This window comes from Pseudomonas sp. GW456-E7 (assembly GCF_059424105.1).
The window spans coordinates 57,312-114,982 of sequence record NZ_JBWKZB010000015.1 but is presented as its reverse complement, the minus strand read 5'-3'; the positions used below and the strand labels follow the sequence as shown (position 1 = coordinate 114,982).

Here is a 57,671-nt window from a genome sequence, read left to right as displayed (position 1 = left end):
CGGCGGTCAGCACTTCGAAGTCGATGTCGTGCTTTTTCAGCAAGCGATTGACGTTGGGCAACTGCGCCACCACGCCAATCGAGCCGAGGATCGCGAACGGTGCGCTGATGATTTTCTGGCCGATGCACGCCATCATGTAGCCACCGCTGGCCGCAACCTTGTCGATGCACACGGTCAGGGGCACGCCGGCTTCGCGGATACGCGCCAGTTGCGAGGAGGCCAGGCCGTAGCTGTGAACCATGCCGCCGCCGCTTTCCAGGCGCAGGACCACTTCGTCCTTGGGTGTGGCGAGGGTCAGCAAGGCCGTGATTTCGTGGCGCAGGCTCTCGGTGGCCGAAGCCTTGATATCGCCGTTGAAATCGAGCACGAACACCCGGGGTTTGACCTCGGTTTTTTTCTTCTGCTTCTTGTCGGTCTTGGCCTGGGTCTTGCGCAGGGCCTTGAGCTGGTCCTTGTCGAGCAAGGTTTGCTCCAGGCGCTCGCGCAGCCCTTTGTAGAAATCATTGAGCTTGCTGACCTGTAACTGTCCGGACGACTTGCGCCGCCCCTTGCTGCGCAGGGCCGCAAAACTGGCCAGGACCACCAGAATGGCGATCACCAGGGTCACGGTCTTGGCCAGAAAAATGGCGTACTCGGAAAAAAACTCCACGGGGACTCCTCAAACGATGCGCGGCTTGAACGCGCGCGGGATACCTCCAGCATACCCATGCGCCGACCTTGCGACCAGCCGTGAAACCTCTGGCAACAGGCCTGTAACGAGCATTTCAAACAAGCGTATGTTTTTTCATTGACAGCTCACCGCCATCCTCATAACCTCGCCAAACCTTCAACGTACCGGGATGACGCGGACGTGGGCAGTATCTATTTGATTCGACATGGCCAGGCCTCCTTCGGTGCAGACGACTACGACGTCCTGTCGCCGACCGGCATTCGTCAGGCGGAAATCCTTGGCCGGCACCTGGCCGAACTCGGGATCAGCTTCGACCGCTGCCTGGCAGGGGATCTGCGCCGCCAGCAGCACACGGCCAACAGCGCGCTGGAACAATTCGCCGCGGTGGGCCTGCCGGTGCCGCTGCTGGAAACCGACCCCGCCTTCAACGAATTCGACGCCGACGCGGTGATCCGCGCGCTGTTGCCGGCCATGTTGCCGGACGAACCCGAAGCCCTGAACATCTTGCGCAACGCCGCGCAGAACCGTGGCGAGTTCCAGCGCATCTTCGCCCTGATCATCGAACGCTGGCTCGCCGGCACCTACGACACACCAGGCCTGGAAAGCTGGCTGGGGTTTGTCGAGCGGGTGCGGGGCGGCTTGCATCGCATCCTCGACCAGGCCGACAACACCCAGAAAATCGCCGTATTCACCTCCGGCGGCACCATCACCGCCCTGCTCCACCTGATTACCCAAATGCCTGCCCGGCAGGCCTTTGAATTGAACTGGCAAATCGTCAACACCTCGCTCAACCAGCTTAAGTTTCGTGGTCGCGAGGTGTCGCTGGCTTCCTTCAACAGTCATGCGCACCTGCAGCTGTTGAAGGCCCCGGAACTCATCACGTTTCGCTGAGTCCGGACTATTGTGACCCTGGCAGTAATCACCCTGCTCTTATTACCCAAGAAAGGATCGAACCATGACCTCCGTAGCAGACGCCGTACAAGCAATGAAAGCCAAGTTCAACCCAGCCGCTGCTGCCGGTCTGGACCTGGTCTTCGGTTTCCGCATCGACGACACCAAGAACTTCTCGCTGATCGTCAAAGACCAAACCTGCGAACTGCAGGAAGGCGAGAACCCGGACGCCCAGGTGACTCTGGTGATGGACGGCGAAACCCTGGAAGGCATCGTTGACGGTTCGACCGACGGCATGCAAGCGTTCATGGGCGGCAAACTGCGCGCTGAAGGCGACATGATGCTGGCCATGAAACTGTCCGAGCTGTTCCCGTCGTAAGCACCTGGCTCCCGGCCTTCGGGAGCGTGCCTGCTGCAAACGAATCCCGCCCTTAGTGGCGGGATTCGTCGTTTTTGCCTGCACGCCACTGACCTGTGGCGAGGGGGCTTGTCGGATCGCCGCATCGCCCCGTTCGGCTGCGAAGCAGTCGTCAATCCGACGCCCCGCTATGTTTGAGAGGGTCTAAAGGGCCGCTTCGCGCCCCAACGCGAGCAAGCTCGCTCGCCACAGGTTCGGTGGTGCTCTTACAATGGCCACACTCCCAACACCGGCCGCCCCATGGACATCGACCTCGCCCGCACTTTCCTCGAAATCGTCCGCCATGGCAGCCTGGCTGCCGCCGCGCAAAAGCTCCATGTCACCCAGACCGCGATCACCGCGCGGGTGCAGAAACTCGAGAGCCAACTGGGCAGTACCCTGTTCGTGCGCAATCGTGCCGGTGCTCGCCTGACGCCCAACGGTGAAGCGTTCGTGGTGTACGCCAACCAACTGGTGCAAACCTGGGAAGCCGCGCGGCGTGATCTGCCCTTGCCCGAGGGGTATCGCGATGTGCTGCATATCGGTGGCGAGGTGAGCCTGTGTAACCCGCTGATGCTCGGCTGGGCCGGCGAAATCCGCAAGCACATTCCCAGCCACGCCCTGCGCATGGAAATCCATGACGGAGAAAACCTCCTGCGCCAACTGGAGTTGGGCGTTCTGGATGCTGCGCTGGTGTATCAGCCCGAGTATTGGCCGCGCTTGCAGGTCGAGCAGGTGCTCGAAGAAAAACTGATTCTCGTGCGCCTGGCCGACAGGCCCGATCCTTATGTGTACATCGATTGGGGCGCCGAGTTCCGGCGCCAGCACGATGCCGCCCTGCCGGAAAAAGCCAAGGCTGCGCTGAGTTTCAATCTTGGTCCGCTGGGCTTGCAGTACCTTCTTGAAAACGGCGGTAGCGGTTACTTCCGCACCCGTGTCGTGCAGAGTTATCTCGATAGCGGCGCCCTGGAACGGGTGCCCAAGGCTCCGGAGTTCAGCTACCCGACCTATCTGGTCTACTCCCGCGATCGTGACTCGCCGACGCTGCAACGCGCCTTCGACCTGCTGCGCGAGGTGATCGATTCCGACGAAGACTGGTCGCAACGCTGGGACCCGCTGACCTGAGACCGGTTTGCACCGGATCATGGCCGTTGTGTCCTCAAGGTTCGCCCCGCCAAAACAGCGGAATCGACTAATCTGCAGGAGATAACAATAACGACAGGTGATTGCAGTGAGGCAGACCACCGAAGGGTTCCGCAGCCGTTACCGCGCCGCCATTCATCCGCTCTACAACCCTTGGCTGCACGGCGCTTTTGTCCTGTTGTTCGGGGCGCTGGCGATCAGCGCTTTCTGGAGCAACGTGCATCAGGTACAGCCGGCGCAATGGCTTGCGGTGCCCGTCACGCTGCTAGTGTTCAACCTCGGCGTGTACATGGTGCATCGCCACCTGGGGCATCACAAAAAGCGCTTCGCCCGGCTGTTTTATGCCCGTCACGCTGGCGACCACCACAGTTTTTTCACCCCTGGCCACATGACCTACGACAGCGCCCGCGACTGGCGGGTGATCCTGTTTCCGGCCTGGCTGATCGTACTTCACACGCTCGCCGTGGCCCTGCCCCTCTGGTGGCTGCTCAAGCACATCGATACCAACGTCGCCGGACTGGTCGGCGGCGTTCTTGTCCTCGGCTACCTGGCTTATGAAGTCTTCCATGCCTGCGAGCATCTGCCGTCGCACAATCCACTCACACGGCTGCCGTGGATCCGTCAGATGCGCCGGCTGCACGAACTGCACCACCGCCGCGAACGGATGCAGGAGCGCAATTTCAACATCGTTTTCCCGCTGATGGACTACCTGTTCGGCACCCTCTATTGGGAGCCGGAACCTGCGCCGCTCAACCCGACGAGAACGCCCATGACCCGCATGCAGCATCAGATTGTCATTGCCGGACACCCGACCGACGTATTGGCCTACGCCAGCACCGTGACCCTTTGGCCGCAATGGCACCCGTCGTCGCTGCATATCGATGGACCCAAAGGTCCATTGCATGCCGGCGCACGTTTCGAGGAGGACATCCGCGCCGGCGGTCGTGAAGGACACTTGAGCTGGGAAGTGGCGCAGTACCTGCCCGGTCAGCGCTGGAGCGCACGTGCCCAGGGTGACCATGGCCTGTCGCTGGTGGTGACCTACGAATGCGAAGCCGAAGGCCAAGACACACGTTTCGTCCGCACCCTGGAATACCGGTTCAGCGGTCTGGCGATGCGGATTGCCAACCGGTTATTGCTCAAGCGGCGCATCGACCGGGAATCGGCGGCGTCGATGCAAGCGTTGCGCGAGATGGCGCAGAAATACCTGGTGGCAACCGGAGTCAACGCGTGAGCAGAATCCTCAAATGCCTGCTGCTGGTCATCATCGTCATCGGCGCCTTCCTGCTGCTGATGCCGACCAAGGTGCGACCGGTGGCCTGGGCGCCACAACCCGCGCCGTCCCTCTCCAGCGGTATCTACGCCGACAATCAGCGCCTCAAAGGCATGGAGCGCGTCGGTGCCGCCGACATCGACGGGCCGGAAGCCCTGCTGCTGGAAAACGACACGCTGATCACCGGCCTGCACGATGGGCGCCTGATCCGCACCAGCCTGGATGGCAAGACCACCAAAGTCCTGGCCGACACCGGTGGCCGGCCATTGGGCCTGGCCCGGCATCCCAATGGTCTGCTGGTGATCGCCGATGCCGTCAAGGGTTTGTTGTCCCTCGACGCCCAGGGTCGCCTGGTGGCCTTGACCACAGAAGCCGGTGGCGTTCCCTTCGGTTTTACCGACGATGTGGTCATCGACAAACCCGGCCACTACGCTTATTTCAGCGATGCTTCGAGCCGCTTCGGTTATGGCCACGACGGTGAAGCCGTGCTCGAACACGGTGGTGACGGTCGATTGCTGCGCTACGACTTCCAGACCGGCAAAACGTCGGTTGTGCTGGACAAGCTGGAGTTTGCCAACGGCGTGGCCCTGGGACCGGACGATGCCTACGTGCTGGTCAATGAAACCGGCGCCTACCGCATCAGCCGCTATTGGCTCAGCGGCCCCAAGGCCGGCACCCAAGACCTGTTCATCGACAACCTGCCGGGCCTGCCGGACAACCTGTCGTTCAATGGTCACGACCGGTTCTGGGTGGCGCTGTATGCCCCCCGAAACGCCCTGCTCGATGGCACGGCGGCGCATCCGTTCGTGCGCAAGATGATCGTGCGAGCCATGACCGTCCTGCCCAAACCCGTGGAAAAGCGCGGGTTCGCCCTGGGCCTGGACCTTGAAGGCAAGGTGATCGCCAACCTGCAGGACGGCAGCAGCGACAACTACTCACCGATCACCACGGTGCGCGAGTATGGGGACTGGTTGTATTTCGGTTCACTGAAGGCGCAGAACATGGCGCGGTTGCCTTTGAGCAAGGCGTTGCAATGATCTGTTGAGTTCAACCAAGCACCAATGTGGGAGCGAGCTTGCTCGCGATGGCGCCCGACCAGTCGGCATTTATATCGACTGACCCACCGCTATCGTCGGAACGCCGCCCGGAGCAAGCTCGCTCCCACAGGGGACGGTGTTCACTCTGGATCGATGTCGACACCTTCATCCTCCGGCCATTCATCAATGCCCGGCTCTTCCTCGGGATTGACCGTGGTGTGTTCGGGGCTCAGCGGTTCGGGATGAGTGGGTATCGGGTCGTAGCCACCCTGTTGTTCACTGGGATATTTGGGCTGGGTCATGAGGCACCTCGTTGAGAGCCGTGATATCGGTCTCTGAGCATTCGAGGTGCCGGTTCTGGTGGCCGTTCCAACTTTCCAGTCACCGATCGTCGGTGTCAGGCACGCTGGATCAGGACCGCAACTGGAGTTGTTTGACGATCTTGTCCTTGACCTCCAAGCGCTTCGCCTTGAGCTTCGTCACCGCATCATCGCTGGATTTGGCCTCCTCCGCTTTCACCACTTCGGCATCAGCCAGGGAATACTTGTTGATCAGTGAATCCAGTAACGGATCCTTGGTGCGTTTCTGCTGGATTTCTTCCTTTGTGCAACTCAGATCCTGAAAAAGGTCATGGGGCACCGGCATGGAACACCTCCGTTTGTTAATCGGTAGCAAACGCCGACTGATTGCGTTCACCAACTATCAGAATGGCCTCGGTTGGCCCGTTCTGTCGACCATCTGTCAGACCAGCGGTGCCCGTTCGTCGTCCTTTCGCAAATGCGATAAAACCTTTGCCTGCGCCGCCGCCTCCACCGGTTAACGATCACTCGATCACCTTTGAAAACCTGTGCGGAGAATCACCAATGGACTCACTCATCGTGCGTCACCTGGCCCTGGTTATTGCAATGAGCAGCTGCATGGGCAGTGCCCTGGCTGCCACTTCCAATGACTTTGTCGACAAAGCGGCCGCCGGCGGCATCGCCGAAGTCGAGACCAGCCGGCTGGCCCTGGAAAAAAGTGCATCTGCCGACGTCAAGAAATTCGCCAACATGATGATTACCGATCATTCCAAGGCCAACGATGAACTGGCCGCCCTGGCGAAAAAATTCGACATCGAAGTGCCGGACAGCACGACGCTGACCAAGCAAGCCAAGGAAAAAATCCTCGACATGCGCGACGAATCCTTCGACGCGGCCTATGCCGACAACCAGGTCAAGGCCCATGAAGAAACCATCGACCTGTTCAAGAAGGAAGCCAATACGGTGACGGACGACCGGGTCAAGGGCGCCACCGAGCTCAAGGGCTTTGCGCAAAAAATGCTGCCGGCACTGGAAAAACACCTGAAAATGGCGAAAAAACTCCAGGCCGCCCATCCGAGCAAGTAACTGTGCCATCCATGCACATTGTAGAAGCTGATTTGCTCATGAAAGCGAGGAAACATCCAACACCATTGCTGCCTGACACTCCACCTTCGCGGGCAAGCCCACAGGTGCCTACCGGCCGACCTGGTACTCCCTGTAGGAGCTGCCGAAGGCTGCGATCTTTTGATTTTGATTTTTGACCATGTCGAAGGGGGCGGAAGATCAAGATCAAAAGATCGCAGCCTTCGGCAGCTCCTACAGGGGGGAATGTGTTTAGTCGAAAGAGATAAGTCAGCCATAAGGCCGCCCGTGTACAACCCACCACTCAACAGGCCGAGCGTTAGCTCGCCTGCCGCTCTTGATCTTGATCCACCCGCCCCCTCGGCAGGCTGAGCGGAGGTGTTCATCCGGGGATGGGCGCGCAGCGCCGTTCGACGCAGTCGAACTCATTGCATGTAGGTCGAAGCGAAGCCGACCGGAGGGCAATGCCCCCGGATGAATACCGGAGCGAAGGAACCCCGAGCCTAGGCGAGGGGCCGTACGTAAGGGGCGAGACTTTTTGGTTCCTTTTGTGTCGTTTGACAAAAGGGACTCGCCGTAAGGGCGAAACCATAAGCCGCCGTTACCGCAGCAATGGATATGTACACAGTCACCAAAAGACAGGCCGCCTGCGGAAATGTTGTCAGCCACCAAGAACTGTCCGCACCATTTGCGTCAACGCTTCAGGACTATAGGGTTTGCTGAGCAAATGAGTATCCGGACTCAGCTGGTGATTGCGCGAGATGATGTCGCGGGTATGCCCCGAAGTGAACAGCACCGCCACCGGCGGCTCCTGCACTTTCGCCCAGGCCGCCAGGTCCGAACTCTTGATCAGGCCGGGCATGACCACGTCGGTGAATATCAGGTCCACCGTCACCCCTTCCAGCAACATTTGCATGGCGACGTCTGCGTTGGTAGCCGTGAGGACTTGATAACCCTCCTCACCCAACAACTCCACCGCCGACACTCTCACAGCCTCATTGTCCTCGACCACCAGGATGCGTTCGTGCCCGCCCCGTTGCGGCATATCGGGGCCCGGCGTTTCACTGGGTACCGCGCGCAAGGTGCGCGGAAAGTACAACTGCACCCGGGTCCCCCGTCCCACGTCACTGGCGATTTCGATATGACCGCCACTCTGCTTGACGAAGCCAAACACCATGCTCAAGCCCAATCCGGTGCCCTGTCCGTCGGCCTTGGTGGTGAAGAATGGCTCGAACACCTGAGCCAGCACCTGTGGCGGCATGCCGACGCCGGTATCCGTCACGGACACCCGCACATAGTCCCCCGGGGCAATGCCCCTACCGGCGCAAAACTTGTGATCGAGGACGAGGTTTTCCGCGCACAGGTCAATCCTGCCCTCACCTTGAAGGGCGTCACGGGCATTGATCGCCAGATTGAGAATGGCGTTTTCCAATTGGTTGCGATCAACAAACACATTCCAGGAATCCTCGGGGGCCGTCATGTGAACCTGAAGGGTTTCACCCAGGGCACGCAGCAACAACTCCGCCAGGCCATCGAAAATCTGCCGCAATGTGAAGACCGCGGGCGACAACGGTTGACGGCGGGCGAACGCCAGCAATTGCGAAGACAGCTTGGCACCGCGCTCGACGGCGGCAATCGACGCCGAGACCCGACGCTGCACATTGGCGTTACCCCGCTCATGGCGCGCCAGCAAGTGCAGGTTGCCGGCGATCACTTGCAGCAGGTTATTGAAGTCATGGGCCACACCGCCAGTAAGGCCGCCGATGGCTTCCAGCTTCTGTGACTGGCGCAATTGATCTTCCGCCGCCAGCCGTGCCTCGACCTCATCGGCCACCCGCTGCTCCAGGTTGCGGGTGAACTTGAGCAGGGACTCTTCGGCGGTCTTGCGTTCGTGGATGTCGATCAGCACGCCGGGGAAACGAAACGCCTCGCCCTGTTCATTGAACTCGCAACAGCCACTGGCGAGTATCCAGAGGTAACTGCCGTCGGGACGCAGGATCCGGTATTCGACGTTATAGGGCTCGCCCGTCTCCACCGACAATCTGACGCGTTCCCGGACCCAGCTGCGGTCATCTGGATGGATGCGGCTTTCTGCGATTTCCTGGGACAGGTTTTCCAGGTCTTGCCCGAGGGGATAGGAAAACGTGCGGGCGAAACGCTCATCGCCCGACAGCACGTTGGCCTTGATGTCCCAGACAAAGGAGCCGAGCAATGCACCGGCGTTCAGCGCCAGGCGCACCCGTTCGTTGTCGGCGCGGTAGGCGTCTTCAGCCGCCTGTCGCCGATGTTCGGAGATCACCCGCTCCGTGGTTTCCACCACCATGGCCATGACCCCGGCCGGGCGTCCGTCATCGTCGGCTACCGGGCTGTAGTAGAGGTCCATCCAGACATCTTCCGGAACCCCGTCGCGCAGCAGCACCAGTTCCTTGTTGCGAAAGGACAAGGTGCCGCCCGCCAGGCAGGTGTCGACCACGTGGCGATTGAATTCGGCGACCTCGGGCCAACCCAGTTCCACGGCGGAGCCGAGCAGGTACGGATGACGCCCACCGGCAAACTTGGAATAAGCGTCGTTATAGATCATGTACCCGGACTGGCCCCAGAGCATCACCATCGGCAGCGGCGAGGCGAGCATCAACTGCACCGCGCTGCTCAGGCTCCTGGACCATGAGTCGAGCGGGCCAAGCTCGGTCTGGCTCCAGTCGAACGCACGAATGCGCCCGGCCATTTCGCCGTTCCACCCGGCACACCCGTGGCTATCCGCTAGAAACTGCATCGGCTGGCTCTATCCCGGTAAATGGCACCCGTTTGTTTCGAGCATCCCGGGCGCGATTCGTTTCATAGAGGTATAGCTGATTCTGGCGGGCTACCGGAGATCCCCTGTGGGAGCGGGCTTGCTCGCGAAAGCGATGTACCATTCAACATCTTCGTCTGCTGATACACCGCTTTCGCGAGCGAGCCCGCTCCCACAATTCGGTCCTCAGTAACCGAGAGGCCGTGCACTACACCTCAATCAAATGCTTAAGCGGGTTGTAGCTGCTTTTCAGGGTCGCCGCGACATCCAGAATGGCCTTCTCGATGCCATTCAAATGCATGCAGGTCAGTTCGATGGCCGCGCTCTGGTTGCCCGCTTCGATGTACTCGATCAACCGCAGGTGTTCATCGTCACGGCAGGCTTCGTGGCTGTCGTCATCGAGCGCGGCGGCATACAGCGAGGCCCGGGAAATCAGCTTCTGGAACCAGTCGAGCAATACCGGATTGTTCAGGCTGCGGGCCAGTTTGATGTGGAACTCGCCGAGCAGGTGAATCAGCCGTTCGTGATCACCGCTTTGATGCGCTTCATCTTCCAACAGCAGGTGATCACGCAGATCCTGGGTCACCGCCGTATCACGGCGACGGCACAGTTCACTGACGATGCCGATCTCGACCAGGCGCCGGGTTTCGAACAGCGAGCGGATCTCCTCGTCACTGGGCAATGACACCGATGCACCTTTATTGGGCTCGGTGGTGACCAACCCATCGGCCTCCAACTGCTTGAGCGCAGCCCGCACAGACGTGCGGCTGACGTTGAACAGCTCGGCCAGCGAGGCTTCGCCCAGCTTCATCCCCGGACGCAGCGAACGCTTGCTGATCGCCTCGTAAACCCCTTGGTAGACGCGGTCGACCGTGGTTTCCAGTTTCTTTTCCGTCATTCATCAACTCCTTGCGCCCTGTGCAAACGCCCCTGGCGAATGATCAGCCTTTGAAAAAGGGGCTTGCACGAGCAGGTTAATCCGGGTATTTCTAAATTGCATCCAGATTTTGCATACAATAATTAGAGGAATGCACCATTATGGGTCATCCAGTTGCAATTGAAGTGCGAAACGTCTCCAAACGATATTCCGACGACCCTGGGCTGGCGCCAGCCCTGGACAATGTTTCTGTCGACATCGCCGACAACGAATTCTTCACCCTGCTCGGCCCCTCGGGCTGTGGCAAGACCACCCTGCTGCGCACCATTGCCGGCTTCGAGCACGTCAGCGACGGTGAGATCCGCCTCGCGGGCGAGCCGGTCAACGATTTGCCGCCGTTCAAGCGTCGGGTCAACACGGTGTTCCAGAGTTACGCGCTGTTTCCGCACATGAGTGTTGCGCAGAATATCGCCTTCGGCCTCGAGATGCAGGGCCTTGATCGCAAACTGATCCCGCAGCGGGTCGAGGAAATGCTCGCGCTGGTGCAAATGCAGCACCTGGCCAGACGCAAACCGGCCGAACTGTCCGGCGGCCAACAGCAACGGGTGGCTCTGGCCCGGGCCCTGGCGCCGAAACCGAAAGTACTGTTGCTCGATGAGCCGCTGTCGGCGCTGGACCTCAAGCTGCGCAAGGAAATGCAGGTCGAACTCAAGCGCGTGCAAAAAGAAGCCGGGATCACCTTCATTTTCGTCACCCACGATCAGGAAGAAGCGCTGACCCTGTCCGATCGCATTGCCGTGATGTCCGCCGGCAAGATCCTGCAAATCGGTACGCCCAACGAGATCTACGAACGTCCGCAGCACCAGTTCGTCGCGCAATTCATCGGCGACATCAACTTCCTCCCCGGGCACCTCAAGCGCGGCCAGCAGAACGAAAAGCTCTTCGTGCCCAACGGCATGCCCGTGGAAATCCCCTGCCCGGCCCAGGGCTTTGACGGCAGCAAGGTGCAACTGGCGTTCCGCCCCGAGCGTTCGCAACTGGTCGAGCCGTCGCAGCCCCATCACCTGCGCGGCGTGATCGAGGCCGTGCTGTACGTCGGCACGGCCACGCTCTATCAGTGCCGCTTGAACAACGACATCAAGGTCATGCTGCGCGAGAACAACGAAGGCCTGAGCCACGGGCGGGTGGTGGGCGATCGCGTCGCGGTCAACCTGCCGCCCCACGCCTGCCTGCTGATGGAGGCCTGAGATGAGCGTCAGCAGCACTTCCCCGGCCCTCAACCGCGCGCTGTTGCTCAGCCCGGTCGTCCTGACCCTGCTGGCCCTGATCGCCATTCCGCTGGGCATCATGGGCTACATCAGCCTGTTGCCGCGCAACGTCTATGGCGGCGTCGACTGGCAGGCCGACTGGCAATTGCAAAGTTATGTGCAGCTGTTCTTCCAGGAAGGTTTCGACGGCGAACTGGAACTGAACTGGGTCTACGCCCAGGCGTTGTTGCGCTCGGTGTTCCAGGCCGGCGGCACCACAGTCCTGTGCTTCCTGTTCGGCTTCCCGGTGGCGTTGTGGATGTCGAGCCTGACGCCGCGCCGACGCAACCTGATGGTGTTGCTGATCACCATCCCGTTCTGGACCAACCTGCTGATCCGCAACTATGCGTGGCTGATCATCCTGCGCGAACACGGCTGGGTCGCCCAGAGCCTCAACGCGCTGTTCCCCCAGGCCGGCGGCATCACCCTGCTCTACAACGACTTCGCGGTCAGCGTCGGCCTGGTCTACAGCTTCCTGCCGTTCATGATCCTGCCGATCTACTCGACCCTGGAGAAACTCGACTGGCGTCTGGTGGAAGCCGCCTACGACCTGGGCGCCAACCGCTGGCATGCGTTGCGGCGGATCATCTTGCCGCTGTCGATGCCGGGGGTGATTGCCGGTGCCTTGCTGGTGTTCGTGCCGAGCCTGGGTGCCTTCATTACCCCGGCGATCCTCGGCGGTGGCAAGACGCTGATGATCGGCAACCTGATCCAGCAGCAGTTCGGCACCGCACGCAACTGGCCGCTGGGCAGTTCGCTGTCGTTCCTGCTGCTGGGGATCATGTTGCTGTCCCTGGTGCTCTACGCCCTCTATAGCCGCAATGCCGCCAAGACCCAACGCCCAGGAGCCCAAGCATGATTGCCCTGCACCTGAAGAAACTGCCGCTGACCCGTGAAGTCAGCCTGTTGATGCTGGCCTATCTGTACCTGCCGATCTTCGTGCTGATCGCCTACAGCTTCAACGCCAACCGTTCGGCGACGGTGTGGACCGAGTTCTCGTTCGCCTGGTACGGACGCATCCTGGCCAACCCGTCGATCCAGACCGCGGCGTTGAACTCGATCATCGTCGCCAGCATCGCCACCGTCTGCGCCACGGCGATTGCCCTGCTTGCGGCGCTGGCGACGTACCGGCCGTTCTACGGACAGAAAATGGTCGAAGGCGGGATCAACCTGCCGCTGATCCTGCCGGAGATCGTCACAGCCGTCGCCACCCTGCTGCTGTTCATGGCGCTGGGAATCAAGCTCGGCCTGCTGACGGTGATCATCGCCCACATCGGTTTTTGCATCCCCTTTGCCTACCTGCCGATCCGCGCGCGGCTCAATGACCTGGACAAGAGCCTGCTGGAAGCGGCGAACGACCTGTACGCCAACCCCTGGCAGGTGTTTCGCCGGGTGACCTTGCCGCTGCTGTGGCCGGCGGTGCTGTCCGGTTCGGTGCTGGCGTTCGTGGTCAGCCTCGACGATTTCATCATGACCTTCTTCGTCGCGGGGCCGGGTTCGACCACCTTGCCGGTGTACATCTTCTCGGCGATCAAGGCCGGCGTGACGCCGGAGATCAATGCGATTTCGACCCTGATGCTGGTGATATCCATCGTGCTGGTGGTGCTGGCCTTCTGGCTGGGACAGCGCGGCAAACAACAATGAGCCTGGAGACTTCTTTATGAGCAAGAAAGTGAAAAGCCCCCGTTTTGCTGCTGCCAGTTTCGCCGTTGCCGGTCTGGCCTTGAGTTGCTTCACCGCGTTCGCTGCGTCCAGCGCCCAGGCCGCAGAGCCCAAGGAGCTGTTCTTCTACAACTGGACCGATTACTACCCGGTCGACCTGCTGGCCAAGTTCGAAAAGGAGACCGGCATCAAGGTCACCATGGACGGCTACGACAGCAACGAAACCCTGCTGGCCAAGTTGCAGGCCGGCGGCGCGGCGTACGACGTGATCGTGCCGTCACAATCGATCATGCGCACGTTGATCAACCAGGACCTGCTGCTGGAAATCGACGCCTCGGCCCTGCCCAACTTCCAGTACGTCAAGCCGGCATTCCGCGACCCGAGTTTCGACCCGGGCCGCAAGTTCTCGGCACCGTACCTGTGGGGCACCACCGGGTTCTCCTATGACAGCGCCCGGGTACCCGGCGGCAAGCTCGACGACTCGTGGAAAGAGTTCTTCGAGCCACGCAAGGAACTGCAAGGCCAGCTCGCGGCCCTCGACACCTCCAGCAGCGTGATCAACGCCGCCAGCCACTACCTGAATGTCGACGAATGCAGCGAAAACCCGCAGGACGCCAAGCGCATCCTCGAACTGCTGCAAAAACAGAAACCCTTCCTGAAGATGTACAGCTCGGACAACACCGTCGACCGCATGGCCTCCGGTGAAGTGATCATGATGCAGAACTGGAACGGCTCCACTGCCCGCGCCACCCTGCAGAAGAGCACCATCAAGTACGTGTATCCGAAGGAAGGCCTGGCGATGTTCCAGGACAACTTCGCCGTACCGAAGAGCGCGCCACACCCCGGCAACGCGAAGATTTTCATCGACTGGATGATGAAACCGGAAAACGCCGCCGCCGTGTCCAACGCCATCGCCTACGCCAACGGCATCCAGAGCGACAAGCTGATCGACGCCAAATGGCGGGTGATGGATGCCATCAACATGCCCGACGAATTCGCCTCGCGCCTGCGTCCTGAAAAGGAATGCAGCAACAAGGCGCGGGAGCTGCAGGACCGCATTTGGGCGAAGCTCAAGGGCTGATTGTTTGACTTGAAACCGAGTCGCGGCCATCGCGAGCAAGCTCGCTCCCACAGGGATTTTGTGAACGCCGAAGATCCACTGTGGGAGCGAGCTTGCTCGCGATGAGGCCCGCCCAGACACCATAAAATTGAGGTTTGCAATGAATCACCCCCGCTGGCTGCGCAACGTGCACCCCTACGGCTCCCCCGCCGAAGACCTGCTGATCGAAAACGGCCGGTTCACCCAACGCCGTCCGGCTTCGAACGTGGCCCTGTCCGCCACCGACATCGACGGCCAGAACCTGTTGCTCACCCCCGCCCTGGTGGAAAGCCACGTCCACCTGGACAAAACCCTCTGGGGCCAGCCCTGGCGCCCCAACAGCGCCGGCCCGACCCTCAAGGACTACATCGCCAACGAACGGCGCATCCTGCGTGAAGTCACCACCCCCATCGCCCAACGAGCCGGCGCCCTGCTGGAAAACTGCATCGCCCGCGGCTCGCTGACCATGCGTTGCCACGTCGACATCGACCCGGAGTTCGGCCTGCGGCATGTCGAGGCCATGCAGCAACTGCGCGAACAATACCGCGACCTGATCGACCTGCAACTGGTGGTGTTCCCGCAAACTGGCCTGATCAGCCGCCCCGGCACCGCCGAACTGATGCGCGAAGCCATGGCTCTGGGCGTGGAGAACGTCGGTGGCCTGGACCCGTGCGGCATCGACAACGACCCGATTGCCCAACTGGATTTCGTCTTCAAGCTGGCCAGCGAATTCGACCGTGGCGTCGACATTCACCTGCATGACAAGGGCGAACTGGGCCTGTGGCAGATCGCCCTGATCGCCGACTACACCGAGCGCTTCGGCCGTCAGGGCCAGGTGATGATCAGCCATGCCTACTGCCTCGGCATGCTGCCGTGGAGCCAGGTCAAACCGGTGGCCGAGCGCCTGGCGACACTGGGTATTTCGCTGATGAGTTCGGCCCCGGCCGATTGCGCGGTGCCACCGTTCCTGGCCCTACGCGAAACCGGCGTAAATGTATGTTTGGGCTCGGACGGCATTCGTGATGCCTGGTCACCCATGGGCAACGGCGACATGCTGGAGCGCGCGATGCTGCTGGCGTTCCGTTTCGATTTGAACAAGGACGAAGAACTGGCGGCGGCGTTCGACGCGGCAACTGTCAACGGCGCCCAGGCGCTGGGTTGCGCAGCCAATCGCCTGGAGATCGGCCAGCCAGCGGACTTCCTGCTGATGCCCGTGCAAACGTTGGGTGAGGCGGTGGTTTCGCGACCACCGCGTCAAGTCTATCGCGCGGGTCGTTTGATCGCGGCAGGCGGTCGTTTGCTGGAAAGCCGTCTGTGAAGCGCATCGGCTTGCGGGCCAGTTGCGTGGTCGGCTTCGACGGCACGCAGCATGTGCTGTGGCGCGACGGCGAAGTGGTGTTCGAAGGCTCGCGCATCGAGTTTGTCGGGCGCGGTTTTCCGGGCCCGGTGGATCAGTGGATCGATTACGGCAACGCGCTGATCGGCCCCGGTTTCATCGATCTGGATGCCCTTGGCGATCTTGATTCCACGGTACTGACCCTGGACAACGGCGACGAGCGCAACATGGGTCGGATGTGGTCGGCGCAGTATCTGGCGCGCGGATCGCGGGAAAGTTACAGCCCCGAAGAAGAAGTCTTCAAATACCGCTATGCCTTCACGCAACTGATCCGCAACGGCATCACCACGGCCATGCCGATCACCTCGATGTATTACCGCGAGTGGGCCGAGACCTACGACGAGTTCGCGGCGGTAGCCGGCGTGGCGACCGAGTTGGGGCTGCGCACTTACCAGGGCCCCTGCTACATGAGCGGCATGAGTTACTGGCGCGCCGATGGCAGCCTGGCGCACCACTGGGACGAAGCCCGGGGCATGGCCGGCCTCGATGCCGCCGAACGGTTTTTCCGGGATTTCGACGGCGCGAACAACGGCCTGATTCGTGGTGCGCTGTTGCCCGATCGCATCCAGACCTGCACCCCGGCGCTGCTGCAACGCACCGCCGCGCTGAGCCGGGAACTGAACGCACCGATGCGTTTGCACTGTTGTCAGGGCCTCGGTGAAGTGGCGATGGTCGAGCAACTGCGCGGCACCTCGCCGCTGGGCTGGTTGCAGCAACTCGGGCTGCTGAACCCGCGCAGCCTGCTGCCCCACGGCATCTACACCCAGGGTGATGACGACCTGCAACGTGTGGTGGATGGCGGCGCGAGCCTGGTGCACTGCCCGGTGGTGTTTGCCCGGGACGGCGAGGCATTGAATTCGTTTGGCCGCTATCGCGCCAAGGGCGTCAACTTCGCCCTCGGTACCGACACCTGGCCGGCGGACTTGCTCGACAACATGCGCCAGGGCCTGAACATCGCCCGGCTGATGGAGGGCGGCAACTCGCTGACCAGCACACTGGATATGTACAACGCCGCGACCCTTGGCGGCGCCAAGGCACTGGGGCGTGACGATCTCGGCCGACTGGCACCGGGCTGCAAGGCCGACATCAGCGTGTTCAACCTGCGCGGGATGCACCTGGGGCCTTTGTTCGACCCGCTGAAAAATCTTGTACTGGCCGGTCGCGGCGACGACTGCATCGCCAGCTACATCGATGGCCGCTGCGTGATGCAGGACGGCCAGGTCGAGGGCGTCGACTACCCCGCCCTGCAACGCCAGGCCCAACGCCAATTCGAAAAACTGATGCGCAGCCACAGCGACCGGGCCTTCGGCCAACCGGACTGGAAAAGCCTGTTCCAGCCGGCCATCCCGTTCGCCGACGACTACAGCGCACAGACGCCACTGAGCGCGATCGAGCCTCTCCTTTAGGGAATTCTGCCTATGCAAAGCTTTGACTTCAGCACACTGAGCCCACGGGACAAATACAAGATTCTGATCGGCAGCGTCGTGCCACGACCGATTGCCCTGGTCACCACCGTCGACGGCGAAGGCCGGATCAACGCGGCGCCGTTCAGCTTTTTCAATGCGCTGTCGGCCGATCCGCCCATCCTCGCCCTTGGCGTGGAAAACTACGGCGACCAAAGTCCCAAGGACACCACCCGCAATATCCAGCTCAATCAGGAATTCACCGTCAACATCGTCAGCGACGCGCTGGTGGAGGCCATGAATGTCTGTGCCGTGCCCTTCGCCCCCGGCTTCGACGAACTGACCGCCGCCGGCCTCACCGCCATCCCCGGCACCACGGTCAAATGCCCGCGCATCGGCGAAGCCCCGGTGGCACTGGAGTGTCGACGGATGATGGCGCTGTCCATCGGCCAATCCCGGGAGATCATCTTTGGTGAAGTGCTGATGGCGCATGTGCGTGACGAACTGATCGACCCGAAAACCCTGTACATCGATCAGTTGGGGCTTGATGCGATCGGACGCATGGGCGGGCATGGCTATGCGCGCACGCGGGATTACTTCGATTTGCCGACACGTTCGTTGCAGGCGTGGACGGATGCCCCCGGCGGTGGCGAGCGGTTTTGGCCACAGGCCAAATAGTTTCTGTAGCTGCATACGTTCCATGTAGGAGCTGCCGAAGGCTGCGATCTTTTGATCTTGCTTCTGGCGGCTTCAAGACCGCTGAAAATCAAAAGATCGCAGCCTCCGGCAGCTCCTACAGAAGTTGCGGTTGAAATTCGAGGTCGTACATTTTTCAGGTGCCAGCATTGCCGCCGTACCCCATCCCCCATCAAATCCTCCCTCTTGCTTCTCAGCTCACCCGTCATCAGGATCTCAAAGACATGGATGCCCTTCGCCATCAGACACGAAGCCGGCGACTCACCCGCCTGCTCAGCGCAATAGTCGCCGCTACCACGCTCGCAGTCCTGGGCGCCGCCCAGGCAACTCCCCGGACAGACTTCCCCTTGAAGACCAGGTCGATCCTGGCAGGTGACACGACCTGGTCGTACTACGAAAGCGCAAAAAACGGTCCGGCACTCTTGCTTGTACATGGCTTTTCTTCAAACAAGAATGTCTGGCGCACGCTGGGCGAGGACCTCGGCTCACGCTTTCATGTGATCATTCCCGACCTTCCCGGCTGGGGCGAGTCAACGCGCCTTGCAGGTGAAAATTACGACATTGATGCACAAGCCGCACGGCTCAATGATTTTCTGCTTGCGCTCGACCTGCGTGAAATCAATCTGGTCGGCCACTCCATGGGCGGTGCCATTGCCGGAGTGTTTGCCGCCCAGAGGCCGGAGCGCATTGCGCGCCTGGTGCTGATCAGCCCACTGGGATTGAGCTTTGTCGAAAACGATTTCATCCGGGCATTGAATGCGGGTGACAACCCGTTTATCTACGATGACCGTGCCGGCGTCGAACGCACTGCCCGACTTGTCTACCTCGATCCTCCCAAAATGTCTGATCAGGAAGTGGAGGATGCGATTGCAGGCAATCGGCGCCAACGCAGCTTTATCGAGTCCTCCCTGGCGCAGATCCGTCCGCCGTCCCAATGGCTCGCGCTGGCCCCTCGGCTGGCGCAGCTCACCATGCCGGTACTTGGCATCGGCTGCCGCGAGGATAAGGTGATCGATATCTCCGCCCTGGAGACCCTGCAAAACGGTCTGCCCGATGGTCGGGGCGGACAGGCTGTCACCCTTGAAGGTTGCAACCACTTGCCCATGATCGAACGCCCTGTGGCAACAGGGCAGCTACTCACCGACTTTGCTGCCGACACTCGACGCCCTGAAGCCCTGTGACTCAATGAAAGTCCCGGCTACGCACAGTGATGCCATCGAGCAATGCACTCAGGTCACTCAAGCGTCCGGCTATCAGATGCCGGACCTCGCCCTCCTTCTCCCAGCGCCCATCGACCTTGAGCAGCTGCGAGCCGACCAGCACCTGGCGCTGGCGCTCGGCCAGGTCGCGCCACACCACCACGTTGACGTTGCCGAACTCGTCCTCGAGGGTGACGAAAGTCACGCCGCTGGCGGTGGCCGGGCGTTGCCGGCCGGTGACCAGACCGGCAACACTGACCGGCCGACCGTGCTCGACGTCCAGCAATTCTTTTGAACTGCGGCAGCGCCGCGCCTTCAACTCACCCCGCAACAGGGCCAGCGGATGCGGCCCGAGAGTGGTGCCGACACTGGCGTAATCGGCCTGCAGGTCCTCGCCCACGGTGGGTTTTGGCAGCGCCACCGCGTCCTCTTCCTGGCTCGGCAGGCCGGCAAACAACCCCAGCTGTTTTTGTACCCCGGCCACTTCCCAGCGCGCCCGGTGCCGGTCGCCGGCCAGGCCACGCAACGCACCGGCATCGGCCAGTTGCTCCTGGGCGCGGGCATCGAGTCGCGCCCGCTCGCCGAGGTCGGCGATGTCGGCGAACGCGCCTTGCGAACGGGCCACTTCGATGCGTCGGGCATCGTCCTCGCGAAAGCCCTTGATCATGCGTAACCCCAAGCGAATCGCCGGTTGCGCACCGCTGATCGGCTCCAGGCTGCAGTCCCAGTCACTGGCGCGCACGTCCACCGGGCGAACCTGCAAATGATGACGCCGAACGTCCTGCAGAATCTGGTCCGGGCTGTAGAACCCCATCGGCCAGCTGTTGATCAGCGCACAGGCGAAGGCCGCCGGCTCGTGGCATTTCAACCAGCAACTGGCGTAAGTCAGCAAGGCAAAGCTGGCGGCGTGGGACTCGGGAAAACCGTAGCTGCCAAAGCCCTTGATCTGCTCGAAGATCTGCGCGGCGAACTCGGCGGTGTAGCCGTTCTTCTTCATGCCGGCGGCCAGCCGCTCCTTGTGCGGTTCGAGCCCGCCGTGGCGTTTCCAGGCGGCCATGGAGCGGCGTAGCTGATCGGCCTCGCCGGGGCTGTAGTCGGCGGCGACGATGGCAATCTGCATCACCTGCTCCTGAAACAGCGGCACGCCAAGGGTGCGCTTGAGCACCACCTCCAGTTCCGGCGACGGATACGCCTCCGGCTCTTCCTTGTTCCGTCGCCGCAGGTACGGGTGCACCATGCCGCCCTGGATCGGCCCTGGCCGAACGATGGCGACCTCGATCACCAGATCGTAAAACGTCCTGGGCCTGAGCCTCGGCAACATCGACATCTGCGCCCGGGACTCGATCTGGAACACGCCGATGGTGTCGGCCCGACCGATCATTTCGTAGGTGGCCGCATCCTCGGGCGGGATGGTCGCCAGGCTCAGGTCCAGGCCCCGGTGCCGGCGCAGCAGATCGAAACATCGACGAATCGCGCTGAGCATGCCCAGCGCCAGGATGTCGACCTTGAGCAGGCCCACGGCGTCGAGGTCATCCTTGTCCCACTGGATGATGGTGCGCTCGGCCATGGCGGCGTTTTCCACCGGCACCAGACTGTCCAGCGGCTGCTCGGAAATCACGAAACCGCCGGGGTGCTGGGACAAATGCCGGGGGAAGCCGATCAACTGCCCCGTCAGGCTCAGCACCCGGTGCAGCACCGGGCTCTCTGGGGCAAAGCCACCTTCACGCAGGCGTTCGACGGGGGGCGTTTCATCGCTCCAGTGACCGCAGCAATCGGCCAGGGCGTTGATCTGGTCCGGCGGCAAGCCCAATGCCTTGGCCACATCCCGTACCGCACCGGCGGCGTGGTAAGTGCTGACCACCGCCGTCAGCGCGGCGCGGGCCCGGCCATAACGCTGGAAGACGTACTGCAAGACTTCTTCGCGGCGTTCATGTTCGAAATCGACGTCGATGTCCGGCGGTTCGTTACGTTCCCTGGACAGAAAGCGCTCGAACAACAACGTGGTGCGATCCGGATCGATTTCGGTGATCCCCAGGGCGAAGCACACTGCCGAGTTGGCGGCAGAACCCCGCCCCTGACAAAGAATCTGTTGTTGGCGGGCAAAGCGGACGATGTCGTGGACCGTCAGGAAATAACTTTCATAGCCCAGTTCCGCGATCAGTTGCAGCTCTTTATCGATCTGCACCAACACTTCGTTTTTCGGCCCTTTTGGCCAGCGCCACTCGATGCCTTCCTCGGTCAAATGACGCAGCCACGAGGTGGCCGAGTGCCCTTGCGGCACCAGCTCGCGAGGGTATTGATAACGCAGCTGGCCGAGGTCGAAGGTGCAGCGCCGGGCAATGACCAGCGTTTGCGCCAGCAAGTCTGGCGGGTAAAGCGCCTGCAGTACGTCGAGACTGCGCAGATGGCGCTCGCCGTTGGGGTGCAGGCGCAACCCGGCATCGGCCACCGGCAGGTGGTGACGGATCGCGGTCATGGTGTCCTGCAAGGCCCGGCGCCCGCGTGCGTGCATGTGCACATCGCCACTGGCCACGGCTGGAATTCGCAGTTCCCGAGCCAGTGTGAGCAAATCGTTCAGGCGTTGCCCATCGTCCTGACCGCGATGCAACTGCACCGCCAGCCACAGGCGTTCGCCGAAGACCTGCTTGAGCCAGTGGCCCTGTGCAAAGGCATCGACAGCGTCCGGCACCCACAACGCCAATAGCCCCGGCAACGGTTCGCCGAAGTCTTCGCGCAGCACCTGATACTGGCCTTTGTGCGTGCGGCGCCGGGCGCGGGTGATCAATCGGCACAGCGCCTGATAGCCCTCGAGGCTCTCCACCAGCAGCACCAGTTTCGGACCGTTCTCGATGCGTATTTCACTGCCGATGATCAGCGGCAACTCCACGGACTTCGCCGCTTGCCAGGCACGAACGATGCCCGCCAGGGTGCATTCGTCGGTGATCGCCAGGGCTTGGTAACCCTGTTTTTTCGCGCGCTGGAACAGCTCGAGGGCACTGGAGGCACCGCGCTGGAAACTGAAGTTCGACAGGCAGTGCAATTCGGCATAGTCGCGGCTCATGCGAACCAGCCCTGCAACCACAACGGGCCGTCCTCGCCGACCGCCCGGTAGGCCCAGCCCTGTTGGCCGGCACGGGTTTCGATCAGGTAATAGTCACGGCGTACGTCGTCACCGTCCCACCAGCCGGACTCGATACGCTCCGGCCCCATGAGGATGCGCGCCGAGCCCTGGTGCACGGCCAGCGGCTCGGTCAGCAGCCAGCCCGGCCGCTTCACGGCGCCCAGCGCTGCGCAAGGCTGGCTGTCGGCACTGGCCTGCCACGCGCACTCGGGGCGATGATCGGCCTGGAAGCGCAGGCCATGCACCGCGTCATCCCCCAGCCGTGCCCGCAGGCGTTCGCGCAGTTGCTCCCAAGGCAAGGACTGCTGCGGGCGATCGTCGAACAGCTCCTGATGCTGGGGCACGAAGGTCGGCAAATCCTCGGCACACAAGCGAAAGCCGCGCACCGGCGCCTCGACCTGGACGTGCTCCAGCCGCCCCCGGGCCAGTTCGAAGAGCATCGCCGGATCACGCTCGGCGCTGAGCAGGCCGACCTTGATCAGCGTATCGGGCAACCCGGCGTGCTCCAGATGCAGGTCGAAACGCTGTACGCCGCTGTCGCGACCGCAGAGGAACGCCGACAGGTCGCCCGTCAACCGGCGCAACGGAAACAGCAGGGCTTGATGGGACTGCACATCGAAATTGAGCTCGATACGCACATCGAAGCGGTCCGGTGGCAGGTAAAAGGCCAGCGCCAGCCGCCGCGTGCCAAGCAACGCATCCAGGTGCTTGAGCACCTGGGCCTCGAAACGCCGGGCCAGGCTCTGCCGGGGCAACGCCTGCACCTGGCTCAAGGTGCGCAGGCCCATGCGCGACAAGGCCGTGGCAACCTGTGCCTCGAGGCCGATCCGGTCGACGGGCATCTGCCCCAGGTGATGCTGCAAGGCTTGATCATCCGGCACCACCAGGCCGTCATAGGCATTGGCCAGCACCCGCGCCGCCACCGGGTTGGGCGCGGCCACGATGCGGTGCCGAAACCCCAGTTCGCCAAGCTCACGGCGCAAAAGCGCTTCGAATTGCGGCCAGGCGCCGAACAGGCCGAGGCTGGACTCGATCTCGAACACCACGGCCCGGGGGTAATGCACGCTGACCTGGGAACTGAAGCGATAGGCCCAGGCGGCGAGAAACTGCTGCCAGCGCTCGATTTCACCGACGTCGTATTCAGCCGTGGCAAACCCCTTGCTCAAGGCCTGTGCCGCGCTCATGGACTGGCCGGGACGCAAACCCAGCGCCCGCGCCGCAGCGTTGACGGCCTGCAGCACCCGGCGCTGGGCCGGGCCGGTCAGCAACGCCAGGGGTTCATCAGGATCGGCGCGCTGACGCAATGCCGCGTCCAGCGCCAGTTGCGGGAAAACAATGCAGACCCAGCGCATGGCAACCTCAATGCCCCACGGCGAAGGCAATCGGCGCCGAACGGGCCAGGCCGCCGCGGCACTTGAGCACGCGTAGCTGTGCCGGCCGGGCATCGATGGCGATGCGCAGGGCCGCCGGCGAAGGGTTGATCGCTTCACTGAGGGGACGATAGGCGAAGGCCAGGGTCTGGCCGGTTTCCGCCGCCACCTGCAAGCGGCGCAAGGCACGGTCGTCGGCCTTGTGCGGCCAGCACAGCACCGCGCCGCAACTGCCCGAACGCAGGCATTGTTCCGCGGCCCACAGCGCATCGCGCTCGCTGGCCCGGATGATCGACAACTGACGCAGATCGACCCCGGCGCCCTGCCACGCCTGGGGATACGGCACATAAGGTGGCGCCACCAGCACAATGCGTTCGCCCGCCGCCGACAGCCGTGCCAGCGTCGGCCACACCAGTTGCAACTCGCCCACGCCCTGCCCGGCCAGCAGGATTTCCGTCAGCGCCGCCTCCGGCCAGCCGCCGCTGGGCAATGCCGCGTCCAGCGCGGCATGCCCGGTAGGTTGCGGGCTGGCGGCCGGCGGCGCAGGCCGGCCCCTCCAGACCTGGCCGCCATTGAACAGCGTATCCAGCGCAACGACGGCACCCATCAGCCTTGCCTCACCAGGCCACAGAACACGCCTTCGATGGCCAGGTCCTGATCGGCGTGCACAATGATCGGCTGGTAGGCCGGGTTGCGCGGCAGCAGGCGAACCACATCGCCGACCCGCTCGAAGCGCTTGATGGTGACTTCACCGTCGAGCCGCGCCACGACGATCTGACCGTTGAGCGCCTCGGGGTTGCGGTGCACGCCCACCAGATCGCCGTCGAGAATACCGTCCTCGATCATCGAATCACCGCGCACCCGCAACATGTAGTCCGGCACCCGCGAGAAGAGCGACGGATCGAGCAGCAAGCGGCTATGGATTTGCGCATCGACCCCGATCGGCGCACCGGCCGCCACCCGACCAAGCACCGGGATGTCCAGCAACTCGGGACGCGGTGGCTGCCCGAGCAGGCGAATGCCCCGGGCCTGATGCGGGTTGACCTCGATAAACCCGGCTTCGGTCAGCGCCAGCACATGCTTGCGCGCCACACTGCGGGAGGCGAAACCGAACGCCTCGCTGATCTCGGCGAGGCTCGGAGGCTGACCGTGCTCGGCGATGCGATCGCGGATGAAGGTCAGGATGGCGGTACGGCGGGGAGTCAGAGTCGTCATGGAGTACATTTGTACTCTTTTGGCTTTTACCTGGCAAGAACCGTCAATCATCTGGTGGCAGGACCAGTGACCTGTGGGAGCGAGCTTGCTCGCGATGGTCTTTCATTCAACATGTGTATCGACTGACCGAGCCTCATCGCGAGCAAGCTCGCTCCCACATTGGACTTCAGTGACTCAAGAGGTGAGTTGCGCCAGATACGCCCACGGATAAATCCCCCGCTCATGTCCATCGCTGAAGACCAGTTGCAGGCCATAGCCCTGCGGGTTCAGTTCGATCACGCACACCCGGGCATCCACCAACGGCGCCATCCCCCGCATACGAAACGCCCGGCACTGCGAACACGGGCACTGCCGGCGCAACTCGGCGTGGTCCAGCAGTTGTTCACGACCATCGGGCCAGTTCAGTCGCAACTGCTGTTTGATACGGGAATTGCCAACCGCCAGCGGATTCATTGCAGTTGACTCAAGGCAATGCGCACGGCCTTGCGCACTTCTGGGTCGCCGTCGTGTTGTGCGGCCTGCAATGGTGCAATGGCCCGTGGGTCGTTGAGTTCGCCGAGGGCCAGCGCGGCTTCCTTGCGCAGGTTGCTGATGCGATGACCGAGGGTGTCGATCAGCGCTTCGAGCGCCGGTACATAACGCAAGCGACCGAGGCTGCGGGTGGCGCGCAGACGCACCTGCCAGTAATCGTCGCCCAAGGCGTCGACCAGGGCCGGGCCGGCGTCGGGGTGGCCGACCTTGCCCAGGGTGGTGGCGGCTTCTTCGCGGACTTGCCAGGCAGCGTCCCGCAAGGCCTGGCGCAGGGCCGGCAGCACCTGTGCGTCAGACGCCAGGCCCAGCGCCCCGGTGGCGGCACGCCGCACGTCGGTGTCCGGGTCGGCGCTGGCCAGACGCGCCAGTGCCGGCAAGGCATCAAGCTGCTTGAGCCAGCCGAGCACCCCCACTGCCTCGCGGCGCACGCTGGCGCTTTCATCGTCCAATGCCCGGGCCGCCGCATCGGCGGCATCGGGGCAACGCAACTCGCGCAACGCCCTGAATGCGGCAATGCGTACGCCGCTGTCGGCATGCCCGGTCCACGGCAGAATGACCCGGCCCGCCGCTTCGCTCTTGAGCAGGCTGAGGCTTTGCGCAGCGGCCGCCTGCACTGCCTGGGATGGATCCGTCAGGGCCTGGCACAAGGCTTCGACCACGGGCGCGTCCTCCCAGGCTTCCAGCAACCGGGCGGCTTCGGCGCGGACCTCGGCTATCGGGTCTTCGGCCAGTCGATCGATCAACCACAGGAGGCCGTCCGGTTCCTCGAGATCGGCCAGCTCGATCAGCGCGATCCGGCGTACGCCGGGGTCGTCATCGGTCAGGCGTGGTTGCAGGGCCAGAATGTCGTCGTTGTCGGTTACATCAAATAGAGAGGTCATAGGGCAAATCGCGGCAGTTTGTTTTCAGGGGGAAGTCCGAGCGGGTTCAGGCGCGGCAGTTGCCGGCCGTCTTCGTGCCGCAGGAGTTCAAGGCAATGGCGTTTCAGATGCGAGAATTCAGGACGGGTCATCAGCTCCGTGCTGCGCGGCCGGGGGAAGTCCAGGCGCAGGTCTTCGATGATTCGCCCGGGGCGCGAGCTCATGACCAGCAAACGGTCGGCGAGGAACAGCGCTTCGTCGATGTCATGGGTGACAAACACCACGGTGGTGCGGATGCGCGTCCAGATGTCCAGCAGCAGTTCCTGCATGTTCAACCGGGTCAGGGCATCGAGGGCGCCAAAGGGCTCGTCCATCAGCAACAAGCGCGGACGGTTGACCAGCACCCGGGCGATTTCCACCCGCTGCTGCATGCCGCCGGACAGTTGGTCGGGCCAGCGCCCGGCAAACCCTTCGAGGCCCACCAGGGCAAGGATTTCATCCGCCGCCTTGAGTCGTTCGACCTTGCCGACGCCACGCATTTTCAGGCCGAACGCCACGTTGTCACGCACCGTGCGCCAGGGAAACAGCGTGTGCTGCTGGAACACCATGCCCCGTTGTGGCGATGGCCCCGACACCGGCGCGCCATCCACGCTCAAGCTGCCGGTGCGCGGTTGCAGGTGACCGGCCAGCGCCCCGAGCAAGGTGGATTTACCGCAACCGGACGGCCCGAGGATGCACACGAACTGCCCCGGTTCGATCTGGCAGTCGAGGCCCTGCACCGCTTCGAAAGCCCCGTGGCCCTCGCCCAGGCTGATCGACAACCCGCGGATATCGATACGTCCTTCCAGGTGTTGAAAAACGCTCATCAGGCTTTTCCTCGTGGTCGATGCCAAGGCGTGAACAGCCCGCCCAGACGCTTGATCAACAGGCTGCTGCCCATGCCGAGCACGCCGATCAGCAACATGCCGACGACGATGTCGGCGTAGTTCTGGATGGTGTAGGACTCCCAGGTGTAATAGCCGATGCCGAATTGGCCGGAGATCATTTCCGCCGTCACCAGGCAAAACCACGAGGTGCCCATGCCGATGGCCAGGCCGGTGATGATGCTGGGCGCCGCGCCCGGAAGAACGACCTCCAGCAGGATGGCCCGGCGCCCTGCCCCGAGGCTTTTCGCCGAGGCGATCAGCCGTGGGTCGACGCCTTCGACGCCGTGCACGGTGTTGAGCAGGATCGGGAACAGGGCGCCGGTGAAGGTGATGAACACCATCGACAGTTCCGACGAGGGAAACATCAGGATCGCCAGGGGAATCCACGCCACGGCCGGGATTGGCCGCAGGACTTCCAAAGGTGGCAGCAACAGATCTTCGGCCCATTTCGAGCGACCGATGGCCAGGCCCAGGGCGACGCCTATGATCAGCGCCGCGAGGTAGCCGGCGAATACCCGGCCGAGGCTGCTGCCCAGGTGCTGGGCGAGTTTGCCGGAGTCGCCCAGGCCGAGGGCGGCTTCAATGACCGCCAAGGGTGTCGGGACGTTGGCGAAGGTCACCAGGCCGAGGTTCCAGTGGTGGCTGGCGGCGAGTTGCCAGAACAGCAGACAGAGCAGCAGTGAAGCGGCTCTGGGAATCCAGCGTAAAAATGATCGGTACACAATTCTTCCTCACAACCCTGGACCCTTGTGGGAGCGGGCTTGCTCGCGAAAGCGGTCGGACATTCCACATTGATGTCGACTGACCCACCGCTTTCGCGAGCAAGCCCGCTCCCACATTTGATCGAGTCGTTCTAGGGATTAGCGAGCGGCTACGACCTGGGTCGTGGCATCGGAGAAGTCGAATACCTTGCCGCCCTGGGCCGTGGCGAACTGTTGGGCCTGGCCTTTGAGCAGGAACGCGCTCAGCCGCCCTTTCCCGTCGGTGGCAAACCACGCCTGATCCGCCAGCAACTTGATCCCGCTGTCGCTGGCCTGGGTGTACACCGCACGGATGCTCTTGCCTTCCTGCTTCAACGCTGTCAGCGCGGCAAATGCCGACTCCGCCGAGGCGTACTGACGGACTTTCGGCTCGCCACGCACCCAGATTTCCGCCACATGACTGAAGTCGGTGATGGCTTTGCCGCTTGCCGCATCGACGGCCTTGAGTGGCGACTGCTGGTAATTTCCAAGCTGCGCGCTGTAGTCCAGGTTCGAGGCCTTGAAGGCAGCGCGGATGTACTGGTCGTCGATGAAGGTGTTGAGATCGAGACCGCGATCAGCCTTCTTCAACAGCTTGAGGGTATCGATGGCGGTGCCCACGGCCTGGCGGTATTCCGGCTTCCAGCTCAGGTCGCGGGTCTGAACGCCGAGGGGGCCATGGAACAGGTAGTTGACCTCGGCATCGACCCCGGTGACCTTGGCGATCAACTCGCTGTATTTCTCCGGTTCAGCCGCCAGCAGCTGGTTGGCTTCGATGCTCGCCCGCAGGTAGGCGATGACGATTTCCGGGTACTTTTTCGCATAGGCCTGATCGACCAGCGCACCGTGGAAGGTCGGCGCATCGGCCTGGGAACCGTCATAGATCTTGCGGGCGAAACCACGGCTGGGGAACAGCTCGGCGAAGGGGACGAAGTCGGCGTGAGCATCGATCTTGCCGGCCTGCAACGCGGAGCCGGCGACTTCCGGCGGCTGGGCGATGATGTTCACGTCCTTGAGCGGGTCCCAGCCCTGGGCCGCGACGGCGCGCAGCAGCATGCCATGGGCGGTGGAAGCGAACGGCACGGAAATGGTCTTGCCCTTGAGTTCGGCCAGCGACTGCACGCCCGACGCACTCGGCACCACGATGCCGTTGCCACTGCCCTTGGTGCTGCCCGACAACACGCTGATGAACAGGCTGTGCTTACCCGCCGTTTCGAAGGCCACGCCGTTGAACGCACCGGGGAAATCGGCCATGGCGCCGAAGTCGAGTTTGCCGGCGACCATCTCGTTGGTCAGCGGTGCGCCGCTGGTGAAGTTTTTCCACTGCACCTCGTATTGGGCGTCTTTGTAGGGGCCGTCGTGGGGCAGGTATTTGTCCAGCAGGCCGAGTTCGCGTATCAACAGGCCACCGGCGGCGCAGTTGATGGTGGTGTCCTGGGTGCCGATGGCAATGCGGATGGTTTCGGCCGAGGCCGACAGGGTGAAGGAAGCCAGTACCAGACCGGCCAAAGCTGCACGCAACATCATGAGTGTTTCCCCTCGAATCATTTATAGGATGTTCGTCTCCGCCACGATCAGGGCGTGGTGGGAAACGAGGGGTGTTCTGGATCAGGCGTCCGGTGGTGGCCGGATGGCTTTTTGGGTTGTTTGAACTCGATTCACTGTGGGAGCGGGCTTGCTCGCGAAGGCGGACTGACATTCAACATTGATGTCGACTGACCCACCGCTTTTGCGAGCAAGCCCGCTCCCACATGGACGGTATTTCAGCGCAGTAAATAGGGAATCTCTACTTTCACCGCCCCGGTCGGGCAATCCTTTTCACAGGGCATGCAGTACCAGCATTCGTCGAACGCCATGTAGGCCTTTTGTGTGGCCGGGTTGATCGCCAGCAGGTCCATCGGGCAAACGTCGACGCACACGGTGCAGCCTTTGTGGGCGATGCATTTGTCTTCATCGACCGTGACCGGTGCGTTGGAGCGGAAGAAGATTTCCTGGGGTTGGTAAGCCATGTTCGGTCTCTCTCTGGTTGTCGGCATCAAGCCGCATCGGCACCGACCCGCAGCCGGTCGTAAGCCTGCATCTCGTCGGCATCCAGCGGGATGATGTAAGGCTCGACGGCTTTCTTGAAACTGCTCATCAAACCGTTCTCGTCTTTCTTCAGGTGGCAATGGCAGAACCAGTCGCGGTCGTTGCGTTGCGGGTGATCGACGCGATGGTGGTAAAGCCCCCAGCGGCTTTCGGCGCGGAACAATGAAGCGCGGGCGGCCATTTCGGCGCAGTCGCGGATCATGCTGACTTCCATGGCGCGCATCAGCTCGTGGGCGTTATGGGCCTTGATCTGGTCGAGGTCGCGCTGGATGTCGCTGAAGCGTTGCAGGCCGATCTGCATCTTCTTCGTCACTTTCGGCGGTTGCAGGTAGTCGTTGACGAAGCGCCGCAGCTTGTACTCGACCTGGGCCGGTGGCAGGCCATGCTCGCGGTCCAGCGGTGCATAGACCCGCTGCTTTTCGCTTTCGATCTGCGCGGCATCCAGCGCGGAAAACTCGCGACCGGCGACAAAGTCCGCCGCGTTGTTGCCGGCAAACCAGCCATAGGTGAACGCACCGAGCATGTAGTTGTGCGGCACTGCCGCCATGTCACCGGCCGAGTACAAGCCCTTGACCGAGGTCTCGGCCTTCTCGTTGACCCACACCCCCGACGCCGAATGCCCGCTGCAAAAGCCGATTTCCGAGATGTGCATCTCGACCATCTGCGTGCGGTAGTCGGTGCCGCGATTGGCATGGAACTGGCCACGGCTCGGACGCTCGTTGCTGTGCAGGATCTCTTCGATGTTCTGGATGGTTTCCTCGGCCAGGTGATCGAGCTTGAGGAACACCGGGCCGTTGCCGCTTTCCAGCTCCTGATGGAACTCCCACATCATCTGCCCGCTCCAGTAGTCGCACTCGATGAAGCGCTCGCCCTTGTTGTTGGCGGTGTAGCCACCCAGGGGGCCGGTGACGTAGGCGCAGGCCGGGCCGTTGTAATCCTTGATCAGCGGGTTGATCTGGAAGCATTCCAGGTTCGCCAGCTCGGCCCCGGCGTGGTAGGCCATCGAGTAGCCGTCGCCGGCATTGGTCGGATTTTCGTAGGTGCCCATCAGGTAGCCCGAGGACGGCAGGCCCAGGCGGCCGGCGGCGCCGCAGGCGAGGATGACCGCCTTGGCCTTGATCACATGGAAGTCCGCCGTGCGGCAATCGAAACCCATCACGCCGTTGACCGCGCCCTCTTCATCCGTCAGCAAACGCGTGCACACCAGGCGATTGGTGATGCTCACCCGCGCGCGCTTCAACTGCCGGTACAGGACTTTCTTGATGTCGTGCCCCTCCGGCATCGGCAACACGTAAGCGCCCATGTGGTGGACCTTTTTCACCGCGTAGTCGCCGGTTTCGTCCTTCTCGAACTTCACGCCCCAGCGGTCCAGTTGCTCGATGGTTTCGAAGCTGTGGGTGGCATAGGCGTAAACCGCCGCCTGGTTGACGATGCCGTCATTGGCGATGGTGATTTCCTTGGTGTACTGCTCCGGGGTCGAGTGGCCGGGAATGATCGCGTTGTTCAGGCCGTCCATGCCCATGCTGATCGCACCGCTGCGCTTGACGTTAGCTTTGTCGATCAACAACACCCGCAGGTCGCGGTTGCGTTCCTTGGCCTTGATCGCCGCCATCGGCCCGGCGGTTCCGCCGCCGATCACGACGATGTCGTATTCCTGCTCCAACGTGCTGCGCGTCATGCCTGATCCCCTTTTTGCCGGTCGATCCGCAGGCGGTACTGGAAGGCATCGCCACGGTAGTAAAGGTGTTCGAAGTCCACTGGCCGGCCTTCGGCGTCGTGGGTCAGACGCTCGATGCGCATGATCGGCGAGCCGGGTTCGACGTTCAGCGCCTGGGTCAGGTCGCTGTCGGCCAGTACCGCATCGATGGCCAGGTCCGCGTGACCGAGCGCCAGGCCGCAGTCGTTTTCCAGGATCAGGAAAATGTCGCGGGTGACCAGGTCGGCTTTTTCCAGGCGCTCACCAACATCCTTGGGCAGGTAGGTGATTTCCAGGGAAATCGGCTCGCGATTGATCAGGCGCACCCGTTTGATCTGCGCCACGACCTCGCCTTCGGCAACCTGCAAACGCTCGGCGACAAACTTGTCGGCAGCAATGAACTTGAAGCTGCGCAGGCGGTTGATCACCTCATAGCCGCGACCGGTCATGGACTCGGCCAGGCCTTGCAGGGTGCTGACGTTCTGGAAGGTTTTCGGCTTGGCGACGAAAGTGCCCTTGCCGTGGATCTTGAAGATCAGCCCTTCCTTTTGCAGGTCACCCAAGGCCTGGCGCACGGTGATGCGGCTGACCTTGAACAAGGCGCCAAGCTCGCTTTCGGAAGGCATCTGGCTGTCTTGCGGATATTCGCCGTCGAGGATGCGGGCACGCAGCACGTCTCGCAGCTGGGTGTGCAGCGGGACGCTGCTCAGGGATAGAACGTTATCGGTCATGGCAGATCACTTGTTATAACGAGTTATGACGTGATCTTAGAGAGGTTATGACACGCTTGAGAAATACCGAATGCGCATAAGGTTAGATTCACCACCGTCCCTGTGGGAGCGAGCCTGCTCGCGAAAGCGGTGTGTCAGCCGACAAAATATTGCCTGACACAATGTCTTCGCGAGCAGGCTCGCTCCCACAGGGGATCATGTTTGGTCTGAGGGATCAGTGCCGCTTGAGGATCTGGTCCATCACCCAATCAGTCTTCAGCGCCTCTGCGGCCACGGCCGGATGCTGCGCCTCACCACGAATATGCGCATTCATGCCCAACACGTGGTGCCACTGAATGTGCGCGTGATGCTCGATGGTCAGGCTGAGGTGCTCGTCGGCATGCAGTTCGACCGGGTGCTCGTCGAACACTGAAAAAGTGATACGGCCTTGACTGCCAATCACTTCGACCCGGTCTTCGCGGCGATCGGCGACGAAGTTCCAGCAGCCCATCCCCAGTGCCCCGCCGGCAAACCGCCAAGTGGCGCTGACGGCATCTTCGGCCGCGTACAAACCGGCCTGCCGCGCAGTGAGCCCGGCGACTTCGACGATATCGCCGAACAGGTACTGGAACAGGTCCAGGCCATGGCTGGCCAGATCGGCGAAGTAGCCACCACCGGCAATCGCCGGATCGGTACGCCAGTTGTTCGCGCCACCCAGATCCACTGCCGACGGGGCTTTGGTGAGGGTCCAGCTCAAGTGCCGGACCTCGCCGATCCGCCCCTCCTCCAGCCATTGCCGCACCTGCCGGAAGCGTGGCAGCGAACGCCGGTAATAGGACACGAACAGATGCAACCCGGCATCGGCAAACACCTGCTGCATCTCGCGACTTTGCCCGGCGTTGAGCGCCATCGGTTTCTCGACGCAGCAATGCTTGCCGGCGGTGGCCGCCTGCAAGGCATAGGCGTGATGGCTGTCGGGCGGTGTGGCGATGTACACGGCGTCAACCTCGGGGTCGTTGATCAGCGCTTGCGCATCGGTATAAACCCTCGCGATGCCGTGGCGCGCGGCGTAGTCGGTGACGGCTTCCAGGCGCCGCCCCATCACCGCCACCAGCGCCGATCCGGGCGCTTTGTAGAAGGCCGGTGCGCTTTTGCGTTCAGCGACACTGCCACAACCGATCATGCCCCAGCGCACCAGGTTCATAGGCTCTCCTTGCCGTTCAGTCGCTACGCAATGCGCGCAGGTCCAGTCGACCGTCCTTGAGCGGCGGGCACCAGTAGTAGCCGCCGGTGATCGGACGGCTGATGCGGTACAGACCGTCGGTGATGCCGTCTTCCAGGCCACTCATGCGGCGCAGTTGGGCTTCGAAGGCGTCGAGGGAGAAACCGAAGGCCAGGAACATCAGGCCGGCGCGGTCCCCTTCGATCCACGGCATCGAGCGGCGCACCACGAAGGCCTCAGGTGCAAAACTTTCCTGGGCGGTGCGTTTGACGTGGGCGGAAACCGGCGCATCGTCGATCTCTTCGTTATCGCTCAGGCGGCGGCCCATGATGTTGTCTTTCTCATCCGCCGACAGCCCGTGGAAACCTTTCAGGTCATGCTGCCACTGCTGGATCGCGGCGAAGCTGCCACCCACCGTGCCGTCCGCGCCTTCAGCCACCAGTGCAGCAGCTACTGCGGCTTCGTCGTGCGGGTTTTCGGTGCCATCTTCGTAGCCGGTCAGGTCATGGCCGGTCATGTGGCGGAAGGTTTCGTTCATCTGCACCAGGCGCAACGCCGGGGCCAATGCCGCGGCGATGGCGTTGCTGCGGTTGAGCAACTCGCCACGGTCTTCACCGTGCAGCCAGCACCAGAGCGCGTGTTGGGTCGACGGATTGTCGACGCCGACGCCCGTCAGCGCCGGGAACGGCCGCAGACCTTCGATCTGCCCGCCCAGCGCCTTGACCAGGGACTCGCCGAAGCCGACCACCACCGACTTGCCGTCCACCAGCCCTTGCAGGTTATCGAGCGCGGCCGGCAGTGCAGCGGCGGATTCGAGCGCGAAGAACATATGGCGGGCTTGAGGTGGAACGGGGGTGGCGAGAATGCCCGGCTGGTAATGACTCATATGAACTCCTTGAAAAAGAGCATGGAGTTTAACCGGTGTGTGAGGTTTTGTGTGCCGTCGGAGGTCAGGAACCTGTGGCAAAGGGGGGCTTCTGTGGAGCGGGCTTCTGTGGCGAGGGGGCTTGCCCCCGTTGGGTTGCGAAGCAGCCCCAAAACCTGCCGACGCGGTATGACTGGAAATGTAGGGGACCGCTTCGCGCTCCAACGGGGGCAAGCCCCCTCGCCACAGAAGCCCACTCACCACAGAAGCCCACTCACCACAGAGTCCTACTCACCACAGAAACCGCTCACCACAGAAGGATCAAACAACGCTGGGGCTTTCACTACGGAACGCACTCGGGCTCATGCCGGTCCAGCGCTTGAACGCCCGGCGAAAGCTGCGTACGTCGCTGTAGCCGACTTCCTCAGTGATGCGTTCGATGGACATGTCCGGGTTGGCCAGCAGGCTCATGGTGCGGGCCTGGCGCACTTGTTCCAGCAGCGCTTCGAACGTCAGCGCGTGTTCGGTGAGGCGCCGACGCAAGGTGCGGCTGCTCATGTTCAGGTCGCTGGCGATTTTCTCGATGTGGCTGCCCTCGGTCAGGTCCCGGGCAATCGCCCGTTCCACCGCCTGGATCAGGTCCATTTTCTGGTGCACCTGCGCGGCTTCCAGTTCGAGCAGTTTCACGGCCTGACGCAGGGCCAGGGAGTGGTGATTGGGCAATTGGACGTCCAGCCAATGCCCATCGATCACCATGCGGTTTTGCAGGCAACCAAAACGCACATCCGGCCCCAGCAGGCGCGAATATTCGCCGAGATAGTCCGGCGCCGCATGGATGAACTCCACGGCCACCGGCTTGAAATCCGCCCCGACCAGCGCCCGGCCGTACACCAGCAGGCTGGCGAAAAACTCCTCGACCGCGAACAACTGCACATCGGCGAACGGCAAGCGACATTCAACGTCGACAAACACCCGGTCACCCGCCTCCTCCACACTGGACACGACAATGCCGCCCGAGGTGTGTTGATGGCGGATGCCCAGTTCAAAGGCATCGCGCAGGGTCTTGCACAGCGACAACACATGCCCCAACAGCCCCAGCGTGCCGAGCACATTCTGCGCGCCGACCCACAGGCCCAGCCCCTGATTGGGCAAGGCCTTGAGCGCACGCTGAATCATGGCCACGGCCTGGCGATAGGAAATGCGCTGCGCCGGATCCTGAAGGTCTTCAAGGTCAAACCCCAACCCCCGGCACAGGCTCTGTGGGTTGATGCCCTTCTGCTCGGCGACTTCGGCCAGGGTTTGCAGGAGAAACGGCGACACCAGCGCCAGTTCAAAGGTGGGATCGATCACTTTCATTTGCATGGGGCCATACATTCCGGGACGAGCAGCATTCTTATTTTTGTAACCGGTTATGTCGAAGGAAGTTAGCACAGCGTTTAAAGGCTGTCCGCAGAAGTCCCCCTAAATGGCCGCCAATACCCTGCCTTGCAGGGCGCGGACAGCTTATTTCTATGGGGCGGCCCTCGTAGGGATGCCGGACAGCCCGCCAACAATAATAATGAGTACACCCATGATCGCGACTCGCACGACACTTCCCCTGATGGTCATCAGCCTGGCCGGCGTCTGCGCCCTGCAACCGGCCCTCGCCACCGAGGCTGGCGTGGACAACATCGGCCCCGGCACCGACGGCTTTTTCATGTTGCCGCTGTCGCCCGACAGCCTTCCGGACAACATGGTTGCGTTCAACCTCTACTACAACCACTACAAGGCCACGAAGCTGAACATCAGCTCCCTCGGCGGCAAGGTGCCGAACGTCGAGATCGAATCCACGGCCGTCATCCCGCGCCTGGATTACCTCAGCCCGGTGCGGGTGTTTGGCGGCCGGCTGGCCGGCTACATCGCGCAGCCTTGGCTCAAGCAGGAAGTCTCGGTGTTCGGCCTGCCGCAGGACACCCGCGAAGGCATGGGCGACACCACCATCGCGCCGATCATTCTCTGGGACATGGGCCCGAACCTGACCCTCGGCGCCGCCATTGAAGTCACGGTGCCGACCGGCGAATACAGCGTCGATCGCCTGGCCAACACCAGCAACAACTTCTACACCTACAAACCGCTGTTCTCCTTCACCTGGCTGCCGACGGACAGAACCGAGGTGTCGATGAAGACCACCTACAGTTTCAACGAGAAAAACAAAGACACCGATTACAAGTCGGGGCAGATTTTCCACATCGACTATTCCGCCAGTTTCAAGATCACCGACGACCTGATGTTCGGGCTGAACGGCTACTACCTCAAGCAAACCACCGATGACAAACAGTTCGGCCACACCGTGCAGTTCAACGGCCAGGACGTGAACGACGGGGTGCGCGGCCAGGTGTTTGCGATTGGTCCGGCGCTGCACTGGACCTTTCTCAAGTACGCCAGCGCGGAGATTCGCTGGGCCAAGGAATTCGACGTGGAAAACCGGCCTGAAGGGGAAATGCTTTGGGCCAAGGTCAGTATCCCGTATGCGTTTTGACTGAGCTGACGCCTTCGCGAGCAAGCCCGCTCCCACATTTGGAATGCATTCCCCTGTGGGAGCGGGCTTGCTCGCGAAGGCGGCGGCACATCCACAAAAAATCCTTCAGGAATACACCGGCCAGCTATCCACAATCTTCCCACCCCGAACCGCCAGCAAATCCCCAAACTGCAACAACACCGCCTCCGTCTGGGCAGGCCGCAAGAACACCTGGTCCTCAACCCCAAGCCCCACCGCCGCCGAACCATTGACCATCTCCTGGTTCGAACTGCGGCCATACACACCATTGCTCTGCAACCCCGGTGGCGATTCGAACTCCGCCATCCAGTTGCCGCCGTAGATAAAAAACGTCTCGCGCTGATTGGCGTCCCACCAGGAAAACAGCCTGGACCGGTCATCCAGCGCCGGAATGTTCACCGCCCCGGTGCTTTTCAGCACCGGCGTTGCGATGTAAGCGGCCGGCACATGCTCCACCAGCGAGGGCAAGTCATAGTGAGTGGGCTTGAGCATCGCCGTCCCCACCGACACTTCGCTGCTGAGTTGCTCTTGCTCGTGCAGGCGATAGCTCGGACTGCCGGCCGTATTGAGGGTCAATCCTTCTCGCCATAAACCGGGATATTGCTGACGGGTGAAATCGACGCAGCGCTGGTAGATCAGCATCACCTTGGCGAACAGCTCCTCGGGCGAGCCCAGAATCCCCGGCACGCCCATGCCCACGAACGGGTCGTAGCCCATGAACCCGGCGAACTCCAGATGCTGCGGGTGCTGGCTGATCAGCGTCAGCATCTGCCTGAGTACGCCAAGGTCGTTGATACCTCCGCGATGCAGCCCGACATCCAGCTCGATATTCACCCGTACTCGCGTGCCCAGCCCCTGAGCCAGGGCGAGGTATTGCTGCAAACGCTCTGGCGTATCGAGCAGCCATTGCAATTGCTTCGAAGGATCGAAAAGCCCCTTGTGCGACTGATAGAACAACTGCGCCGAACGCACCGGCAGCGGCTTGCCCAACAGAATATCGGCCTCGGGAAACTGCACGGCGTCATGATTGAGAAAGGGTTGGTGAAACGACATCAGGCGTTGCGTGCCGGCGCGCTGGGCGATGTAGGCCAGAAGCCCCGGTGCCGGCAGCGATTTCTCCACCAGCCGCAGGTGTTTGCCGCCACGCTTGACCGATTGCATCACCACGTCGATGTTGTGATCCAGCCGATCAAGGTCGATCAGCATCACCGGACGCATCGGCCCGTGGTCCTTGAGCTCGCGGTTGAGCAGGCGGAAATAGTCGCTGTAGGGCGCACCTCGGTCACCCGGCCGCAGCCACGCCCCGACACCCGCCAACAAGGCGCCGACACCTGCGGTGCCCAGCAGAAAATTACGGCGATTGACGGCCATCAGCTCACCCCCAGGATCGATGACAAATGCGCATTGAGGAATTTGCCGCTGGGGTCGAGTGCCTGCCGCACCTGAATGAACTCCTGCCAGCGCGGGTACAGCGGCTGCAGGTTTTTCGCGTTCAGCGTGTGCAACTTGCCCCAATGCGGTCGGCCGTTGTACTTCCAGAAAATCGGCTCGATGGCGGCGAAGAAGTTGTGATGATCCATCTGGTAATGCTGGTGGACCGAAATCGAACAGCTGTCGCGGCCTTCGAACATGCTCAAGGGAATGTCATCGGCCTTGACGTAACGGTATTCGATCGGAAACCAGGTGCGCAGGTCTTTGTCCCGGATCAGCTTGAGGATCTCGCGCAAACAGGCCGGGCCGTACTCGGCCGGCACGGAATATTCCATTTCGTTGAAGCGCACCGTGCGCACGTTGGCGTAGATGTCGAACGAGTCCCCCACCCGGTCATCGAAGCTGGCCAGGTGGCGCAGGTTATTGAGCATGGTGCGGCGCAGATCCGGGAAGTCGCTGGCGTACTTGTCGATCTTCTCGATCAAGGTGACAAACTCGTTGCCGCCCTCCTCATCCGCCGGGACCGGCGGTGTGGCCGGGTCGCTGGTTTCGTTCAGGGCGATCGACAAGGCGTAGTCGGAATGGGTCACCACGAGCATTTCCCAGTGCTGGTTTTCCCGGGTGTTCTTGTCCAGGTCTTCGAGCAACTCTTCGGTTTTGGCGATCCACTGCCGCTCCCTCAAACGATACGCCGGGCGGTTTTGCAGACGCACTCTGGTCGCCACGCCCAACGCCCCCAGGGACACCCTGGCGGCGCTGAACACCTCAGGATGACGATTGGCATCGCAATCCAGCACCTCGCCGCCGGCGGTCACCAACTGCAAGCCGCAGACGTGCGCCGAATAGGATTGAAAGTGCTTGCCGGTGCCGTGGGTCGAGGTCGCGATCGCGCCGGCGAGGGTCTGGTAATCGATGTCGGCCATATTTTGCAGGGCCTGGCCGATATCCTTGAGCGGTGTGCCCATGCGCGACATCGGCGTGCCGGCGGCGAACTCGGCTTGCAGGGTGTTCGGATCGTGATCGAGCAACCCCGAGAAATAGCTCAGCGACAGCAAGGTACCGTCGGTGGGCACCAGCGCGCTGAAGGAATGCGCCGAACCCACCGGACGGATCTTGCCGGGGGCCTGACGCACCACTTGGGTCAACTCATCCAGGTTCTTGGGCGCCAGCCGCGCCGCCGGCAGGCAATTCTGGCCACCCGACCAGTTGCGCCAGGGAATCAACCGTGGCGCGCGCAGCAGCTCGGCCAGCGCCGGGGCTGAGCCGAGCGCGGTAAAAGCGCCGATGACGCTCGCCCGTTGCAACAACTGACGCCGTGTCAGGTCCATCGTCATGAATCGCACCCTGCCGTTCTTGTTATTGGATTTGCTGGCCGGACATAAAGGCAATCAGCGCCAGGAACTGTTCCTGCGAACACTGCATGCACATGCCCATCGGCGGCATGCCGTTGTAGCCGTTGATCGCGTGATCGAGCAGCGTGTCGGCGCCCTGCAGCACCCGTGGCTCCCAGGCCTTGATGTCGCCGGTCAGCGGTGCACCGGCCGCCGGGTTGGCGTGGCAAAGCTTGCAGCTGTTGTCGTAGACCTGAGCCAGCTCGGCGTCGGCGGGCCTCGCGGCACCGGCTTCGCTACGGCTCGGCGGGTTTTTCGGTTCTTCGCACCCTGCAAGCAACGCAAAGGCACACCCCGCCAATGCCAAACAAAGGCTAGGCTTTTCAGTTAATCGGCTTGCCCGCATGGCTGTCCTCTCATGGGCTGCCCGGTCGGCCGGGTGCAGCTTTTTTGTTGTGATCAAGGAGAGCTCAACACTAAGGCACTCCACGCGGGCGGGTTGAGGGCATTGGGGGCCAACAAGGGGCGCTTCTGAGGCCATGACGCAGGGCAGCGATAGATCCGCGAACGGCAAAACGCTGAGATGAGTCATGACAAGGGTCGCTGAGGTCTGCTAAAACGATTCATCAGTGCATCACCCAATCCAGAGGGGTAGCGACATGACCACAGCCGATATTCTCCAGAACCTGTTCCCGAGCCCAGCCGACATCCCGGAAAAGTACCGCCTCGACGGCCAGACCGAACAGCGTGAGTACCTGGTCGATGGCGTACTGAAAACCTGGAACGGGCCACTGGCCCAGGTCCGCAGCCCGGTATACCTGACGGGTGCCGATGGCGACGAACAAGTGATACTCGGCAGCACGCCGCTGCTCGATGCCGACACCGCATTGACCGCCCTCGACGCTGCCGTGCGCGCCTACGACCGTGGCCAGGGATTGTGGCCGACCATGCGTGTGGCCGAGCGCATCCAGCACGTCGAAACCTTTCTCGGGCGCATGCGCGAGCAGCGCGACGCCGTGGTCAAGTTGCTGATGTGGGAAATCGGCAAGAACCTCAAGGACTCGGAAAAGGAGTTCGACCGCACCTGCGACTACATCGTCGACACCGTCAACGCGCTCAAAGAGCTCGATCGTCGCTCCAGTCGTTTTGAACTGGAACAGGACACCCTCGGCCAGATCCGCCGCGTGCCGCTGGGCGTCGCCCTGTGCATGGGGCCTTACAACTATCCGTTGAACGAAACCTTCACCACGCTGATCCCGGCGCTGATCATGGGCAACACCGTGGTGTTCAAACCGGCGAAACTCGGCGTGCTGCTGATTCGCCCATTGCTGGAAGCCTTCCGCGACAGCTTCCCGGCCGGGGTGATCAACGTCATCTATGGCAGCGGCCGCGAGACGGTCAGTGCGCTGATGGCCAGCGGCAAGATCGACATCTTCGCCTTCATCGGCACCAACAAAGCCGCCAGCGACCTGAAAAAACTCCATCCCAAACCCCACCGCTTGCGCGCGGCGCTGGGCCTGGATGCGAAGAACCCGGGCATCGTCCTGCCGGAAGTGGACCTGGACAATGCGGTCAGTGAAGCGGTGACCGGGTCGCTGTCATTCAATGGCCAGCGCTGTACGGCCCTGAAGATCCTGTTTGTCCACGAAGACGTGGTCGAGTCCTTCATCGACAAATTCAATGCCAGGCTCGCCAACCTCAAGCCCGGCATGCCCTGGGAAAGTGGCGTCGCCCTGACGCCCCTGCCGGAATCGGGCAAGGTCGACTATCTGCACGCACTGGTGGCGGATGCCGAGAACAAAGGCGCCAGGGTGGTCAACCCCAACGGTGGCGAGGCCCGGGCGTCGTTCTTCTACCCGGCGGTGCTGTACCCGGTTACGCCGCAGATGCGCGTTTATCAGGAAGAACAGTTCGGCCCGGTCATCCCCATCGTGCCGTACCGTCATCTGGATACCGTGATCGACTACGTGCTGGAGTCGGACTTCGGCCAGCAGTTGAGCATCTTCGGCACCAATCCGGTGGCGGTCGGCCGGCTGGTGGACACCTTTGCCAACCAGGTCGGGCGCATCAACCTCAATGCCCAATGCCAGCGTGGCCCGGACACCTACCCCTTCAATGGTCGCAAGAACTCGGCCGAAGGCACCCTGTCGGTACATGATGCGCTGCGGGTGTTTTCAATCCGCACGCTGGTGGCCACCAAGTTCCAGGAGACCAACAAGGACCTGATCAGCGAGATCATCAGTGGCCGCAGTTCGAGCTTCCTGACCACCGACTACATCTTCTGAGGAGAGCCAGCCTGAGTACATCCAGAGCCGATCGACTGCCACCGCTGCTGCGCCGATTGCTGCGTCCGTTGCTGGACCCGTACCGGCGCTACCGCCATGCCCGGGTGATCCATGCGGTGCGGGTGTCGCTCGGCTTGCTGGCGACGATCCTGCTGACCACCGGGATCAAACTGCCCCACGGTGAATGGGCGTCGGTGACCATGCTGGTGGTGATCGGCGGCTTGCAGCACCACGGCAACATCGGCAAGAAAGCCGCCGAGCGTGCCATCGGCACCTTGATCGGCGCCGGTGTCGGCCTGGCGTTGGTGGCACAACAGGCCTGGCTCGGAATGCCCTGGCTGACCTATTTCGCGATGTCGGTGGTCTGCGGGTTTTTCTCGTATCACGCCATCGGCAAGGGCGGCTACACCGCACTGCTGTCGGCGATTACCGTGTTCATCGTCGCAGGGCATGGCGACAACCCGGTCACCGATGGCTTGTGGCGCGGAGTGGATATCCTGATCGGCATTGCCCTGGCCCTGGCGTTTTCCTTCGCCCTGCCGCTGTATGCGGTGTATTCCTGGCGCTACAACCTGGCCGATGCCCTGCGTGATTGCGCGAAAGTCTACGGGCGCATCATTGACGGCCAGGCCATCACCGCCGACGAACACCTCAAGCTCATGACGCGCCTGAATGCGGCGATGGTGCAACTGCGCTCACTGATGCCGTCGGTGTCCAAGGAAGTGAAGATTTCCATGACCGAGCTCGATGCCATCCAGCGCAACCTGCGCATGTGCGTCAGCACCCTGGAAATCCTTGGCAATACCCGACCGGATGCCAATGACCCCGAGGCCATGACGCTCCTGCAAACGGCATTGAACGCCGAGCATCGCCAGATCCGCGTGCAATTGATCGGCATGGCCCGGGCGTTGAAATCAGGCGCCGCCCAGCGTCTCGATCGGCCCATGGAGGTGCCGCTGGTCAGCCTCGATGCACCGGTCTACAACAGGCTGGATGGCTATCGCCTGCTGACCCGACAACTGGCCGCCAACATCGGCGAGATGCGCCAGCGCCTGGCCAGGAGCGCGCCGCACTGGAACATCTGACGCCGGCGAAGCGGGTTACGGCGTCACCGTGCGCCGAAACTTCAGCGACCAGCCTTGTTGCATACCGGCGGCGGCCAGCAGGATTGCCGCGACACCGATCCACTGCAGCGGCTCCAGACGATGACCGAAGGCAAACCAGTCGACGAAAATCGCCGCAATCGGATAGATGAAGGACAGCGCCCCCGTCAGCGCAGTGGGCAGTTTTTGAATGGCGCCGTACAGCAACACATACATCACACCGGTGTGCACCATGCCCAGTGTCACCAGGCTGGCCCATGCGCTCGGCGCCTGCGGCAGTGTCGAAAGATTCGCCAATGGCGCGAGCAACAACACACCGGTGCTGACCTGGATCAGCGCAATCAGGTGCGGTGGCGTCCCCGTCAAACGCTTGATGATCAGCGCGGCAATCGCATAGAGAAACGCCGCGCCCAATGCCAGGGCAATGCCCGTCAGGTAATCGCTGCCGCTCTCGCCCTGGCTGCCATGGGCACTGACGATGGCCAGCATCCCGAGAAACGACACGCCCAGCCAGAGCATTTTCTGCGTGGTGATCTTTTCGTTGAGAAACAGCGCCGCCAGCCCGACCAGCATGAACGGCTGAACGTTATAGACGGCGGTGCCGATGGCAATCGACGCCCGGGAATAGGAGGCGAACAACAACACCCAGTTGCCGACAATCGCCACCCCGCTGAGCACGGCGAGCAAAAACGTGGTGCGGGTCAGAATACCGGGGCGCAGAAAGCCGAAGGCGGCGCAAATCAGCAGCAAGGTGCCGGCACCGAACAGGCAGCGCCAGAACACCACATCCAGCACCGGTTGCCCGGACACCAGCACGAACCAACCGATGGTGCCGGAGATCAGCATGGCGGCCGTCATTTCAAACGAACCGCGGCGTAGGGTTTTGTCCATCATCAGACTCCTGTGTTTGTGGCCAAAGTATGCCAATGCACCACAGCGCCACTCCATAGCAAAAAGCAGGCTAAACTCTGAATCGGCCTTTTTTATGAAGGCAGTTTTGAAAAAATGCCTAACAGAGGGTTTCGCCATGACCGATGACATCGACCAAGTGCTGATCACGGCCCTGATGGAAGACTCGCGACGCTCGCTCAAGGCTCTGGCGCAAATCAGTGGCCTGTCCTCCCCCAGTGTTGCCGAGCGCCTGCGCCGCCTGGAAGAGCGTGGTGTACTCAAGGGCTACACCGTTGAAATCGACCCGAAAAGCTTCGGTTATCAACTCCAGGCCATCGTGCGTATTCGCCCGTTGCCGGGCCAGTTGCAAGAGGTGGAGCGGCAAATCATGGCCATTCCCGAATTCACCGAGTGCGACAAAGTGACCGGCGACGACTGTTTCATCGCACGCCTGCACGTGCGCTCGATGGAACAACTGGACACCCTGCTCGACCGCCTCAACACCCACGCTGAAACCAACACGGCCATCGTCAAGAAAACCCCGGTCAAGCGCCGGTTGCCGCCCATGGCGTGAGTGATATTTGTTTCAGACTGACGTAGATTGATGGTTTCCGGCGAAGGATTGACGGTATGAAAACTCAGGCAATGCTACTGGTGGCAATGATGCTTGCGGGTTGCGGCACGATTCAGACGGTTGTGCGCAGTGACGAAGTAGCCTCGAGAAGTCTCAAGGAACAAAAGAGTTACTGCGGTGCGGTACCGCGAATCTACAGCGGCGTGACCTACGATTTTTGCATGCTGAACGCGCCCCTTGAAGAGGGTCGGGATGCGCAGGTGCATGGCCCCGCCCCCGCCATCGTGCTGCTCGATGTGGTCGTGTCCGGGGCGATGGACACCTTGCTGCTGCCCTACACCATCTACCGCCAGCAAGCTGACGGCAGCATTGTCATTACCGAGTAACCCTGGTTTCCAGGCAATAAAAAACCCGCCTGAGCGGGTTTTTTACTTCAAGGCCGACGATCAGTCATCACGGCTCATGATGCCGAACAGCTGCAACAGGCTGACGAACAGGTTGTAGATCGATACATACAGGCTGATGGTGGCCATGATGTAGTTGCGCTCACCGCCATGAATGATGGCGCTGGTCTGGAACAGAATGCAGACCGAGGAGAACAGCACGAAACCTGCGCTGATCGCCAGTTGCAGACCGCTGATCTGGAAGAAGAAGCTCGCCAGCGTCGCACCCAGCAGCACAAAGAAGCCTGCCGTGATGAAACCGCCGAGGAAGCTCATGTCCTTGCGGGTGATCAGCACATAGGCCGACAGGCCGCCGAACACCAGCGCGGTCATCGCGAAGGCCGAGCTGACCACTTCAGCGCCGCCCTGCATACCCAGGTAACGGTTGAGGATCGGACCAAGCAGGAAACCCATGAAACCGGTCAGGGCAAATGCCGACACCAGGCCCCAGGCGGAATCACGGAGTTTGTTGGTGAGGAAGAAAAGACCGTAGAAGCCGATCAGCACCACGAAGATATTCGGGTAGCCAACACGCATCTGCTGGGCAACGTAGGCCGTCACGCCGCTGAATGCGAGGGTCAGGGCGAGCAAGCCGTATGTGTTGCGCAGGACGCGGCTAACCTCTAGCTGCTCAGCCTGCACGCTGTTATTAACTGCGTAATCCTGTTCGCGCATGGCGACACTCCTGTTGGTTTGAAACGTTCAGTCGCAAAGATCATAACAGACGCTCTGTAACTAGCTATGCAGAGAGTTTGACAGTGTGTTTCATTCAGGTATTATGGCGCCCGCAACGCAAACGGAGGTGTGGCCGAGTGGTTTAAGGCAACGGTCTTGAAAACCGTCGACTGTAACAGGTCCATGAGTTCGAATCCCATCGCCTCCGCCATCTTTATACGACAAAGCCCTGATTTTTCAGGGCTTTGTCGTTTCTGGGTTTTGGTAAAGCTTCCCAGCCCACACTTCAGCCCACTCCTTTGCAGCAGCAAACTGGCAGATGCCCAAGCGTATCGATACAAGCGTAGCACCCCTGACTCCCCCCCAAAAAAAGACGGCCCGAAGGCCGCCAAAGTACTGCATGGAGTTAGTTTGCGGATGGCTGCGCAGGATGCTTGCCGGCGTGCACCGGCGGTAGCAGCCATGCCGCCAGTGCCGGTAGCAACAGGATGGCGCCCCAGACGTTGACCAGGAACATGAACGCCAACAGCACGCCCATGTCGGCCTGGAACTTGAGGGTGGAAAACACCCATGTGGACACGGACACCGTCATTGTTATTGCGGTGAACAACGAGGCAGTGCCACGCTGCTTCAGCGCTTCGACAAACGCCTGACGCAAGTCTGAATGACGTGAATGCATTTCGTGCTTGATCCGCTCGAACAGGTAAATGCCGTAATCCACGCCGACCCCGACACCCAGGGCCACCACCGGTAGCGTGTTGACCTTCAGACCGATACCCAGCCATGCCATCAACCCGTTGCACAGCACCGTGACCAGCGCCAGTGGAAGGATGATGCACAGGGTGATACGCAGCGAGCGAAAGCTCAGCAGGCAGAGTAAGGTCACCGAGCCGAAAAGCGCGAGATTCACCCACTTGTCCGCCGCCTCGACCGCCTCATTGGTCGCGGCCATTACCCCGACATTGCCACTGGCCAGTTGAAAACGAAGGTCATCGCCGTCGTGGGTTACCTTGAACGCCTTGATCCGTTCGATGATGTTGCTGATAGTCGAGGCCTGGTGATCTTCGGTGTACAGCGAGATCGGCATGGCACTGCAGGTGGAGTTCATCAGTTCATTGCCAAGACGCGTGGCGAAACCCACGCCTTGGGCAATTTGCGCCTGCTCCTCGGGAATGGTGCGCCATTTGATGAAGGTTTCCGCGTAGCCCTGGGTGATCTGCCCGACATAACCCGCCAGCCCTCGCACCGTACCGACGCCCGGGGTCTGCTTCATCTCGAATTCGAAATCTTCGACTTTGCCCAGAATGTTGCGGTCAACACAGGGCGACTCGTTGCCCTTTGCCTCAACCACCACCTGCAACAGATCAACGCCGATGGCGAAGTTACGGGTGACCATCGCCACGTCCTGGTTATAACGCGAATCGGCACGCAGCTCCGGGACACCCTGCCCCGTGTCTCCCACCTTCAACTTTCCCGCCTGCCACATGCCGACACCGAGCAGAACCACCGCAATCAGGATGACCGGCACACTGCCCTTGCGGGTTGCCAATCCCCCCAGATGTTCCCACAACCAGTCCCCAGAGGTTTCCTTGCCCCGCAGGCGCTCGGCATCCCTGGCCGAAATGCGCATGTAAGACAGCAGGATCGGCAACAGCAGTTTGTTGGTGAGGATCATCAGGCTGACCCCCAAGGTCGCGGTGATGGCCAGTTCCCGCACCATCTCGATCTGCACGAAGGCGATTACCAGAAACCCCAGTGCATTGGCCAGCAGCGCCATGGCACCTGGAATGAAGAGCTTCTGGAAGCAATTGCGCGAAGCGGTAATGCTGTCGTGACCATGCAACACTTCCAGTTTCCAGGCGTTGGTCATCTGCACCGCATGGGAGACACCAATGGAGAAAATCAGGAACGGCACCAAAATCGACATGGGGTCGAGCGCCAACCCCAACAGCGGCAGAAGACCCAGTAGCCATACCACCGGGACCATGGCGCAAACCAACGCCCAGGACGTCAGCATCAGCGAGCCGCAATACCAATACAGCAACAGTGCGGTGATCACGAAGGCCACGGCGAAGAACAGCAGCACCCCGGCGGCACCGTCTGCGATATCCCCGGTCGACTTGGCGAAGCCAATGATGTGCACGCTGACGCCATCTTTTTCGTGTTTGGCGCGAATCGCCTCCAGGGACTGGCTGACCGCTTGCAGACTCAGACGCAAACCGGTCTCCGGGTCCACTTCCTGCAAGTTCGCCACCACCATGGCGGCGCTCAAGTCATTGGAGACGATACGGCCGACCCAATCGGACTTCAGCACATTTTCGCGCACCGCCTTCAGCTGCTCTGGAGTACCGGAGAAGTCGGCCGCAACAATGTTGCCGCCCCTGAAGCCGTCTTCTACGACCTCGTTGTAGCGCACATTGGAGGTGAACAACGAAGTGACCGAGCTACGCTCGACGCCCTTGATGTAGAAAACTTCCTCGGTGACCTGATGCAAGCTCTCCATGAATCCGGGGTCGAAGATCTCGCCCTTTTCGTTCTTCAACGCCAGCAACACTTTGTTGGCGCCGCCGAAAACCGACTGGTACTTGAGAAAGGACTGCATGTACTCATGCTGCAGCGGGATCATCTTGGAAAAGCCCGCCTCCACACGCAGCCGTGTGGCGGTGAAGGTAAACAGCAGCGTCAATAGAATGAAAAAAATCAGAAGCGGGCGACGCAAGTGAAAAATCCACCAGGACACCCGACCGACCAGACTACGGGAGAAGTGGTGGCGGTCGAGCACCTGAACGTCGCCCACAAGCTCGAGCCCCTGATTGTCGTGGTACTTACTCATAGAAACCTCAATTGGCTGTCGCTTGCGTCAAGCTCAGAGACTGAACACCGGCATCGCCCACGGCCAGGGCACCGCCGGTCACCGCAACGATCTGCGAGAGCCCGCCACGAGCGGCGTGACTCAGCTCAAAGCTTTTGCCATCGTCGTTACTCAGTGCCAGCAGTCCGGCATTGCCGACCAGGGCGATACGCCCGTCAGGCAAAACCTGCCCCCCTTGCAGTGCAACCTTGGCGTCCAGGGGAATCAGCTGCCAGGTATCTCCCCGGTCGTTTGAGCGATACAGATTGCCGCGCATGCCGAAAGCCAACAGCGCACCACTTGGCGTCTGCAGTCCGCCAAAAAAAGAACCCTCGTAAGGGGATTGCAACGCTTCCCAGTTCAGCCCCAGGTCACGCGAGCGCAGCAAGGTGCCGGATTCGCCGAAAAGGAACAGGTCACCACCGACCTTCAGCACTTTGGCAATGTGCCGATCGAAGTCCTCCCCCATCACCGTTTTTTTGCTCCAGCTCAAGCCAGCGTCGACGGATTCCAGATAGTGACCGAATGCGCCATAGGCGACGAAATGCTGGCCGCCCAGGTAGGTGACACCGAGCAGCGAATCATGACCGATACCCTCCACCCCTACGGCTGTCCATTGCTGACCGCCATCGGTGGTGCGCAACAGGGTCGCGCCATGTCCAACGGCGATGCCCAGTCGGTCGTTGGCGAAAGCAAGCCCGGTCAGCGTTCGATCGGCTGGCGTATGAATGCCCTGCCAATGTTGCCCATCATCCGCGGAACGAAGGATCCAGCCGCGCTCGCCGGCACTGAACAGTTGACTGCCCACGCGCTGGATATCGAGCAGGATGATTCGCTGTGAATTGATCCCGGTCTGGATCGAGCCAGGCGTCTCGGCATGTACAGCAGATGCCGCGATGAGTGCCGCCCACAACACCCTGTGAACGGACTTGCCCAAAATAGCCATTGGCCGCTCCTCTCTTGTATTTGTAATCGACGACCCGCAATCGGGTCGCCTTGAGACTGCCTGAGGGCTTAGTGACCAGCGCGACGCAGGGCATCGGGCTGGAAGTCGGCCTGACGCCCCTTGACGCCGAACTTCCAGGGTTGCTTGACCTCATTGTCCAGGCCCGAGACCATGTAGTTGCCGTTGCTCAGGTCATGGAAGATGTTGGCGCGGTACCACGGCACACCGACGTCATAGAACTGGATCGTCGGGTGCACGCCAATGCGCCATAGCTGGCCGCGAGTGTCGTAGGCGTCTTCGAGCAACACGGTCCAGCTGTCCTCGTCGAGATACATCACGCGCTTGCCGTAGATATGCTTCTGCCCGGCCTTGAGCGTGCCCTCGACGACCCAGGTACGGTGGAGTTCGTAGCGCATCAGGTCGGCATTGACGGTGCCTTTTTGCAGGATGTTTTCGTATTTCAGCGACTTATCGGACAACTTGTAGTCGTTGTACGGAACATAGATTTCCTGCTTGCCGACCAGTTTCCAGTCATAGCGGTCGGGCGCGCCGTTATAGCCGTCGTACTGGTCGGTCACCCGCATGCTCTCGGTGCCATCGCTGACGTTGTCATACGCCAGATCCGGCGCGCGGCGCACACGACGTGCACCGGCGTTGTAGATCCAGGCCGAGCGCGCTTCCTTGACCTGGTCCACCGGTTCACGCACCAGGTAGACCGTGCCCTGCAACGTGGCCGGTTCGAGGAAGTAGCCCAGGAAGGAAAACAGGTGGTTGTCCATACTGCGATCCATGTTCTGGTCGAACACGCGGTTCTCGCGGAAACCAACCTTGTAGAACTCGCCGCTGCTACGTACCGGGAACCAGTGATAGGTCCGCTCGAAGCCACCGCCCAAGTAGCGAACCAAGTGGTTCCAGATTGCTTCCTGACCGTTCTTCGGGATCGGGAACGGTATGTTCGAGCCATTGAGGTTGCTCAAACCGAAACCCTGCAACTCGACCTGAGTGGACTGAGTCTTGGCTTTGGCGGTGACTTCAGCCGGCAGTGCGGCGGTGCGCCGGGTCTGGTAGATCGGCATCTTGAAGTTGTCATACTTCTTCAACAAAGCCAGGGTGCCGGGCGACAGCTTGTCTTTGTATTGATCGGCGTTGGCCGCGGTGATCACCATCTGCGGCTTGTCTTGCGGGAACGGATCAACGTAGCCCTTCTCCGGACTCCAGCCTGCCGGAGGAGCCGTCAGGCCGCCCTGCCAGGCTGGAATGCTGCCATCGGCATTGCCGGCCTTCTCGGCGCCAACCGGAGTAAGGTCGTTACCCAGGCGCGCCGCCTCTGCGTCGGTCAATTTGGCGAAAGCGTCGTTCCCGCCAAGCAACAGTGCGATGGCAATAGCCAGGGCACGCGGGGTGTGGCAAGTCTTTATTGTTTTCATGCCTTGTTCCTCATCAGAACTTGTAGCTGTAATTCATCGAGTAGTAGTCCCGGTCACGCAACGGGTCGTACTTGGCGTCGTTGTTGTACGTCACATAGTTGAACTCCAGGCTGTGGGCCTTCAGGTAGTCGAAACGAACGCCGGCACCGACGGTAAACCGGCCTTCGTTGAACTGGCCGTCCATCGAAACCCCTTCCACGTCCTGCCCCAGGAACAAACTCGGGTAAGTGCTGACGCCTACGCCCAACAGGTCCGGGTACTCCAGTTGCCCTCGCAATCTGTAGCCCCAGGCGAAGTCGGTGATGTAACCGTCGTTCTTGCAGCCGTCGGGTTGCGGGTTGGTCGCAGTGCCGCAGAGGTTCCCGCCATAGCTGGGCGCCGAACCCGGGCCAAAGATGAAACCGCGACCGTAACGAATGTCGCTGTCACCCTGAGGGATGTCGTTCCACTGGAAGGCCACTTCACCGGCCACCTGCAGGCTCGATGCGCCCAGAACGTTGGGGAACAGGTTGATGCCGTTGATCTGCAGCTGGGTTTTATCGAAGCGGTCATACCCGGTGATATAGGCGTTCGGGCCAGCGGCTCGCGCGCCCGCGCCTTGCGGTCCCACCCCTTGGGCAGCGGCGGCAAGCAGGTCGTTGCCGTTACGTTGTACCGGCGTGTTTGGCGAGTAGCTCAGTTCCGCACCGACCGACCAACTGGCCAGCGTAGTAGCGGCGCTCAGGCCATACAGGTGGATGTCTTCGGGATACTCCCAGAAGGCAGTCGTCGAGGTCGCACCGAACGGCAGGTTTTCATGGACCTGCACCGGGTTGAGGAAGGGTGCTCGCGCCCCGGCGGGAATTCGGCCCCAATCGCCGCTTTGGGCGGAAATGATTGGCGTACGCGAGTGGATGGTCATGGCGTAGGCACCGAGCTCGGTGTCTATCGATTCGACCAGATAGTGCAGCGCCACACCCCATTGCCCCGAATCCCGGGCTTCATCGCCAGTGCTCAGGGGGACGTTCATGCCATTGCGAAAGCCGACCGGGTTGCTGACGTTAGGCAGCGACGTGGCCATGGTGCAACCACCCGGATGAGTCGAAATGATGGTTTCGGTGGTCGACCAGTAGTTGCCACAGCCCTCAACGGCAGTAGGCTCCCACTTGAACTGGTAGAACGCTTCCAGCGACAGCCCGTCACTCAAGCCGAAGCTGCTGGAAATCATCCACACCGGCAACAACGCTTCCTTGACCTCGGTGCCCGGACGGCGCAGTGAAGGAACGTCGATCGGGTTGATCTGGTTGAGCCCCTGAACAAAGATGCTCTCGCCCCAGTTCAGCACCTGGCGACCCAGGCGCACCTGCAGCGGGTGATCGTCCAGGTGGTAGGTGTCGTAGACGTAGGCGTCGAGCAGGTAAACGCCTTTGTTCCTTTGCAGGTCGTCAAAGCCGTTATCGGACAATGGCTTTTTCTGGTAACCATTGGCCTGGTTGCCGAAATGCACGTCTTCGTCTTCCAGCGCCTGGTCGTACCAGCCCTTCACGCGCAGCATGCCGCCCATGTCGCCGTTGTGCAGGTTCAGTTCGGTGAGGAACTTGCCGATGGTAGAAAACCGGTCGCCGCGATCGTAGTTGAGGTTGCCGCCATCGGTATTGGAACCGCCCAGGCCGTCGGTCTTGCCGATCACCTGTCCGTCGAGTCGACTGTACAACTCGTTATCGCGCCCTTCGGCGCGCCAGCTGCTACCAACGGAAAGTGTGGTGTCGAGGCTCCCCGACCAACCGCTCTCGGTATCAAAATTGAATGCGTGGGCATTGCCGGCGCCCACCCCGAGAATTCCAAGCACGACTGCCTGACCAAGCTGATGCCGGACAAAGCCTGTTTGTGGCGAACTTATTCTTATCATTGTTCACATTCCTAAATAATCCCGACGCTACGGTTCAACCCACCACTCTTTGGCTCCTGGATTCCCTGTGAAAAAACCTCCCTCCCCAACCACCCGGCCGCCAGAGACTGGCCGGACAAGTAAACATTGACTGCACAGCGCTTAACCCTCCCGAGATGGGAGGGGGTTGGGAGGGAGGCAGGAAAGGGGTCACACAGCACTGGTGAATGGGAAATGCAGGCGCACGCCGCTGCCGGCTGTTGCGCACAACAGCCGGGGCGAATCAAGCAGGAAGGGAGAAACAGCGGGGTCGCAAAGCCCGTCCACAAGAGTTCATCGATGACTTGGCAGTGGCCGGCTCAAGTCATCGATGGTCGGTTCCGCCCGGAGATGGATCACTCAACCAACACGCCGTGAACTGCCCTGCCAGAAGGGTTCACGCAGTTCGCTCTTGAGCACCTTGCCAGCGCCCGAGAGCGGTAACGCAGCACGGAACTCCACGCTTTTCGGCGACTTGTAGCCGGCGATCTGACGCTTGCAATGGGCAATCAATTCTTCGCCATTCGGTTCGGCGCCAGGCTTGAGTACCACCACGGCATGCACCGCCTCGCCCCATTGCTCGCTAGGGATCCCGATCACCGCGCACATGGCGATATCCGGGTGGCTGCACAAGGCATTCTCGACCTCCGCCGAGAACACGTTTTCGCCACCGGTGACGATCATGTCCTTGAGGCGGTCGACAATGAAGATGTAGCCATTTTCGTCCATCCTGGCCCCGTCCCCCGTACGCAACCAGCCATCACCCGGCAGAGCCGCCAGGGTTTGCTCGGGTTTGTTCAGGTACCCGCTCATTGCATTCGGGCCCCGAACGACGATTTCACCGATGCAGCCACGAGGCACCTCACGGCCATCGTCGTCGACGATCTTGACTTCCACCGCCCGGGTGGCACGACCACAGGAGCGCAGCATGCCGGCAGCGGCGGCCGCCGCGGTGTGCTGAGCCGGGCCGAGCAGCGAAACAATGGGCGCCATCTCCGTCTGGCCATAAGCCTGGAACAGCTGCAGTTGCGGCAGCATGGCCTGCAGGCTCCACAGCGTCTGCTCCTGAATGGGCGAAGCGCCGTACACCAGGTGCTGCAACGAGGACAGGTCGTAATTGTCCACCTCGGGATGATTGATCAACAACTGAATCATGGTCGGCACCAGCATGGCCACCTGAATGCCGTGACGCTGAATCGCCGCCATCGCTTCGGCCGGCTGGAACGCCGGCAGTATGACGTGAGTCGCGCCTTCGAGCACACCGACATAACCGGTGGACATGTCCGCAAGATGGAACATCGGTGCTGCGCGCAGCATGACCGAATCAGGCGGTACCAGGCCCTCGACATCCAGCGCAATCTGGCTGCTCCAGAAGGCCGTATGACTGATCATCACGCCCTTGGGGAAACCCGTGGTGCCGCCGGTATAGAACACACCAAGGAGTGAATCGCCGCCACGGCGGGCATCCTCCATGGGCGAGGCCCGGGCAATCAGCGTTTCGTAATCCAGCATCCCATCCGGCGTGGTGCCGTCACCGACGTAGATGACATGACGCAACGAAGGAACCTGCCTGGATAAGCGCAGACCGATGTCCTTGAAGGTCTCGTCAACCAACAGTACCGAGGTTTGCGAATCGGTCAGCGCATAAGCGTTCTCCTCCGCACTCCAGCGCGTGTTGCAAAGATTGAGAACGGCATCGGCCCAGGGTACGGCGAAGCAATATTCGAGGTAACGATCAGAGTTCAAACCCAGCATGGCGACGCAATCGCCGCTCTGTACGCCAAGCTCACGCAACGCCCCGGCCAGTCTCGCAACACGCTCGACAAACTGGCGCAGAGTACGACTGCGATCGCCGTAGATCGTCATTAATCGCTCGGGCGCGCACTGTAGATTACGGTGCAAGGGCTGAGTGAAGTACATGGTCTCTCCTGAAGTTGCAGCTATTGTTATTGTCCGTGCCTTGACGGCAGGAGACGGCAATGCCGGGCGCTCACCGCTTGGGGGCAGGAGCATTGCAGGTCTGGAGCCATCAGCGCTCACATGAACCCTGCATGCACGGTTTCACCACCGTTACCCGGCACCCTACCCCAAGGTGAAAACTGGCAACCCTCCCATCTAGGGAGGGGTGGTGGCGCGGTTCAACGGTTCAATACCTGGACTTTTGCGAGGATGCCAAGACTATGCTGCGCTAGTTGAGCAACCCGACTTGCCGCGCCTTGCTCACTGCATCCTCGCGAGAAAAGGCACCCAACTTGCCGAAGATATTCTTCAGGTGCCACTTGATGGTTCCAGGCGAAAGATCGAGGGCCTTGGCGATGCTCTTGGTTGACAGCCCACGGGCCAGATGTTCGACCACTTCAAGCTCACGGGGCGAGAGGATATCGCTGCCAGGCGCAGGCGCCCGACCACCCTCACCTGTCCCGCTCGAGAGGCTCTGCGAATCGGCGCCGTGCATCAGACAGTGTTGAATGTAGTCACGCTCCAACGCTGTCAGCGCATCGACACTAAGCGATTGCAGCAGGCGCAGCCCCGCCGCTCCTTCATCAAGAAACACCCGGAACATCCCGTATTCGCAGGCATTGCGCAGTGCCGTGGACATCTGGCGCTGGGCCTCTTGTGGTTCATGGAGCGCTGTCCTGGCAATGGCGACACGGATTCGCAGCACGGTGGCTGGTTGTAACTGCCCCCACTCCTGACAGACCAGTGCCCAGCTTTCTCCTACTTCGACCGCGCAGCGATAGTCGCCTTCGGCCAGGGCCAAGGCCGTGTGTGCCATTGCACAGGCCAGGGGGATCTCCGCCCAGGCACAACCGCGCTTGCCCTGATAAGGCATGGCCAGCGCGCGCAATCTGCGAAACGCCTCGCGCGCGCGGGCCAGATCGTGCTGATGGCAGGCGATACGTATCTGCTCGGCAAAACGCCACGCCTGCAGGCGATCAAGGCCAATGTTTTCGGCGATCTCGCCCAATCGATCGAGGGTGGCGTGGGCCGCCTCCAGCCTGCCCGCAGCACACTGCAAATGCGCCTGGGCAAGGTAGGTATACAAAATGCAGTCAGAGGTCCCCAGGACCTCAGCGACCCCGAAACAGCCTTCAACGTAATCCCCTGCGGCTTCCAGACTGTTCAAGTGATAGCAGGTCAAGGCCAGGGTAGACTTGATGAAGATGGCGACATCCTGCGCCAGTGACTCGTTGCGCGTCACTTGCACCAGGACACCTTCGAGATCGCGCCGGGCCTGGTTCATATCGCCCTGGACAAAAAAACTGAGGCCACACAGCGCATCGAAAAACGGCCGGGCCCGAGGGCCTTGCGCGCGCCGGAGCAGACCCCGCGTGCTGTAGACCAGATCCCGTACAAACACTGTTCGACCCGCCTTGAGCAATGCCACGCCGCCAAGGGTATAGAGCATCAGCAGGTGAAAGTGGCGCTGGCTGGGCGGCTGCGCCATCAAGGGTTCGAGCAGCGCCAGTACAGCTGTCGTATCGTCCCTCCTGAGCAGGTACATGGCCCTCAGCAATTGCAATTCAGTGTCTATTTCCGGCTGGCTGACTTCCGGGTGAGCTTCGATCGAGGCGAGTGTGAGCTCGAATCTCTCCATGCGATTGCAGGTGAGTTCTGCCCAGGCAACCGCCAGGAGCAGGTCAATCTGCTTGGACCAGGCCTCACGCGGCAACTCGTCGGCCAACTGCAGCAGTTGTGCAAAATGCGCGTCACCGATCAGCGACCTCGCCGCCCGTGCCAGCAACTGCACGCTGCCCTCAAGGTCCTGGGCTGCCTGAGCATGACGAATCGCCTCGACGTACAAACCGTGGTCAGCAAACCATTGGCTGGCGGCATGATTGACCCGAATCACCTCCACAACCGGCAGCTCATTGCGGCGCCGTTGCAGATACCCGGAAAACATCTGGTGGAAACGGAACCACTGCAGGCGACCCTCGAGGTCGATCGGCAACAGGAACAGGTTCTGCTCGAGCAATATGTCAAGCACCGCTGCGTTCTCCGGGCTGCCCGTCAATGCGACGCACAGCTCGCGATTGAATCGTCGACAGGTCGAAACCTGGACCATGGCAGCGATTTGCCCGGCAGAAAGCACACGACTGATGCAGTCATCCAGGTAGGCATCGAGACCTGATTCATCGATCGCCATGACCATGCCGCCACAGGCTCGCAGGCTCTGTTCAAAATTACCGCTGTGGCGAAGTGACAGGACACCGATCTGCAGGCCCGCGGCCCAACCGTCCGTCAGCTCATACAGACGTTGTTGCTGCTCGCCGGACAGCTTTTCAAGACCATTGAGCTCAAGCAGACTGAACTGCTCCTCGGCCGTCAGGCGCAAGTCGGCAAAATCAATCTGGGTCAACTGCCCCTTGATGCCGATCGCCAACAGATTGAGCGCCGGACGCTGGCGTGTGGTGATCACCAGATGGAAATTGTCCGGTGCCAGATCGATCAGGCGCTGGATCATCGCCAATGCCGGCTGCGCAGAGAGGAAATGCAGGTCTTCGAGGAAGAGATAAATCGATCGAGGATGCTCGTAGAGCGCGTTGACCAGCAGCGACAGCAACACCTCCAGCGAACGCTGGTCAGTACGCTCGCTCAGGCCAATGATGTCGTCGCCGACAGCCAGGCCCGCGGCCCCCAGGCTGGCGACCAGATACGCCGCCCAGAGCGTCTCGTCGTCGGCACCCAGGTTGAACCAGGCGAC

Annotated in this window: 51 protein-coding genes and 1 tRNA gene (2 of these 52 cut by a window edge); 21 read left to right on the top strand and 31 right to left on the bottom strand. The window is 61.6% G+C overall.

Going from position 1 to position 57,671, the window contains the following annotated elements; translation table 11 throughout:
- Nucleotides 1-649: the 5' portion of a protease SohB gene (sohB, locus tag AC07YV_RS12575; protein WP_007976507.1), read on the bottom strand. It extends 374 nt beyond the left edge of the window; 649 of the gene's 1,023 nt are visible here — the first part of the coding sequence; its start codon is at nt 647-649; the stop codon falls past the left edge of the window.
- Nucleotides 650-850: 201 nt separating this feature from the next.
- On the opposite strand from sohB, the gene AC07YV_RS12570 reads away from it, so the two are divergent.
- The 5 genes from AC07YV_RS12570 to AC07YV_RS12550 all read left to right on the top strand — a co-directional run bounded on the left by AC07YV_RS12570 (nt 851) and on the right by AC07YV_RS12550 (nt 5,411).
- Nucleotides 851-1,561: a histidine phosphatase family protein gene (locus AC07YV_RS12570; protein ID WP_102699685.1), complete on the top strand. Its 711-nt coding sequence runs from the start codon at nt 851-853 to the stop codon at nt 1,559-1,561.
- A gap of 64 nt (nt 1,562-1,625) precedes the next feature.
- On the top strand, nt 1,626-1,940 hold the full coding sequence (locus AC07YV_RS12565) for an SCP2 sterol-binding domain-containing protein (RefSeq protein ID WP_015094878.1): 315 nt from the start codon (nt 1,626-1,628) through the stop codon (nt 1,938-1,940).
- A 279-nt stretch (nt 1,941-2,219) separates the two neighbouring features.
- A complete protein-coding gene (locus AC07YV_RS12560) occupies nt 2,220-3,083 on the top strand; it encodes a LysR family transcriptional regulator (protein ID WP_102699686.1) in 864 nt (287 codons plus the stop codon).
- 106 nt (nt 3,084-3,189) lie between these two features.
- Nucleotides 3,190-4,335 carry a sterol desaturase/SRPBCC family protein gene (locus tag AC07YV_RS12555; protein ID WP_102699687.1) on the top strand — a complete coding sequence of 382 codons (1,146 nt, stop codon included), beginning with the start codon at nt 3,190-3,192 and terminating at the stop codon, nt 4,333-4,335.
- Complete coding sequence (locus AC07YV_RS12550) at nt 4,332-5,411, top strand: SMP-30/gluconolactonase/LRE family protein (protein ID WP_102699688.1); 1,080 nt, start codon at nt 4,332-4,334, stop codon at nt 5,409-5,411. Before AC07YV_RS12555 ends, AC07YV_RS12550 begins: the two co-directional genes overlap by 4 nt.
- Nucleotides 5,412-5,551: 140 nt before the next feature.
- On the opposite strand, the gene AC07YV_RS12545 is transcribed toward AC07YV_RS12550, so the two are convergent.
- Complete coding sequence (locus tag AC07YV_RS12545) at nt 5,552-5,713, bottom strand: hypothetical protein (RefSeq protein WP_167399505.1); 162 nt, start codon at nt 5,711-5,713, stop codon at nt 5,552-5,554.
- Between the two features lie 109 nt (nt 5,714-5,822).
- Entirely contained in the window at nt 5,823-6,056 is a 234-nt protein-coding gene (locus AC07YV_RS12540) for a DUF465 domain-containing protein (protein ID WP_095966813.1), read from the bottom strand.
- On the opposite strand from AC07YV_RS12540, the gene AC07YV_RS12535 reads away from it, so the two are divergent.
- Nucleotides 6,055-6,231, top strand: coding sequence for a hypothetical protein (locus tag AC07YV_RS12535; RefSeq protein WP_158248440.1), 177 nt, complete (start codon nt 6,055-6,057; stop codon nt 6,229-6,231). The genes AC07YV_RS12540 and AC07YV_RS12535 overlap by 2 nt on opposite strands.
- Nucleotides 6,232-6,274: 43 nt before the next feature.
- Entirely contained in the window at nt 6,275-6,796 is a 522-nt protein-coding gene (locus AC07YV_RS12530; protein ID WP_102699689.1) for a DUF4142 domain-containing protein, read from the top strand.
- 658 nt (nt 6,797-7,454) lie between these two features.
- Here the strand turns inward: AC07YV_RS12530 and AC07YV_RS12525 are convergent.
- Entirely contained in the window at nt 7,455-9,566 is a 2,112-nt protein-coding gene (locus AC07YV_RS12525; RefSeq protein ID WP_102699690.1) for a hybrid sensor histidine kinase/response regulator, read from the bottom strand.
- Between the two features lie 226 nt (nt 9,567-9,792).
- Nucleotides 9,793-10,482, bottom strand: coding sequence for a GntR family transcriptional regulator (locus AC07YV_RS12520; RefSeq protein WP_007973313.1), 690 nt, complete (start codon nt 10,480-10,482; stop codon nt 9,793-9,795).
- Nucleotides 10,483-10,622: 140 nt separating this feature from the next.
- On the opposite strand from AC07YV_RS12520, the gene AC07YV_RS12515 reads away from it, so the two are divergent.
- The 8 genes from AC07YV_RS12515 (at nt 10,623) to AC07YV_RS12480 (ending at nt 19,205) form a co-directional block, all read left to right on the top strand.
- Nucleotides 10,623-11,708: an ABC transporter ATP-binding protein gene (locus tag AC07YV_RS12515; protein WP_007973315.1), complete on the top strand. Its 1,086-nt coding sequence runs from the start codon at nt 10,623-10,625 to the stop codon at nt 11,706-11,708.
- 1 nt (nt 11,709) lies between these two features.
- Nucleotides 11,710-12,627: an ABC transporter permease gene (locus AC07YV_RS12510; protein ID WP_015094870.1), complete on the top strand. Its 918-nt coding sequence runs from the start codon at nt 11,710-11,712 to the stop codon at nt 12,625-12,627.
- On the top strand, nt 12,624-13,412 hold the full coding sequence (locus AC07YV_RS12505; protein ID WP_007973320.1) for an ABC transporter permease: 789 nt from the start codon (nt 12,624-12,626) through the stop codon (nt 13,410-13,412). Before AC07YV_RS12510 ends, AC07YV_RS12505 begins: the two co-directional genes overlap by 4 nt.
- A gap of 16 nt (nt 13,413-13,428) precedes the next feature.
- The gene (locus AC07YV_RS12500; protein ID WP_102674048.1) at nt 13,429-14,511 is read left to right on the top strand and encodes an extracellular solute-binding protein; all 1,083 of its coding nucleotides are present in this window, start codon (nt 13,429-13,431) and stop codon (nt 14,509-14,511) included.
- 139 nt (nt 14,512-14,650) lie between these two features.
- Nucleotides 14,651-15,847 (top strand): amidohydrolase family protein, encoded by a 1,197-nt coding sequence (locus AC07YV_RS12495; protein ID WP_102699691.1) that lies wholly within the window; start codon nt 14,651-14,653, stop codon nt 15,845-15,847.
- Nucleotides 15,844-17,331: an amidohydrolase family protein gene (locus AC07YV_RS12490; RefSeq protein ID WP_102699692.1), complete on the top strand. Its 1,488-nt coding sequence runs from the start codon at nt 15,844-15,846 to the stop codon at nt 17,329-17,331. Before AC07YV_RS12495 ends, AC07YV_RS12490 begins: the two co-directional genes overlap by 4 nt.
- 12 nt (nt 17,332-17,343) lie before the next feature.
- On the top strand, nt 17,344-18,006 hold the full coding sequence (locus AC07YV_RS12485) for a flavin reductase family protein (protein WP_102699693.1): 663 nt from the start codon (nt 17,344-17,346) through the stop codon (nt 18,004-18,006).
- A gap of 242 nt (nt 18,007-18,248) precedes the next feature.
- Nucleotides 18,249-19,205 (top strand): alpha/beta fold hydrolase, encoded by a 957-nt coding sequence (locus AC07YV_RS12480; protein WP_102699694.1) that lies wholly within the window; start codon nt 18,249-18,251, stop codon nt 19,203-19,205.
- Nucleotide 19,206: 1 nt separating this feature from the next.
- Here AC07YV_RS12480 and AC07YV_RS12475 read toward each other — a convergent pair whose 3' ends face one another.
- From AC07YV_RS12475 to AC07YV_RS12405, 15 genes are all read right to left on the bottom strand, one after another.
- Nucleotides 19,207-22,305, bottom strand: coding sequence for an error-prone DNA polymerase (locus AC07YV_RS12475; protein ID WP_494990300.1), 3,099 nt, complete (start codon nt 22,303-22,305; stop codon nt 19,207-19,209).
- Entirely contained in the window at nt 22,281-23,696 is a 1,416-nt protein-coding gene (locus tag AC07YV_RS12470; RefSeq protein ID WP_102699696.1) for a Y-family DNA polymerase, read from the bottom strand. Before AC07YV_RS12470 ends, AC07YV_RS12475 begins: the two co-directional genes overlap by 25 nt.
- Nucleotides 23,697-23,703: 7 nt before the next feature.
- A complete protein-coding gene (gene imuA / locus AC07YV_RS12465) occupies nt 23,704-24,321 on the bottom strand; it encodes a translesion DNA synthesis-associated protein ImuA (protein WP_007973327.1) in 618 nt (205 codons plus the stop codon).
- A complete protein-coding gene (gene lexA, locus AC07YV_RS12460; protein ID WP_102699697.1) occupies nt 24,321-24,938 on the bottom strand; it encodes a transcriptional repressor LexA in 618 nt (205 codons plus the stop codon). The genes imuA and lexA overlap by 1 nt, the downstream gene beginning before the upstream one ends.
- A gap of 165 nt (nt 24,939-25,103) precedes the next feature.
- Nucleotides 25,104-25,382 carry a DUF971 domain-containing protein gene (locus AC07YV_RS12455; protein ID WP_102699698.1) on the bottom strand — a complete coding sequence of 93 codons (279 nt, stop codon included), beginning with the start codon at nt 25,380-25,382 and terminating at the stop codon, nt 25,104-25,106.
- Nucleotides 25,379-26,341 carry a HEAT repeat domain-containing protein gene (locus AC07YV_RS12450; protein WP_102699699.1) on the bottom strand — a complete coding sequence of 321 codons (963 nt, stop codon included), beginning with the start codon at nt 26,339-26,341 and terminating at the stop codon, nt 25,379-25,381. Before AC07YV_RS12450 ends, AC07YV_RS12455 begins: the two co-directional genes overlap by 4 nt.
- On the bottom strand, nt 26,338-27,186 hold the full coding sequence (locus AC07YV_RS12445; protein WP_015094858.1) for an ABC transporter ATP-binding protein: 849 nt from the start codon (nt 27,184-27,186) through the stop codon (nt 26,338-26,340). The genes AC07YV_RS12450 and AC07YV_RS12445 overlap by 4 nt, the downstream gene beginning before the upstream one ends.
- A complete protein-coding gene (locus AC07YV_RS12440) occupies nt 27,186-27,968 on the bottom strand; it encodes an ABC transporter permease (protein ID WP_102699700.1) in 783 nt (260 codons plus the stop codon). The genes AC07YV_RS12445 and AC07YV_RS12440 overlap by 1 nt, the downstream gene beginning before the upstream one ends.
- 138 nt (nt 27,969-28,106) lie before the next feature.
- Nucleotides 28,107-29,513, bottom strand: a complete 1,407-nt coding sequence (locus tag AC07YV_RS12435) for an ABC transporter substrate-binding protein (RefSeq protein WP_173900804.1) — start codon at nt 29,511-29,513, stop codon at nt 28,107-28,109.
- A 236-nt stretch (nt 29,514-29,749) separates the two neighbouring features.
- Complete coding sequence (locus AC07YV_RS12430; RefSeq protein ID WP_003180418.1) at nt 29,750-29,995, bottom strand: 4Fe-4S dicluster domain-containing protein; 246 nt, start codon at nt 29,993-29,995, stop codon at nt 29,750-29,752.
- Between the two features lie 26 nt (nt 29,996-30,021).
- On the bottom strand, nt 30,022-31,752 hold the full coding sequence (locus AC07YV_RS12425) for a fumarate reductase/succinate dehydrogenase flavoprotein subunit (RefSeq protein ID WP_102699701.1): 1,731 nt from the start codon (nt 31,750-31,752) through the stop codon (nt 30,022-30,024).
- Nucleotides 31,749-32,501 (bottom strand): GntR family transcriptional regulator, encoded by a 753-nt coding sequence (locus AC07YV_RS12420; protein ID WP_102699702.1) that lies wholly within the window; start codon nt 32,499-32,501, stop codon nt 31,749-31,751. The genes AC07YV_RS12425 and AC07YV_RS12420 overlap by 4 nt, the downstream gene beginning before the upstream one ends.
- A 214-nt stretch (nt 32,502-32,715) precedes the next feature.
- A complete protein-coding gene (locus AC07YV_RS12415) occupies nt 32,716-33,684 on the bottom strand; it encodes a Gfo/Idh/MocA family protein (RefSeq protein ID WP_102699703.1) in 969 nt (322 codons plus the stop codon).
- Between the two features lie 16 nt (nt 33,685-33,700).
- Nucleotides 33,701-34,588 (bottom strand): Dyp-type peroxidase, encoded by an 888-nt coding sequence (locus tag AC07YV_RS12410; protein WP_102699704.1) that lies wholly within the window; start codon nt 34,586-34,588, stop codon nt 33,701-33,703.
- Between the two features lie 300 nt (nt 34,589-34,888).
- Nucleotides 34,889-35,929: an AraC family transcriptional regulator gene (locus AC07YV_RS12405; RefSeq protein WP_102699705.1), complete on the bottom strand. Its 1,041-nt coding sequence runs from the start codon at nt 35,927-35,929 to the stop codon at nt 34,889-34,891.
- 238 nt (nt 35,930-36,167) lie between these two features.
- On the opposite strand from AC07YV_RS12405, the gene AC07YV_RS12400 reads away from it, so the two are divergent.
- Nucleotides 36,168-37,085, top strand: a complete 918-nt coding sequence (locus tag AC07YV_RS12400; protein ID WP_238540807.1) for a SphA family protein — start codon at nt 36,168-36,170, stop codon at nt 37,083-37,085.
- A gap of 105 nt (nt 37,086-37,190) precedes the next feature.
- Here the strand turns inward: AC07YV_RS12400 and AC07YV_RS12395 are convergent, their stop codons facing one another.
- The 3 genes from AC07YV_RS12395 to AC07YV_RS12385 all read right to left on the bottom strand — a co-directional run bounded on the left by AC07YV_RS12395 (nt 37,191) and on the right by AC07YV_RS12385 (nt 40,271).
- A complete protein-coding gene (locus AC07YV_RS12395) occupies nt 37,191-38,399 on the bottom strand; it encodes a DSD1 family PLP-dependent enzyme (protein WP_173900806.1) in 1,209 nt (402 codons plus the stop codon).
- Nucleotides 38,400-38,473: 74 nt separating this feature from the next.
- Complete coding sequence (locus AC07YV_RS12390) at nt 38,474-39,868, bottom strand: D-arabinono-1,4-lactone oxidase (protein ID WP_102699707.1); 1,395 nt, start codon at nt 39,866-39,868, stop codon at nt 38,474-38,476.
- A 22-nt stretch (nt 39,869-39,890) separates the two neighbouring features.
- Nucleotides 39,891-40,271, bottom strand: coding sequence for a c-type cytochrome (locus AC07YV_RS12385; protein ID WP_102699708.1), 381 nt, complete (start codon nt 40,269-40,271; stop codon nt 39,891-39,893).
- Nucleotides 40,272-40,524: 253 nt separating this feature from the next.
- Between AC07YV_RS12385 and AC07YV_RS12380 the strand changes: the two genes are divergently transcribed.
- Complete coding sequence (locus AC07YV_RS12380; RefSeq protein WP_102699709.1) at nt 40,525-42,150, top strand: NADP-dependent glyceraldehyde-3-phosphate dehydrogenase; 1,626 nt, start codon at nt 40,525-40,527, stop codon at nt 42,148-42,150.
- Between the two features lie 44 nt (nt 42,151-42,194).
- Nucleotides 42,195-43,235: an FUSC family protein gene (locus tag AC07YV_RS12375; RefSeq protein WP_102699710.1), complete on the top strand. Its 1,041-nt coding sequence runs from the start codon at nt 42,195-42,197 to the stop codon at nt 43,233-43,235.
- Nucleotides 43,236-43,250: 15 nt separating this feature from the next.
- Here AC07YV_RS12375 and AC07YV_RS12370 read toward each other — a convergent pair whose 3' ends face one another.
- Nucleotides 43,251-44,144, bottom strand: coding sequence for a DMT family transporter (locus AC07YV_RS12370; protein ID WP_102699711.1), 894 nt, complete (start codon nt 44,142-44,144; stop codon nt 43,251-43,253).
- Between the two features lie 136 nt (nt 44,145-44,280).
- On the opposite strand from AC07YV_RS12370, the gene AC07YV_RS12365 reads away from it, so the two are divergent.
- Both AC07YV_RS12365 and AC07YV_RS12360 read left to right on the top strand, forming a co-directional pair.
- Nucleotides 44,281-44,718: an Lrp/AsnC family transcriptional regulator gene (locus tag AC07YV_RS12365; protein WP_007973356.1), complete on the top strand. Its 438-nt coding sequence runs from the start codon at nt 44,281-44,283 to the stop codon at nt 44,716-44,718.
- Between the two features lie 56 nt (nt 44,719-44,774).
- Nucleotides 44,775-45,104, top strand: a complete 330-nt coding sequence (locus tag AC07YV_RS12360; RefSeq protein ID WP_102699712.1) for a YceK/YidQ family lipoprotein — start codon at nt 44,775-44,777, stop codon at nt 45,102-45,104.
- Nucleotides 45,105-45,164: 60 nt separating this feature from the next.
- On the opposite strand, the gene AC07YV_RS12355 is transcribed toward AC07YV_RS12360, so the two are convergent.
- Complete coding sequence (locus tag AC07YV_RS12355) at nt 45,165-45,836, bottom strand: Bax inhibitor-1/YccA family protein (protein WP_102699713.1); 672 nt, start codon at nt 45,834-45,836, stop codon at nt 45,165-45,167.
- A gap of 123 nt (nt 45,837-45,959) precedes the next feature.
- On the opposite strand from AC07YV_RS12355, the gene AC07YV_RS12350 reads away from it, so the two are divergent.
- Nucleotides 45,960-46,047 (top strand) — tRNA-Ser (locus AC07YV_RS12350).
- A 195-nt stretch (nt 46,048-46,242) separates the two neighbouring features.
- Here the strand turns inward: AC07YV_RS12350 and AC07YV_RS12345 are convergent.
- The 6 genes from AC07YV_RS12345 to AC07YV_RS12320 form a co-directional block, all read right to left on the bottom strand.
- Nucleotides 46,243-48,669, bottom strand: a complete 2,427-nt coding sequence (locus AC07YV_RS12345; protein WP_102699714.1) for an efflux RND transporter permease subunit — start codon at nt 48,667-48,669, stop codon at nt 46,243-46,245.
- 7 nt (nt 48,670-48,676) lie between these two features.
- Entirely contained in the window at nt 48,677-49,633 is a 957-nt protein-coding gene (locus AC07YV_RS12340; RefSeq protein WP_102699715.1) for a WD40/YVTN/BNR-like repeat-containing protein, read from the bottom strand.
- A gap of 68 nt (nt 49,634-49,701) precedes the next feature.
- Nucleotides 49,702-51,060: a DUF1329 domain-containing protein gene (locus AC07YV_RS12335; RefSeq protein WP_102674736.1), complete on the bottom strand. Its 1,359-nt coding sequence runs from the start codon at nt 51,058-51,060 to the stop codon at nt 49,702-49,704.
- Nucleotides 51,061-51,073: 13 nt separating this feature from the next.
- Nucleotides 51,074-52,888, bottom strand: coding sequence for a DUF1302 domain-containing protein (locus AC07YV_RS12330; protein ID WP_494990299.1), 1,815 nt, complete (start codon nt 52,886-52,888; stop codon nt 51,074-51,076).
- A 438-nt stretch (nt 52,889-53,326) separates the two neighbouring features.
- Nucleotides 53,327-54,886 carry an acyl-CoA synthetase gene (locus AC07YV_RS12325; RefSeq protein ID WP_102699717.1) on the bottom strand — a complete coding sequence of 520 codons (1,560 nt, stop codon included), beginning with the start codon at nt 54,884-54,886 and terminating at the stop codon, nt 53,327-53,329.
- Nucleotides 54,887-55,154: 268 nt separating this feature from the next.
- Nucleotides 55,155-57,671 carry the 3' portion of a LuxR C-terminal-related transcriptional regulator gene (locus AC07YV_RS12320; RefSeq protein ID WP_102699718.1) on the bottom strand. 204 nt of this gene lie beyond the right edge of the window, so 2,517 of the gene's 2,721 nt are visible here — the last part of the coding sequence; the start codon falls outside the window, past its right edge; its stop codon occupies nt 55,155-55,157.

Bases quoted from the DNA above. Each gene is read 5' to 3' on its own strand.
- lexA (WP_102699697.1), bottom strand. From the start codon at position 24,938: ATGTACTCCATGACGACTCTGACTCCCCGCCGTACCGCCATCCTGACC.
- AC07YV_RS12505 (WP_007973320.1), top strand. From the start codon at position 12,624: ATGATTGCCCTGCACCTGAAGAAACTGCCGCTGACCCGTGAAGTCAGC.
- AC07YV_RS12445 (WP_015094858.1), bottom strand. From the start codon at position 27,186: ATGAGCGTTTTTCAACACCTGGAAGGACGTATCGATATCCGCGGGTTG.
- AC07YV_RS12520 (WP_007973313.1), bottom strand. From the start codon at position 10,482: ATGACGGAAAAGAAACTGGAAACCACGGTCGACCGCGTCTACCAAGGG.
- AC07YV_RS12455 (WP_102699698.1), bottom strand. From the start codon at position 25,382: ATGAATCCGCTGGCGGTTGGCAATTCCCGTATCAAACAGCAGTTGCGA.
- AC07YV_RS12380 (WP_102699709.1), top strand. From the start codon at position 40,525: ATGACCACAGCCGATATTCTCCAGAACCTGTTCCCGAGCCCAGCCGAC.
- imuA (WP_007973327.1), bottom strand. From the start codon at position 24,321: ATGGGTGCCGTCGTTGCGCTGGATACGCTGTTCAATGGCGGCCAGGTC.
- AC07YV_RS12425 (WP_102699701.1), bottom strand. From the start codon at position 31,752: ATGACGCGCAGCACGTTGGAGCAGGAATACGACATCGTCGTGATCGGC.
- AC07YV_RS12385 (WP_102699708.1), bottom strand. From the start codon at position 40,271: ATGCGGGCAAGCCGATTAACTGAAAAGCCTAGCCTTTGTTTGGCATTG.
- AC07YV_RS12365 (WP_007973356.1), top strand. From the start codon at position 44,281: ATGACCGATGACATCGACCAAGTGCTGATCACGGCCCTGATGGAAGAC.
- AC07YV_RS12355 (WP_102699713.1), bottom strand. From the start codon at position 45,836: ATGCGCGAACAGGATTACGCAGTTAATAACAGCGTGCAGGCTGAGCAG.
- AC07YV_RS12335 (WP_102674736.1), bottom strand. From the start codon at position 51,060: ATGAAAACAATAAAGACTTGCCACACCCCGCGTGCCCTGGCTATTGCC.
- AC07YV_RS12535 (WP_158248440.1), top strand. From the start codon at position 6,055: ATGGAACACCTCCGTTTGTTAATCGGTAGCAAACGCCGACTGATTGCG.
- AC07YV_RS12510 (WP_015094870.1), top strand. From the start codon at position 11,710: ATGAGCGTCAGCAGCACTTCCCCGGCCCTCAACCGCGCGCTGTTGCTC.
- AC07YV_RS12485 (WP_102699693.1), top strand. From the start codon at position 17,344: ATGCAAAGCTTTGACTTCAGCACACTGAGCCCACGGGACAAATACAAG.
- AC07YV_RS12415 (WP_102699703.1), bottom strand. From the start codon at position 33,684: ATGAACCTGGTGCGCTGGGGCATGATCGGTTGTGGCAGTGTCGCTGAA.
- AC07YV_RS12420 (WP_102699702.1), bottom strand. From the start codon at position 32,501: ATGACCGATAACGTTCTATCCCTGAGCAGCGTCCCGCTGCACACCCAG.
- AC07YV_RS12540 (WP_095966813.1), bottom strand. From the start codon at position 6,056: ATGCCGGTGCCCCATGACCTTTTTCAGGATCTGAGTTGCACAAAGGAA.
- AC07YV_RS12340 (WP_102699715.1), bottom strand. From the start codon at position 49,633: ATGGCTATTTTGGGCAAGTCCGTTCACAGGGTGTTGTGGGCGGCACTC.
- AC07YV_RS12390 (WP_102699707.1), bottom strand. From the start codon at position 39,868: ATGACGATGGACCTGACACGGCGTCAGTTGTTGCAACGGGCGAGCGTC.
- AC07YV_RS12500 (WP_102674048.1), top strand. From the start codon at position 13,429: ATGAGCAAGAAAGTGAAAAGCCCCCGTTTTGCTGCTGCCAGTTTCGCC.
- AC07YV_RS12495 (WP_102699691.1), top strand. From the start codon at position 14,651: ATGAATCACCCCCGCTGGCTGCGCAACGTGCACCCCTACGGCTCCCCC.
- AC07YV_RS12530 (WP_102699689.1), top strand. From the start codon at position 6,275: ATGGACTCACTCATCGTGCGTCACCTGGCCCTGGTTATTGCAATGAGC.
- AC07YV_RS12545 (WP_167399505.1), bottom strand. From the start codon at position 5,713: ATGACCCAGCCCAAATATCCCAGTGAACAACAGGGTGGCTACGACCCG.
- AC07YV_RS12405 (WP_102699705.1), bottom strand. From the start codon at position 35,929: ATGCAAATGAAAGTGATCGATCCCACCTTTGAACTGGCGCTGGTGTCG.
- AC07YV_RS12360 (WP_102699712.1), top strand. From the start codon at position 44,775: ATGAAAACTCAGGCAATGCTACTGGTGGCAATGATGCTTGCGGGTTGC.
- AC07YV_RS12430 (WP_003180418.1), bottom strand. From the start codon at position 29,995: ATGGCTTACCAACCCCAGGAAATCTTCTTCCGCTCCAACGCACCGGTC.
- AC07YV_RS12410 (WP_102699704.1), bottom strand. From the start codon at position 34,588: ATGAGTCATTACCAGCCGGGCATTCTCGCCACCCCCGTTCCACCTCAA.
- AC07YV_RS12560 (WP_102699686.1), top strand. From the start codon at position 2,220: ATGGACATCGACCTCGCCCGCACTTTCCTCGAAATCGTCCGCCATGGC.
- AC07YV_RS12435 (WP_173900804.1), bottom strand. From the start codon at position 29,513: ATGATGTTGCGTGCAGCTTTGGCCGGTCTGGTACTGGCTTCCTTCACC.
- AC07YV_RS12480 (WP_102699694.1), top strand. From the start codon at position 18,249: ATGGATGCCCTTCGCCATCAGACACGAAGCCGGCGACTCACCCGCCTG.
- AC07YV_RS12450 (WP_102699699.1), bottom strand. From the start codon at position 26,341: ATGACCTCTCTATTTGATGTAACCGACAACGACGACATTCTGGCCCTG.
- AC07YV_RS12345 (WP_102699714.1), bottom strand. From the start codon at position 48,669: ATGAGTAAGTACCACGACAATCAGGGGCTCGAGCTTGTGGGCGACGTT.
- AC07YV_RS12325 (WP_102699717.1), bottom strand. From the start codon at position 54,886: ATGTACTTCACTCAGCCCTTGCACCGTAATCTACAGTGCGCGCCCGAG.
- AC07YV_RS12400 (WP_238540807.1), top strand. From the start codon at position 36,168: ATGGTCATCAGCCTGGCCGGCGTCTGCGCCCTGCAACCGGCCCTCGCC.
- AC07YV_RS12515 (WP_007973315.1), top strand. From the start codon at position 10,623: ATGGGTCATCCAGTTGCAATTGAAGTGCGAAACGTCTCCAAACGATAT.
- AC07YV_RS12525 (WP_102699690.1), bottom strand. From the start codon at position 9,566: ATGCAGTTTCTAGCGGATAGCCACGGGTGTGCCGGGTGGAACGGCGAA.
- AC07YV_RS12565 (WP_015094878.1), top strand. From the start codon at position 1,626: ATGACCTCCGTAGCAGACGCCGTACAAGCAATGAAAGCCAAGTTCAAC.
- AC07YV_RS12470 (WP_102699696.1), bottom strand. From the start codon at position 23,696: ATGCGCTGGGTCTGCATTGTTTTCCCGCAACTGGCGCTGGACGCGGCA.
- AC07YV_RS12370 (WP_102699711.1), bottom strand. From the start codon at position 44,144: ATGGACAAAACCCTACGCCGCGGTTCGTTTGAAATGACGGCCGCCATG.